General features: G+C 70.2%; 45 protein-coding genes and 2 pseudogenes. 29 read left to right on the top strand and 18 right to left on the bottom strand.

Annotated features, from left to right (window positions below):
* Window positions 1-18: 18 nt before the first annotated feature.
* Window positions 19-1,401 (bottom strand): aspartate aminotransferase family protein, encoded by a 1,383-nt coding sequence (locus ACZ4WS_RS35705; protein ID WP_467987012.1) that lies wholly within the window; start codon window positions 1,399-1,401, stop codon window positions 19-21.
* Entirely contained in the window at window positions 1,386-1,901 is a 516-nt protein-coding gene (locus tag ACZ4WS_RS35700; protein WP_467987011.1) for an Lrp/AsnC family transcriptional regulator, read from the bottom strand. Before ACZ4WS_RS35700 ends, ACZ4WS_RS35705 begins: the two co-directional genes overlap by 16 nt.
* A gap of 166 nt (window positions 1,902-2,067) precedes the next feature.
* On the opposite strand from ACZ4WS_RS35700, the gene ACZ4WS_RS35695 reads away from it, so the two are divergent.
* The 3 genes from ACZ4WS_RS35695 to ACZ4WS_RS35685 all read left to right on the top strand — a co-directional run bounded on the left by ACZ4WS_RS35695 (window position 2,068) and on the right by ACZ4WS_RS35685 (window position 5,125).
* A complete protein-coding gene (locus ACZ4WS_RS35695) occupies window positions 2,068-3,507 on the top strand; it encodes a gamma-aminobutyraldehyde dehydrogenase (protein WP_467987010.1) in 1,440 nt (479 codons plus the stop codon).
* Between the two features lie 110 nt (window positions 3,508-3,617).
* A complete protein-coding gene (locus ACZ4WS_RS35690; RefSeq protein ID WP_467987009.1) occupies window positions 3,618-3,887 on the top strand; it encodes a sensor histidine kinase in 270 nt (89 codons plus the stop codon).
* A gap of 47 nt (window positions 3,888-3,934) precedes the next feature.
* On the top strand, window positions 3,935-5,125 hold the full coding sequence (locus ACZ4WS_RS35685; RefSeq protein WP_467987008.1) for a polyamine ABC transporter substrate-binding protein: 1,191 nt from the start codon (window positions 3,935-3,937) through the stop codon (window positions 5,123-5,125).
* Window positions 5,126-5,240: 115 nt separating this feature from the next.
* On the opposite strand, the gene ACZ4WS_RS35680 is transcribed toward ACZ4WS_RS35685, so the two are convergent.
* The 8 genes from ACZ4WS_RS35680 to ACZ4WS_RS35645 form a co-directional block, all read right to left on the bottom strand.
* On the bottom strand, window positions 5,241-6,110 hold the full coding sequence (locus ACZ4WS_RS35680) for a carbohydrate ABC transporter permease (RefSeq protein WP_467987007.1): 870 nt from the start codon (window positions 6,108-6,110) through the stop codon (window positions 5,241-5,243).
* The gene (locus ACZ4WS_RS35675; protein ID WP_467987006.1) at window positions 6,107-7,066 is read right to left on the bottom strand and encodes a carbohydrate ABC transporter permease; all 960 of its coding nucleotides are present in this window, start codon (window positions 7,064-7,066) and stop codon (window positions 6,107-6,109) included. The genes ACZ4WS_RS35680 and ACZ4WS_RS35675 overlap by 4 nt, the downstream gene beginning before the upstream one ends.
* Complete coding sequence (locus ACZ4WS_RS35670) at window positions 7,060-8,400, bottom strand: ABC transporter substrate-binding protein (RefSeq protein WP_467987005.1); 1,341 nt, start codon at window positions 8,398-8,400, stop codon at window positions 7,060-7,062. The genes ACZ4WS_RS35675 and ACZ4WS_RS35670 overlap by 7 nt, the downstream gene beginning before the upstream one ends.
* On the bottom strand, window positions 8,397-9,377 hold the full coding sequence (locus tag ACZ4WS_RS35665) for a GNAT family N-acetyltransferase (RefSeq protein WP_467987004.1): 981 nt from the start codon (window positions 9,375-9,377) through the stop codon (window positions 8,397-8,399). Before ACZ4WS_RS35665 ends, ACZ4WS_RS35670 begins: the two co-directional genes overlap by 4 nt.
* Entirely contained in the window at window positions 9,374-9,553 is a 180-nt protein-coding gene (locus ACZ4WS_RS35660; protein WP_467987003.1) for a hypothetical protein, read from the bottom strand. The genes ACZ4WS_RS35665 and ACZ4WS_RS35660 overlap by 4 nt, the downstream gene beginning before the upstream one ends.
* 64 nt (window positions 9,554-9,617) lie before the next feature.
* On the bottom strand, window positions 9,618-10,814 hold the full coding sequence (locus ACZ4WS_RS35655) for an exo-beta-N-acetylmuramidase NamZ family protein (protein ID WP_467987001.1): 1,197 nt from the start codon (window positions 10,812-10,814) through the stop codon (window positions 9,618-9,620).
* Window positions 10,815-11,125: 311 nt separating this feature from the next.
* Window positions 11,126-11,566 carry an OsmC family protein gene (locus tag ACZ4WS_RS35650; protein WP_467987000.1) on the bottom strand — a complete coding sequence of 147 codons (441 nt, stop codon included), beginning with the start codon at window positions 11,564-11,566 and terminating at the stop codon, window positions 11,126-11,128.
* Between the two features lie 47 nt (window positions 11,567-11,613).
* Complete coding sequence (locus tag ACZ4WS_RS35645; protein WP_467986999.1) at window positions 11,614-13,011, bottom strand: carboxypeptidase regulatory-like domain-containing protein; 1,398 nt, start codon at window positions 13,009-13,011, stop codon at window positions 11,614-11,616.
* 95 nt (window positions 13,012-13,106) lie between these two features.
* Between ACZ4WS_RS35645 and ACZ4WS_RS35640 the strand changes: the two genes are divergently transcribed.
* From ACZ4WS_RS35640 to ACZ4WS_RS35625, 4 genes are all read left to right on the top strand, one after another.
* Window positions 13,107-13,715 carry a TetR/AcrR family transcriptional regulator gene (locus ACZ4WS_RS35640; RefSeq protein ID WP_467986998.1) on the top strand — a complete coding sequence of 203 codons (609 nt, stop codon included), beginning with the start codon at window positions 13,107-13,109 and terminating at the stop codon, window positions 13,713-13,715.
* Between the two features lie 238 nt (window positions 13,716-13,953).
* On the top strand, window positions 13,954-14,325 hold the full coding sequence (locus tag ACZ4WS_RS35635; RefSeq protein WP_467986996.1) for a sortase-dependent protein: 372 nt from the start codon (window positions 13,954-13,956) through the stop codon (window positions 14,323-14,325).
* The gene (locus tag ACZ4WS_RS35630; protein WP_467986995.1) at window positions 14,322-14,936 is read left to right on the top strand and encodes a class F sortase; all 615 of its coding nucleotides are present in this window, start codon (window positions 14,322-14,324) and stop codon (window positions 14,934-14,936) included. Before ACZ4WS_RS35635 ends, ACZ4WS_RS35630 begins: the two co-directional genes overlap by 4 nt.
* A gap of 97 nt (window positions 14,937-15,033) precedes the next feature.
* Window positions 15,034-15,525: an RNA polymerase sigma factor gene (locus ACZ4WS_RS35625; protein WP_467986994.1), complete on the top strand. Its 492-nt coding sequence runs from the start codon at window positions 15,034-15,036 to the stop codon at window positions 15,523-15,525.
* 60 nt (window positions 15,526-15,585) lie between these two features.
* On the opposite strand, the gene ACZ4WS_RS35620 is transcribed toward ACZ4WS_RS35625, so the two are convergent.
* Window positions 15,586-16,044 (bottom strand): hypothetical protein, encoded by a 459-nt coding sequence (locus ACZ4WS_RS35620; protein WP_467986993.1) that lies wholly within the window; start codon window positions 16,042-16,044, stop codon window positions 15,586-15,588.
* Window positions 16,045-16,151: 107 nt separating this feature from the next.
* On the opposite strand from ACZ4WS_RS35620, the gene ACZ4WS_RS35615 reads away from it, so the two are divergent.
* Together ACZ4WS_RS35615 and ACZ4WS_RS35610 are read left to right on the top strand one after the other, a co-directional pair.
* Window positions 16,152-17,516, top strand: coding sequence for an FAD-dependent oxidoreductase (locus ACZ4WS_RS35615; protein WP_467986992.1), 1,365 nt, complete (start codon window positions 16,152-16,154; stop codon window positions 17,514-17,516).
* Window positions 17,517-17,611: 95 nt separating this feature from the next.
* Window positions 17,612-18,142 (top strand): hypothetical protein, encoded by a 531-nt coding sequence (locus ACZ4WS_RS35610; protein ID WP_467986991.1) that lies wholly within the window; start codon window positions 17,612-17,614, stop codon window positions 18,140-18,142.
* Here the strand turns inward: ACZ4WS_RS35610 and ACZ4WS_RS35605 are convergent.
* Window positions 18,132-19,331, bottom strand: coding sequence for a serine hydrolase domain-containing protein (locus tag ACZ4WS_RS35605; protein WP_467986989.1), 1,200 nt, complete (start codon window positions 19,329-19,331; stop codon window positions 18,132-18,134). The genes ACZ4WS_RS35610 and ACZ4WS_RS35605 overlap by 11 nt on opposite strands.
* A gap of 267 nt (window positions 19,332-19,598) precedes the next feature.
* On the opposite strand from ACZ4WS_RS35605, the gene ACZ4WS_RS35600 reads away from it, so the two are divergent.
* The gene (locus ACZ4WS_RS35600; protein WP_467987111.1) at window positions 19,599-21,287 is read left to right on the top strand and encodes an RNA polymerase sigma factor; all 1,689 of its coding nucleotides are present in this window, start codon (window positions 19,599-19,601) and stop codon (window positions 21,285-21,287) included.
* Here the strand turns inward: ACZ4WS_RS35600 and ACZ4WS_RS35595 are convergent.
* Together ACZ4WS_RS35595 and ACZ4WS_RS35590 are read right to left on the bottom strand one after the other, a co-directional pair.
* Window positions 21,265-21,975, bottom strand: coding sequence for a glycerophosphodiester phosphodiesterase (locus ACZ4WS_RS35595; protein ID WP_467986988.1), 711 nt, complete (start codon window positions 21,973-21,975; stop codon window positions 21,265-21,267). The genes ACZ4WS_RS35600 and ACZ4WS_RS35595 overlap by 23 nt on opposite strands.
* A 71-nt stretch (window positions 21,976-22,046) precedes the next feature.
* Window positions 22,047-23,161: pseudogene (locus ACZ4WS_RS35590) on the bottom strand (adenosine deaminase).
* Between the two features lie 95 nt (window positions 23,162-23,256).
* On the opposite strand from ACZ4WS_RS35590, the gene ACZ4WS_RS35585 reads away from it, so the two are divergent.
* Window positions 23,257-24,303, top strand: coding sequence for a DUF4190 domain-containing protein (locus ACZ4WS_RS35585; RefSeq protein ID WP_467986987.1), 1,047 nt, complete (start codon window positions 23,257-23,259; stop codon window positions 24,301-24,303).
* 92 nt (window positions 24,304-24,395) lie between these two features.
* On the opposite strand, the gene ACZ4WS_RS35580 is transcribed toward ACZ4WS_RS35585, so the two are convergent.
* On the bottom strand, window positions 24,396-24,977 hold the full coding sequence (locus ACZ4WS_RS35580; protein ID WP_467986985.1) for an NADAR family protein: 582 nt from the start codon (window positions 24,975-24,977) through the stop codon (window positions 24,396-24,398).
* A 178-nt stretch (window positions 24,978-25,155) separates the two neighbouring features.
* On the opposite strand from ACZ4WS_RS35580, the gene ACZ4WS_RS35575 reads away from it, so the two are divergent.
* From ACZ4WS_RS35575 to ACZ4WS_RS35540, 8 genes and pseudogenes are all read left to right on the top strand, one after another.
* The gene (locus tag ACZ4WS_RS35575) at window positions 25,156-26,682 is read left to right on the top strand and encodes a gamma-aminobutyraldehyde dehydrogenase (RefSeq protein WP_467986984.1); all 1,527 of its coding nucleotides are present in this window, start codon (window positions 25,156-25,158) and stop codon (window positions 26,680-26,682) included.
* 75 nt (window positions 26,683-26,757) lie between these two features.
* On the top strand, window positions 26,758-28,005 hold the full coding sequence (locus ACZ4WS_RS35570; RefSeq protein ID WP_467986983.1) for a polyamine ABC transporter substrate-binding protein: 1,248 nt from the start codon (window positions 26,758-26,760) through the stop codon (window positions 28,003-28,005).
* Between the two features lie 5 nt (window positions 28,006-28,010).
* Window positions 28,011-29,162 carry an ABC transporter ATP-binding protein gene (locus ACZ4WS_RS35565; protein WP_467987110.1) on the top strand — a complete coding sequence of 384 codons (1,152 nt, stop codon included), beginning with the start codon at window positions 28,011-28,013 and terminating at the stop codon, window positions 29,160-29,162.
* Window positions 29,162-30,085 carry an ABC transporter permease gene (locus ACZ4WS_RS35560; protein ID WP_467986981.1) on the top strand — a complete coding sequence of 308 codons (924 nt, stop codon included), beginning with the start codon at window positions 29,162-29,164 and terminating at the stop codon, window positions 30,083-30,085. The genes ACZ4WS_RS35565 and ACZ4WS_RS35560 overlap by 1 nt, the downstream gene beginning before the upstream one ends.
* Before the next feature lies 1 nt (window position 30,086).
* Complete coding sequence (locus ACZ4WS_RS35555) at window positions 30,087-30,887, top strand: ABC transporter permease (RefSeq protein WP_467986980.1); 801 nt, start codon at window positions 30,087-30,089, stop codon at window positions 30,885-30,887.
* Between the two features lie 29 nt (window positions 30,888-30,916).
* The gene (locus ACZ4WS_RS35550) at window positions 30,917-32,335 is read left to right on the top strand and encodes an NAD(P)/FAD-dependent oxidoreductase (protein WP_467986978.1); all 1,419 of its coding nucleotides are present in this window, start codon (window positions 30,917-30,919) and stop codon (window positions 32,333-32,335) included.
* 58 nt (window positions 32,336-32,393) lie between these two features.
* A pseudogene (locus ACZ4WS_RS35545) lies at window positions 32,394-32,766 on the top strand (hypothetical protein); the annotation flags it as partial.
* 175 nt (window positions 32,767-32,941) lie between these two features.
* Complete coding sequence (locus tag ACZ4WS_RS35540) at window positions 32,942-34,708, top strand: chitinase (protein ID WP_467986977.1); 1,767 nt, start codon at window positions 32,942-32,944, stop codon at window positions 34,706-34,708.
* On the opposite strand, the gene ACZ4WS_RS35535 is transcribed toward ACZ4WS_RS35540, so the two are convergent.
* Together ACZ4WS_RS35535 and gabT are read right to left on the bottom strand one after the other, a co-directional pair.
* Window positions 34,647-35,471, bottom strand: a complete 825-nt coding sequence (locus ACZ4WS_RS35535; protein ID WP_467986975.1) for a phosphatase PAP2 family protein — start codon at window positions 35,469-35,471, stop codon at window positions 34,647-34,649. The two genes, ACZ4WS_RS35540 and ACZ4WS_RS35535, sit on opposite strands and share 62 nt — an antisense overlap.
* A 200-nt stretch (window positions 35,472-35,671) precedes the next feature.
* A complete protein-coding gene (gabT, locus tag ACZ4WS_RS35530) occupies window positions 35,672-37,006 on the bottom strand; it encodes a 4-aminobutyrate--2-oxoglutarate transaminase (protein WP_467986974.1) in 1,335 nt (444 codons plus the stop codon).
* Between the two features lie 328 nt (window positions 37,007-37,334).
* Here gabT and ACZ4WS_RS35525 point away from each other — a divergent pair, with 328 nt between their 5' ends.
* The 3 genes from ACZ4WS_RS35525 to ACZ4WS_RS35515 all read left to right on the top strand — a co-directional run bounded on the left by ACZ4WS_RS35525 (window position 37,335) and on the right by ACZ4WS_RS35515 (window position 43,056).
* The gene (locus ACZ4WS_RS35525; protein WP_467986973.1) at window positions 37,335-39,464 is read left to right on the top strand and encodes an ATP-binding protein; all 2,130 of its coding nucleotides are present in this window, start codon (window positions 37,335-37,337) and stop codon (window positions 39,462-39,464) included.
* Window positions 39,465-39,694: 230 nt separating this feature from the next.
* Complete coding sequence (locus ACZ4WS_RS35520) at window positions 39,695-41,362, top strand: PucR family transcriptional regulator (protein WP_467986971.1); 1,668 nt, start codon at window positions 39,695-39,697, stop codon at window positions 41,360-41,362.
* A gap of 248 nt (window positions 41,363-41,610) precedes the next feature.
* Entirely contained in the window at window positions 41,611-43,056 is a 1,446-nt protein-coding gene (locus ACZ4WS_RS35515; protein WP_467986969.1) for an aldehyde dehydrogenase family protein, read from the top strand.
* A gap of 175 nt (window positions 43,057-43,231) precedes the next feature.
* On the opposite strand, the gene ACZ4WS_RS35510 is transcribed toward ACZ4WS_RS35515, so the two are convergent.
* The gene (locus tag ACZ4WS_RS35510; RefSeq protein WP_467986968.1) at window positions 43,232-46,075 is read right to left on the bottom strand and encodes a glycoside hydrolase family 3 C-terminal domain-containing protein; all 2,844 of its coding nucleotides are present in this window, start codon (window positions 46,073-46,075) and stop codon (window positions 43,232-43,234) included.
* A gap of 362 nt (window positions 46,076-46,437) precedes the next feature.
* On the opposite strand from ACZ4WS_RS35510, the gene ACZ4WS_RS35505 reads away from it, so the two are divergent.
* The 7 genes from ACZ4WS_RS35505 to ACZ4WS_RS35475 all read left to right on the top strand — a co-directional run bounded on the left by ACZ4WS_RS35505 (window position 46,438) and on the right by ACZ4WS_RS35475 (window position 57,542).
* Window positions 46,438-48,117: a type 2 periplasmic-binding domain-containing protein gene (locus ACZ4WS_RS35505; protein ID WP_467986967.1), complete on the top strand. Its 1,680-nt coding sequence runs from the start codon at window positions 46,438-46,440 to the stop codon at window positions 48,115-48,117.
* A 26-nt stretch (window positions 48,118-48,143) separates the two neighbouring features.
* Window positions 48,144-49,196 (top strand): ABC transporter permease, encoded by a 1,053-nt coding sequence (locus ACZ4WS_RS35500; protein WP_467986965.1) that lies wholly within the window; start codon window positions 48,144-48,146, stop codon window positions 49,194-49,196.
* Entirely contained in the window at window positions 49,193-50,140 is a 948-nt protein-coding gene (locus ACZ4WS_RS35495) for a carbohydrate ABC transporter permease (RefSeq protein WP_467986964.1), read from the top strand. Before ACZ4WS_RS35500 ends, ACZ4WS_RS35495 begins: the two co-directional genes overlap by 4 nt.
* 229 nt (window positions 50,141-50,369) lie before the next feature.
* Window positions 50,370-52,598: a WD40/YVTN/BNR-like repeat-containing protein gene (locus tag ACZ4WS_RS35490; RefSeq protein ID WP_467986963.1), complete on the top strand. Its 2,229-nt coding sequence runs from the start codon at window positions 50,370-50,372 to the stop codon at window positions 52,596-52,598.
* Window positions 52,598-54,571: a beta-galactosidase gene (locus ACZ4WS_RS35485; protein WP_467986962.1), complete on the top strand. Its 1,974-nt coding sequence runs from the start codon at window positions 52,598-52,600 to the stop codon at window positions 54,569-54,571. The genes ACZ4WS_RS35490 and ACZ4WS_RS35485 overlap by 1 nt, the downstream gene beginning before the upstream one ends.
* Window positions 54,568-56,790 carry a glycosyl hydrolase family 95 catalytic domain-containing protein gene (locus ACZ4WS_RS35480; RefSeq protein ID WP_467986960.1) on the top strand — a complete coding sequence of 741 codons (2,223 nt, stop codon included), beginning with the start codon at window positions 54,568-54,570 and terminating at the stop codon, window positions 56,788-56,790. The genes ACZ4WS_RS35485 and ACZ4WS_RS35480 overlap by 4 nt, the downstream gene beginning before the upstream one ends.
* 35 nt (window positions 56,791-56,825) lie before the next feature.
* On the top strand, window positions 56,826-57,542 hold the full coding sequence (locus ACZ4WS_RS35475; RefSeq protein WP_467986959.1) for a glycoside hydrolase family 12 protein: 717 nt from the start codon (window positions 56,826-56,828) through the stop codon (window positions 57,540-57,542).
* Window positions 57,543-57,671: the final 129 nt, after the last annotated feature.

Genomic DNA, 57,671 nt, shown 5'->3' with positions numbered 1-57,671 from the left:
TGATCAGTTACGCGTCGATCACAGCTTCGTCCACGCCTCCGTCAGCACCTGACGGACGATCCCCTCGATCTCGTCGAAGGTCGACTGGTCGGAGATCAGCGGCGGCGACAGCTGGATGACCGGGTCACCGCGGTCGTCGGCGCGGCAGTAGAGGCCGTACTCGAAGAGCTTCTTGGAGACGAAGCCGTAGAGCACGCGCTCCGACTCCTCGTCCGTGAAGGTCTCCTTGGTGGCCTTGTCCTTCACCAGCTCGATGCCGTAGAAGAAGCCGTTGCCGCGGACGTCGCCGACGATCGGCAGGTCGTGCAGCTTCTGGAGCGTCGAGAGGAACGCGCCCTCGTTGTCCAGCACGTGCTGGTTGAGGCCCTCACGCTCGAAGATGTCGAGGTTGGTGAGTGCCACGGCCGCGGAGACCGGGTGGCCGCCGAAGGTGTAGCCGTGCAGGAAGGTGTTGTCGCCCTTGTAGAACGGCTCGGCGATCCGGTCCGAGACGATGGTGGCACCGATCGGGGAGTAACCCGAGGTCATGCCCTTGGCGCAGGTGATGATGTCCGGGATGTAGCCGAACTTGTCACAGGCGAACATCGTGCCGAGGCGGCCGAAGGCGCAGATGACCTCGTCCGAGACGAGCAGCACGTCGTACTGGTCGCAGATCTCGCGCACGCGCTGGAAGTACCCGGGCGGCGGCGGGAAGCAGCCACCGGCGTTCTGCACCGGCTCGAGGAAGACCGCGGCGACGGTCTCCGGGCCCTCGAAGAGGATCTCCTGCTCGATCTGGTCGGCGGCCCAGCGGCCGAAGGCCTCGGGGTCGTCGCCGTGGATCGGGGCGCGGTAGATGTTCGTGTTCGGGACCTTGTGCGCGCCCGGTACGAGCGGCTCGAAGGGGGCCTTCAGGGCCGGCAGACCCGTGATGGACAGGGCGCCCTGCGGGGTGCCGTGGTAGGCGACCGCGCGCGAGATGACCTTGTACTTCGTGTGGTTGCCGTTGAGCTTGTGGTACTGCTTCGCCAGCTTCCACGCGGTTTCGACGGCCTCGCCGCCGCCCGTGGAGAAGAACACCTTGTTCAGGTCGCCCGGCGCATAGTGCGCGAGGCGCTCGGCGAGCTCGACGGCCTTCGGGTGGGCGTAGGACCAGATCGGGAAGAAGGCCAGCTCCTGCGCCTGCTTGAAGGCGGTCTCGGCCAGCTCCACGCGACCGTGGCCCGCCTGGACCACGAACAGGCCCGCGAGACCGTCGAGATAGCGCTTGCCCTTGTCGTCGTAGATGTAGGTGCCCTCACCACGGACGATGGTGGGAACGGGCGCGTTCTCGTACGAGGACATGCGGGTGAAGTGCATCCACAGGTGGTCGTACGCGGTCTTGCTGAGGTCCTTGGTGCTCACGGCTATCGGGTTCCCCACATGTAGGTCTGCTTCTTGAGCTTCAGGTAGACGAAGCTCTCGGTGGAGCGCACTCCGGGCAGCGCCCGGATGCGTTTGTTGATGACGTCCAGCAGGTGGTCGTCGTCCTCGCAGACGACTTCTACGAGGAGGTCGAACGAGCCCGCGGTCATCACCACGTACTCGACTTCCGGCATGGCCGTCAGCGCGTCGGCCACCGGCTCGAGGTCACCCTCGACATTGATGCCCACCATCGCCTGCCTGCGGAAACCCACGGTGAGCGGGTCCGTGACGGCGACGATCTGCATCACGCCCTGGTCGAGCAGCTTCTGGACGCGCTGGCGCACGGCCGCCTCGGAGAGGCCGACGGCCTTGCCGATCGCGGCGTACGGGCGGCGTCCGTCCTGCTGGAGCTGCTCGATGATGGCGAGGGAGACGGAGTCCAGCTGGGGACTTCCGTTCCTGGACTCGCGGGAGTCCCTGGGGTCTGCGCTTCGACTGGCCACGCCCTCACTGTGCACGACGTCTCGACAGTTCCGCAAGGCCGTAGCGATGAAATTCGTTGTTTTCGGGTACGTGTCTTGCGGATTTCGCAGTTCTGAGGCGATCAGGGGTGTTGAAAACGTGGGGGCACGGATTAGGGTGGGTGTCTCAGTGATTGGACACCCGAAACTTGGAGGGCCGGCAGTGAGCACCGAGCTGCGTCGTCTGCGCAATTACATCGACGGTGAGTTCCGGGACGCCGCCGACGGACGGACCACCGAAGTGGTCAACCCGGCGAACGGTGAGGCGTACGCGACCGCGCCGCTGTCCGGACAGGCGGACGTCGACGCCGCCATGGCGGCCGCCGCCGAGGCCTTCCCGGCCTGGCGCGACCAGACCCCCGGCGAGCGCCAGAAGGCCCTCCTGAAGATCGCGGACGCCTTCGAGGAGCGCGCCGAGGAACTGATCGCGGCCGAGGTGGAGAACACCGGCAAGCCGATCGGGCTGACCCGGTCCGAGGAAATCCCGCCGATGGTGGACCAGATCCGCTTCTTCGCGGGTGCCGCCCGCATGCTCGAGGGCCGTTCGGCCGGCGAGTACATGGAGGGCATGACCTCGATCATCCGCCGCGAGCCGATCGGCGTCTGTGCCCAGGTCGCGCCGTGGAACTACCCGATGATGATGGCCGTGTGGAAGTTCGCCCCGGCGCTCGCCGCGGGCAACACGGTCGTCCTCAAGCCCTCGGACACCACCCCCGCCTCCACGGTCCTGATCGCCGACATCATCGGCTCCATCCTCCCCAAGGGCGTCTTCAACGTCATCTGCGGCGACCGCGACACCGGCCGCGCGATGGTCGAGCACCACACCCCGGCGATGGCCTCCATCACCGGCTCCGTGCGCGCGGGCATGTCCGTCGCCGAGTCGGCGTCCAAGGACCTCAAGCGCGTCCACCTGGAGCTGGGCGGCAAGGCCCCGGTCGTCGTCTTCGAGGACACCGACATCGCCAAGGCCGTCGAGGACATCTCGGTCGCGGGCTTCTTCAACGCGGGCCAGGACTGTACGGCCGCCACCCGCGTCCTCGTCCAGGAGTCCATCCACGACGAGTTCGTCACCGCCCTCGCCAAGGCCGCCGCCGACACCAAGACCGGCCAGCCGGACGACGAGGACGTGCTGTACGGCCCGCTCAACAACCCCAACCAGCTCCAGCAGGTCACCGGGTTCATCGAGCGCCTGCCCGCCCATGCCAAGGTCGAGGCGGGCGGCCACCGGGTCGGCGAGAAGGGCTACTTCTACGCCGCCACCGTCGTCTCCGGCCTCAAGCAGGACGACGAGATCATCCAGAACGAGGTCTTCGGCCCCGTCATCACCGTCCAGTCCTTCACGGACGAGGCGCAGGCCATCGAGTGGGCGAACGGCGTGGACTACGCCCTCGCGTCCTCGGTGTGGACGAAGGACCACGGGCGGGCGATGCGCCTGTCGAAGTCCCTGGACTTCGGCTGCGTGTGGATCAACACCCACATCCCGCTGGTCGCCGAGATGCCGCACGGCGGCTTCAAGAAGTCCGGCTACGGCAAGGACCTTTCGGCGTACGGCTTCGACGACTACACGCGCATCAAGCACGTGATGACGTCGCTGGACGGCTGATCGCAGCAGGAACCGCGCGGCCCCGGACGGGAGTTGATCCCGTCCGGGGCCGCGGTGTTCCCCCCTCCGTGGTGGTCAGGCGTTCTTGCTGCTGCTGGAGAGCGGCCTACGTGCTCCACGCCAACAGCGGTCCGGTGATCCCGCCCGACCAGGTGGCCTGGCTCTTCCAGCCGTTCCGCCGCCTCGGCGCCGAACGCGTCCGGAAGCGTGACGGTCTCGGCCTGTCCATCGTCGCGGCCGTCGCCACCGCGCACGGCTGTTCGGTCGCGGCGTGGCCCCGCCCGGAGGGCGGCTTGAGCGTCAAGGTCACGCTTCCGGCACTCTGTGGGACCGCGTACGAACTGATCGACAGGGTGTCGGGTCGGTGCGCGACCTCTTGACGCAGCGTCCATTGTTCCGGCAGGGCCGGTGACGGCATGCTGCCCGGGTGCCAGTGATTCGGAAGACCTCGCCCCTGTCCCGCCGGTCCCTGCTGCGCGCCCTCGGCGGTGGTGCCGCGCTCGGCGCGCTCGCCGGCTGCGGGGTACCCGCCGCCTATGTGTCGCCCGGCGACCGGGCCGGGACCGACCTCTCCCTCCGCGACAAGCGGCTGACGTGGGCGAACTGGCCGCTGTACATCGACACCGACGACAAGGACACCACGAAGCGGCCCACCCTGGAGGCCTTCGAGAAGCGCACCGGGATCTCCGTCGACTACATCGAGGAGATCAACGACAACGACGAGTTCTTCGGCAAGATCAGCCCGTCCCTGATGAACCACCAGCAGACGGGCCGTGATCTGATCGTCATCAGCGACTGGATGTGCGCGCGCTTCGTCCGCCTCGGCTGGGTCCAGGAGATGGACCGGGCCCAGCAGCCGAACGTCACCAAGTACCTTGACCCGCTGCTGCGTTCGCCCGCCTTCGACCCCGGCCGCAAGTCGACGGTGCCGTGGCAGTCGGGAATCACCGGCCTCGCCTACAACCGCCGCAAGCTCGGCCGCGAGATCAAGCACGTCTCGGATCTGTGGGCGGACGACCTCAAGGGCCGGGTCACCCTGCTCTCCGGCCTCGACGAGGCGTTCGCGCTGCTCATGCAGGGCAACGGCGTCGACATCACCCAGTGGAAGGCCGACGACTTCGACCAGGTGTGCGACCAGGTCGAGAAGTACGTGCACAGCGGCCAGATCCGCCGCTTCACGGGCAACGACTACACCAAGGACCTGGTCAGCGGGGACGTCCTGGCCTGTCAGGCGTACTCGGGTGACGTGATCCAGCTCCAGGCGGACAACCCGGACATCCGCTTCGTCGTCCCCGAGGAGGGCGCCGAGCTGTGGTCCGACTCGCTGATGATCCCCAACCTGGCCCGCCACAAGGCCAACGCGGAGAAGCTCGTCGACTACTACTACGACCCGAACGTCGCCGCCGAGCTGGCGTCCTGGGTCAACTACGTCTGCCCGGTCCCGGCCGCCCAGGACGTCCTCGCCTCCTCCAAGGACGAGGACACGGCCGCCCTCGCCGACAACCCGCTCATCTTCCCCAACGCCGCCATGCGGAAGCGGCTCGTGATCGCCCGCGACATCACGTCCACCGAACGGACCGAGTTCGCGAAGCGGTGGAACGCGATCGCGGGGCTCTAGTTGCCCGTTGAGGATGTGCTCGGCCGGCAAGGGGCCTGCGGCGAGGTCCATGTCGCCGATGCGGCCGCCGATGGCGAGGATCGTCTTCGTTTTCGCGCCGGTCACGGATGTGCTCTTACTTGAGGCCGCTGAGCATGACGCCGCGGATGTAGTGCTTCTGCAGCAGCAGGAAGAGGATCAGGACCGGCAGGATGCTCAGGACGAGGCCGGCCATGACGATGGGCATCGTGCGGGTCGGGTCGACGTAGTCCTGCAGGAGCTGGATGCCGACGGGCAGGGTCATCACGTCCGGGTTGGCGGTCGAGACGAGCAGCGCCCAGATGTACTCGTTCCAGGCGTCGACGAAGGTCAGCAGCCCGAGCGTCACCAGGACCGGCTTGGTCTGCGGCACCACGATCCGCCACCACACGGCGAACTCGCCGGCCCCGTCGATGCGCGCGGCCTCGAGGACCTCGTCCGGGATCGCGACCATGAACTGGCGCGTCAGGAAGATCCCGAAGCCGTTGACGAGGAACGGCATGGCGAGCGCCGCGATGCTGACGGTCAGGCCCGCGCCGCCGCGCCCGAACAGGTCGTTGCCGCCCGCCAGCGGCCAGTGCACCAGGATCAGGAAGTGCGGGATGAAGAAGAGGAACGGGGGGAACATCATCGTCGACAGCACAAGGCGGAAGATGAAGTTCCGGCCGGGGAAGCGGAGTTTGGCGAGCGCGTAGCCGGCCAGTGACGACGTGAGCAGCACCGATCCGGTGATCACAGCGGTGGCGATGACGCTGTTGCGGAAGAGCACCGGCAGATCGAGCTGGTCGAACGCCGCCCGGTAGTTGGACGGGTCGAACGCCTCGGGCAGGAACCGGTACGGCAGCGTGCCGGACTCGCCAGGCCCCTTGAAGGACGTCATCACCATGTCGAGGAACGGCACCACCGTGAGCACGGCGCCGGTCACGACCACCAGATACGAGAACCACGGGAAACGGCGTCGGGTCATGCGTCCTCCCCTTTGCGCCGGAAGATCCACAACTGCACCAGGGTGACCATGAGGACCACCACGAACAGCACGAAGGCGGCGGCGCTCGCAGTGCCCCAGTCGCCGTACGAGAAGGCCTGCCGGTACATCTCCAGCGCGGCCACATTGGTCGCGTCACCCGGCCCGCCCTTGGTCATCACGATGATCAGCGCGAACGACTGCAGGCCGGTGATGAACTGGGTGATGCACACGAACAGCAGGGACGGCCGCAGCAGCGGCAGTGTGATCTTCCAGAAGACGGTGACGGGCCCGGCGCCGTCGAGCGCGGCGGCCTCGTAGTACGACTCGGGAATGGACTTCAGCCCGGCGGTCAGGATGAGGATCGCCGAGCCGACCGAGGCCCAGGCCTGTACGACCACGACCGAGGGCAGCGCGGTGTCCGGGTCCTGGAGGAACGCCACCGAGCCGAGACCGAGGGCGTTGAGGACGCCGTTGACAAGCCCGCCCGGCTCGTACATGTACTTCCATACGTTGCCGACGGCGACGACGGTCGTGACGATCGGCAGGAAGTACAGGGTGCGCCACAGCCCCTGGAACCGCAGGTTGTCGATGCAGGTGGCGACGAGCACGGAGCCGGCGAGCGCGAGGACCACGGTGCCCAGGGCGAACAGCAGCGTATTGGTGAGGATCGGCGCCAGGAACGTCGATCCGTCCGCGAAGAGGTCGGCGAAATTGTCCAGGCCGACCGGATCGATGTCGCCGAGGTCGAACCCGGCCCAGCGAGACATCGACAGCAGCAGCGCGAAGCCGAGCGGCAGGATCAGGAAGACCGCGAAGAACAGCAACGTCGGCGCCAGGAAGAGATAGGCGACGACCGCCTGGCGGCGCCGGGTCCGGCCGCGGCCGTCGACGGCGGGCACGACGGACCGCGGGCTGTGCGCCCGCTCAGTCGTCTCCGGCGCCAGGGTGTTCACCATGAGCGCGACACCTCCTGATCGACCTGACGGCGGGTGGTGCGCAGTGCCTCGTCGACCGACTGCTGACCGGTCCACAACGCCTCGATGTTCTTGCGCAGCAGCGACTTGGCCTGCTGCGCGCCCGGCACATTCGGCTCCGGCACCGCGTACGCCAGCGCGTCCAGGAACGGGCGCAGGTTCGGATCGCTGCCCTCGCTCAGGAGCGTCCGCATGTCGTCGGCGCGGCCGGTCAGGGAGCCGACCGACACCTGCAGGGAGCTCATCCGGGTCGCTGTCGCGCCCTTCTTGGCGCTCTTCACGCTCACCTTCTCGGTGTTGAGCCAGCGCAGGAAGTCCCAGGCCTCGCGCGGGTGCTCACTGGCCGCGTTGACCCCCAGCATGAAGCCGGTGGAGAGCGTGGCGCGCGCGTCGTCCGCCTCGGGGACGGGCAGCGGCGCGACGCCGACATCGCGGTAGTCCTTGCCCATCTGGGCCTTCAGGCTCCCGGTCCACCAGCCGGCGCTGACCACCATGGCCACCTGCCCGGACTGGAACGCCTTGTAGACGTTGACGCCGGGGGCGCTCGCACCTTTGACGACGAGGCGGTGCTCCAGGTCGAACACGGCCCGGCCGGCCGGCGAGTCGATGGCGGTGCTCCTGCCGTCCGCGGAGACGAAGGTTCCGCCGGCGGCGTTGAGCAGGGCGAGCGTCTGGCCGACGGTGGTGGAGTCGTCGTAGGTCGACAGCCCGAACCCCTGGACCAGCGTGTTGCCGTACCGGTCCCGCTTGGTGGTGCGGTAGGCCGTCTCCTCCAGCTCCCGCCAGGTGCGCGGAGGGCCGTCGATGCCGGCCTCGCGCAGCAGCCGCTTGTTGTAGTAGAGGGCGTACGTCTGCACCTCGGTGGGGTAGCCGTAGACCTTGCCCCCCACCGACGAGGAGCCGACCGCGGCCTCGCCGTAGCCGCGCGTGATCTCCTCGGCGTGCTCGGACGGAGCGGGCCGCAGGACGCCGGCCTGGACGAGCTGGCCGTTCCACAGGCAGTACGGCTGGATGATGTCGGCGCCCTGGCCGGCGGCCTGCCGGACCATGAACGTGGTCAGCAGGTCCGTGAACTCGACTGCCGTCGTCCGCACCTTGACCCGGTCGTGAGTGGCGTTCCACTCGTCGACCGGGCCCTGCAGGGCCTCCTTGAGTTCCCCGCTCGCGTAGTGGGAGAGCAGGGTGAGGACGCTCGGATCCCCGGGCCGCCCGGTGCCCTGGTGCGGCGCGGCGCATCCGGAGGCGAGCAGCGCCGAGGGGAGCGCGAGCGCGAAGTGACGGCGACTCAGGCCGGCGGTGCGGCGTGACGGCGTCATCCGGCGGCCTCCCGGCGCATTACGCGGAACACCCGGGTCGTGGTGAAACCGCTCTTGCGGTACAGGTGGCCCGCCGGGGACTGCTCGCCGGTCCACAGGAACCACGCGGAGTGCGCACGGCGCGCCCGCATCCGCTCCAGGACGAGGTGGAGCAGGACCTTGCCGAGTCCGGTGCCGCGCATCTCCTCCAGCACGCCGAGCGGGCCGAACCGCTCGTCCACCGATTCGAACGTGCCGTGCATCGCCCAGCCGACCAGCCGGCCCGAGGGATCCCGGGCGACGACGATCCGGTCGAGCGGCGTGCCCACGGCCAGACAGTCCCGGATCATGCACGCCCAGTCCGGGCCGAAGTGGTTCCCGGCGAGCGCGAACAAGTCCACCAGGTCGTCGTCGCACGGGGTAGCGAACCGGTAGCCCTGCGCCGTCAGTTCGTCCAAGCGGCACGCGACATCCTCCGGGATGCGATAGCCGACCAGGCCGCGGTCCATCGCCGCCGCCTCGTACAGCGTGCGAAAGCCCAGGGACTCGAGGAGCCCGGCCGCTTCCGGGTACGCCTCGGCGTCCAGGCCGGGGAGGACGTAGTTCGGGGTGTACGAGGAGAAGTCCACCCGGGTACGGCCGTGGCGGTGCAGCCAGTCGAGGGCGTCGGTCAGCAGTCGGCGGCCCAGGCCGCGCCCGCGGACGGCCGGGTCGACGAAGAAGAACGGGATCCAGCCCTGCTCCGGCTCCAGGTCGGTGCCGGTCATCGGCGTCAGACGGCGCACCGCGTAGGCCGCGCCGACGACACGGTCGCCGTCGAGGGCGACCCGAAGCCCCTCCGGATCGAAGTTGGCGTCGAGCAGCACCAGGGAGCGGAAGCGGTCCGGGGCGATGGGGTCGGCCGGCGCACTCCGGCGCCACGCCTCCACCAACTGCGGGCCGTCGCCGGCGCGAAAGCCACGAATCTCGGTCCGGGATTTCGTCGTGCGATCGGTCATCGACGGGGTTGTCCTTCCATACGCAGGTCACGGACGGCGTCGAACGTCGCCCGCAGCACTGCCTCGGTCTGGTGGGGGGTGCGCTGCGCCACGGCGGTCAGGACGCAGTCCACGATGGCGAGTTGGGCGACGCCGCCGGCCGTCGCGCCCGAGCGCGGTTCCGATTCACGGACCACCGTGGTGAGGACGGCGTCCGAGGCGTCGGCGACGGGGCTGTGCGCGGCGTCGGGGCAGGAGGTCTCAGGAGTAGAGCAGCACGTCGTCGCCGGCCCACCGGCCGGGCGGCGCCGGCGGATCGCACGTCGGTAGTGGGTCGTCGCCCGCGTCGACGGCGTGCCGCAACCGGTCGGACCCCCACAGCAGGTCGATGAAGTGACGATGGCCGGTCCCCTCCACGCCGCCGTCCGGGGTGCGCCAGGCGAAGTTGTCCGGGTACAGCCGCCGCAGCGTCGCGAGCATCGCGATGGCGGTACGCACGGGAGCGAACGCCTCGCGGTCGGTGATGTGGAGCTGGACCCCGCGCAGCGGCCGTCCGGCGTGTTTGTGGAAGGTCGGTACGTACCGCAGATCACGGAAGTGCACTCCCGGCAGGGCGAGTTCGGCGAGCGAGGGCGCGAACCGCGCGTCGATGTACGGGGCCCCGACGATCTCGAAGGGCTGCGTGGTACCACGGCCCTCCGAGAGATTCGTCCCCTCGAACAGGCAGGTGCCGGGGTAGACGGTGGCAGTGGCGGGCGTCGGAATGTTCGGCGAGGGCGCGACCCACGGCAGGCCGGTGGCCTCCGCGTCCATGGCGCGCTGCCAGCCGAGGGCCTCGATCACCGTCAAGTCGGCGGCTCTGCCCGCTACTTGGGGCACAATCGAGGTGTTGAGATGCCGAGCGAGTTCGCCGCAGGTGAGGCCGTGCCGGACGGGTACCGGGGCGCGCCCGACGAAGCTGGCCCACGCCGGGTCGAGCAGCGGGCCCTCGCTGACGAGTCCACCGAGGGGATTCGGCCGGTCGGCGACCACGAACCGTACGCCCGTACGGGCCGCCGAGACCATCAGGTCGAACATGGTCCACACGTAGGTGTAGAACCTGGCCCCGATGTCCTGCAGGTTGTACACCAGGGCGTCGACGCCGCTGCCGAGCAGCAGTGCGTCGAGGTGCTCGCCGCCGCACCGGTATGTGTCGTGGACCGGCAGGCCGGTGGTGGGGTCCGCCTGAGCGGCCTCGCTCTCGCCTGCCTGGCCGGTGCCGTGCAGCCCGTGCTCGGGACCGAACAGGGCGACCAGTTGCGCGCCGGCCTCGAGCAGCGCGGGCGCGGCCGGGCGCAGGTCGGGGAGGACGCCGGTGTGGTTGGTCACCAGCCCGAGCCGGCCGGGCCCGGCAAGTCCGGGCGACGCGTGCAGTCGTGCGATCCCGGTCGTCACCGCGACGCGGTCGTCCGTGCTCATCCTTTGCCCCCGTCTGCCGGTGACCTCTCGAAGCAGTAGACGGAAATTTACTTGTATGTCCTGGAATTTTTCAATTACTCACCAACAGTTGCCCCCGAAGGGGGCCCGGCATCTCTCCCTCACCTCGGCCCGAACCGCGGGGCGCACGTCGAGCGCGACGATCCGCGCGGTGACGAGATCCTGGCCGGAATCGACCACACCGATGACACCGGTCCGTACTACTGGCAGCTCTACGACGTGCGGCGGCACCGCCGGGCGTCGACGTCGAGTACATGACGTGAGGTGAGCGGTGGCGTTCGGTCCCGGTGGGGTCAGGCGTTCGTGACCGTCGCCGTGACGGGCGTGCCGATCTCGACCGTGCGGCTGACCGTGCAGAGCCGGTCGTGCGAGCTCTTGACCGCCCGGGGGAGGATCGCGCGGGCGCGGTCGCCGGGTTCGCCGTCCGGGAAGGCGACGGAGAAGGTGACCACGAGGTCGGTCAGCCGGTTGCCGAGCTCGTCGCTGATCTTGTCGCCGGTCACGGTGACGGCGAAACCGGTGGGCTCTGCGTGGCGGCTGGTGGCGACATCGACGTCGGCCGCGGTGCAGCCCCCGATCGCGGCGAGCAACAGCTCGACCGGTGTGAAGTCGGTGCTGCCGTGGTGATCGGAGCCGGTGCCGAAGCTGATGGCCCCGCCGCGGGCGTTCGTCGCGGTGAAGTGGCCGGTGCCGGTCCGCTCGACGGTGACAGAGCGCAGGGTGTTGTCGGTCATGCCGCCGAGAGTAGTGTCGCGCTGCGTGGACCGCCTTGGGGAGGGGATCACCGCAGGTCAGGGCTGACCGCGCCGGTGTTCGACGACGCCATGTCCCACCGACTGCGCAACGCGAAGTCCGCCCGGACGACCGTACCGGGGCGCAGCAGCTTCTGATGGACCAGCGGATTCCGCCCGGCGGACGAGACCACGATGCCGAGATACCCCTCGGGGAGACCGGTCGCGGCGTACTCCCCGTGTTCGTCGGTCGTGGTACGCAGCAGTTGCCGGCCCGAGGCGTCCAGCACGATCACCGAGGCACCGCGGACGGGCTGCTGCTCGGAGTCGTGGACGGTGCCGACGAGCATCGGCACCGGCTCGCCGAAGTGGTGGTGGCGGTGGACGGGGAGCGCGGTGGGGATCGGCGTTTCCAAGGCCGGGTCGTCCACCGGGGGCTCCTCGATCTCGTCCTGGTCGCCGTCGCCGTACGGTCCTGCGGTCCCGCGGTTTCGCAGCCAGGCGTCGAGGCCCAGCAGGGCGGCGCCCGCGGCGATCCACGCGCACAGCATCAGGACGGGCTTGAGTACCCCGGCCCCGTCGAAGTAGAGGGCTCCGCGCAGCGCGTCGACCGCGTTGGCCAGGGGCATCACCGCGTGCACGTACTGGAAGAACGTCGGCAGCATCGGGGCGGGCACCGGGCCGCCGCTGGTGGGGATGCTCAGCACGATGAACAGGCCCATGCCCACCGCGGGGAAGAACTGCCTGGCGAAGGGGGCCAGGCCTGAGGCGAAGGTGGCCACGGCCGTGGTGAGCAGGAAGGAGATCGCCATGGTGGAGGGGTTGGTGGGCAGGTAGCCGAGGCCCGTGCCGATCAGGTAGCCGACGACGCTGAACAGGGCGGCGACTCCCGCGATCGTCAGCAGCTTCCTGCGTCGGCTGAAGGTCACCGCCCGCAGCAGGGTCGTCGCGAGGATGTAGCCGGGGATGCTCCAGGCGATCGCGAAGTAGACCACGGTCGAGCCCATCAGGTCCTTGCGCACGGTGGGCGCCACGTCCTCGACCGTGAGCTGCTGGTGGCCTCGGGCGGCGACTTCGGTGAACGCAGTGCGCAACGTCTGCTCGAGCGACATTCCGTTGGCCTGGGCCACGTACAGCACCGGATGCCGACGGTCGGCGGCGAAGCCCGCGGACGCGTCCCGGTCCCGCACCGCCTGCCGGGCCGCCGGGCCGTCGGCCACCGCCGTGACGTCGAAACCGCCGGGGTACTGCCGCCGCAGCTCGCTGTCGATCCTCCGCTCGACAGCCGGATCCGCGACCACGACCTTCACGTGGTTCGGCTGCGGTGCGTGCAGGGCGGGGGCGAAGCAGAACAGGAACCCGAGGAAGAGGGCCGCCGGAAACCACAGGGCCTCGGCCAGGGTTCTGGCCGGGGACGGGCCCGGCGGCTGCTCGGTCTGTTCTGCCATGCGGCTCTCCTGGGATAGAAAAACTTGCAGTGCTGCATATTTGCAGTACTGTAACTTATGGCAGCCGGCAGCCGACCCCGGAGTGTGATGGCACCGTGACGACCAGACCCCCGGACGGCTTGCGTGAGCGCAAGAAGCGGGCGACCAGAAGGGCTTTGCAGAGCTCGGCGGTGGCCCTTTTCCATCGGCACGGCCCGGACGCGGTCACGGTCGAGGACATCTGCGCGGACGCGGGTGTGTCTCCCCGCACCTTCTTCAACTACTTCTCCACCAAGGAGGAGGCGGTGTTCCTGCTGGAGGAGGGCATCCCCTCCCTGATCCAGCAGCGGATCATCGACCGCCCCGCGCACGAGACCCCGCTGGAAGCGATCCACGCGGTGCTCGCCGAGCGTCTGGGCGAGCTCACCACCGGCGGGATCCTGCTGGGGCGCGCGGCGTTGCTGCGCGAGCGCCCCGAACTGCTCCCGCGGATCGCCCAGACGAACCGCGCGGTCGAGGACGCGGTCATCGCGGCGGTCGCGACCCGCACCGGCCTGCCGGAGAACGACCTGTACGTCCGCACCACCGCGGCGGTCGCCTTCGCCGCCCAACAGGCGGCCGTCGCCTGCTGGCAGCCCGATTCCGGCGACGACGCGGTCACCGTGCTCAACCGGGCGGTCGACCTGGTCCGCAACGGGCTGTCCTGGGAGCCGCAGACCGCCTGAGGGCGGGGTCACCACGACGGCGGCGCTGACCGCACGTCAGAAACAACGCCGTCAGAAACAACGCCCCGTCCGTTACGGCGCCCCGCCCATTACGGCGCCCCGCCCATTACGGCGCCCCGCCCATTACGGCTTTGCCGTCTCTTTACAACCCGCCCTGTCGCTGCCTCGTCTCTCCGCTCGATCCGTAATTCAGCCCGCCGGGTCACCGGGCGGGCGGACCGACGAAAGAGAGCGATTCATGCGCCGAACCGGCCTCAGTGCCATGGCACTTGCTTGCACCGCCGTGCTGGCGGGCGCGGTGCCCGCATTCGCCGACGGGGCGACCGCGACCCCGAGCGCCACCACCGCCCCGAGCGCCGCTCCGACCACCGCCCCGAGCGCTGCACCGACCGCCACCCCGAGCAGGGCCGCGAGCGCCGAGCCGACCCGGGCGCCGTCCCCGGGCCAGGTCTCCGTCGTACCCAGCGGAGCACCGGACACCGGTGTGGCTCCGGCGTCGTCGGGATCCGGGAGCGCGGGCCCGCTGATCGGCGGGGGCGCTGCCGCCGCGGTCGTCGTGGGCGGTGGGGCGGTCCTGCTCGTACGGCGCCGGCGGGCGAACGGGGCATGAGCCTGCCCTCCAGGCGCGCCTTCGCCACCGCGGCGATGGCGTCGCTGCTCGTGGGCTGCGGTGGTCACCAGGCCGACCGGGCCACGACTGGACACCCCGCGAGCACGCCGTCGTCCTCCTCGCGGTCCCCCGCGAAGTCGACGCACTCCCTGGGCCGTTCGGCCCCGGTCCGGCTGCAGATCCCAGCCATCGGGGTCGACACCCCGGTCATACGGCTGGGGCTGGCCTCGGACGGCAGCGTGCAGGTGCCGCCGATCACGGCGCACGACCGGGCGGGCTGGTACCGGCACTCGCCGACGCCGGGTCAGACCGGCCCGTCGGTGATCCTCGGCCATGTCACGGTCGGTTCCTACGGGGACGGGGTGTTCCGGCACCTCGGGGGGCTGCACCGGGGCGACCGGATCGTGGCGCGCCTGGAGAACGGCACGTCGGCGGTGTTCGCCGTCAGCTCCGTGCGGACGGTCACCAAGGCGGAGTTTCCGTCGGACGCGGTGTACGGGGACGTGGACCGGCCGGAGCTGCGGCTCATCACCTGCGGTGGGCCTCGTACCGGTGACGGATACCTCGACAACGTGATCGTCTTCGCGACGTTGAGCTCCGCAAACCCCTGACCCGTCATTCCGGTCCCGGGCCGATGGAACGTACGCCGTCGGCCCGGGGTCTTCCCTACGAGTGCTCCCGCCCCCCTCTCGCCCCCCATGGAGAACGTTGAAACGGTCCCGCGAGAAGGCAGCGTCCGAGCTGTTCGCCGCCCTCTACCCGCGCCTCGCCGGCTGGTGCCGTCGGCTGGTCGACGACGACGAGACGGCCCACGAGATCGCCTCGGAGGCGTTCACCCGGCTCTGGGCCCGCTGGACATCCGTGGCCGAGCCCCGGGGCTTCCTCTATGTCACCGCGGCCAACCTCGTCCGGGACCACTGGCGCAAGCTCGAACGCGAACGCAAGGCCGTGCACCGCGCCACCGCCGAAGCCGCCGTCCGCCCGCAGACCGAACAGGCCGACCCGTCGGTACGCCTGCTCGTGCAGTCGCTGCCGGAACGACTACGCGTCCCGATCCTGCTGCACTACTACGCTGACATGCCGATCCGGGAGGTGTCCGTGCTGACCGGGCGCAAGGAAGGAACCATCAAGGCCGACCTCCACGCGGCCCGCGAACTGCTCCGCGCCCACCTGAGGAGAAGTCTTGATCACACACTCTGACGACGGTCCGGACTTTGAACCCGACGACCCCCTCGCCGTCATCCTGCGGCCCACCTCCGACTACCTCGGCCCGCCTCCCGGCCGATACGAGGTGATCCGCCGCGGTGCGGCCCGCCGCCGGCTGCTGCGCGCCGCGGCCGGGGTCGGCCTGTCGTGCGCCGTCGCCGCGGTCATCGCGCTGCCGCTCCGTTTGGCGACACACGAGTCGCCCGCCTCCCCGACGGTCCCGCTAGCCCCGCCGCCCGTGACCAGCCCTTCGGCCCCGCCCAGCCCCTCGGCGTCGCCCGAGCCCGTCCATACCCGCCCGACCCAGGGGACCCGGACCGTCAGCCCAACCCCGAACAGCTCCGCCACCCCGACCCGTGCGGCCGTCCCCACCCCCGCGCCGACGGCGACACCGACACCGACACCGACCTCGGCATCCGTCGATCCGTCGGCGGTTCGGAGCGGGGCCGACGCCACGCCCAGTCGCGGCTCGTCGGCCACGGCTGCCGAAGCCGGGTCATAAGGCAGGGGCATAAGTCAGCTTTATGAGGTCATACATCGGACCCGACTACAGACTTAGGTTTGCCTTAGTTTAGGCTTCCCGGCGAGTCCTCCTGCCCCTGCTCGAAGGGAACCTGATCATGCCTCGCCCTCTGCGGGTAGCCATTGTCGGAGCCGGCCCCGCCGGGATCTACGCCGCCGATGCGCTGCTGAAATCCGCGGTGGCCCTCGAGCCCGGCGTGTCCATCGACCTCTTCGAGCGGATGCCGGCCCCGTTCGGCCTGATCCGCTACGGCGTCGCCCCCGACCACCCGCGGATCAAGGGCATCATCACGGCCCTGCACCAGGTGCTCGACAAGCCGCAGATCCGCCTCTTCGGCAATGTCGACTACCCGGGGGACATCAACCTGGACGACCTGCGCGCCTTCTACGACGCGGTGATCTTCTCCACGGGCGCGACGGCCGACCGGGCGCTCGACATACCCGGCATCCACCTCGACGGCTCGTACGGCGCGGCGGACTTCGTCTCCTGGTACGACGGGCACCCGGACGTGGAGCGGACCTGGCCGCTGGAGGCGGAGAAGGTCGCCGTCCTCGGCGTCGGCAACGTCGCGCTCGACGTGGCGCGCATCCTGGCCAAGACCGCGGACGAGCTGCTGCCGACCGAGATCCCGCCGAACGTCTACGACGGACTGAAGGCCAACAAGGCCCTTGAGGTCCACGTCTTCGGCCGCCGTGGCCCGGCGCAGGCGAAGTTCAGCCCGATGGAGCTGCGGGAGCTGGACCACTCCCCGAACATCGAGGTCATCGTCGACCCCGAGGACATCGACTACGACGAGGGCTCGATCACGACCCGGCGCGGCAACAAGCAGGCCGACATGGTCGCCAAGACGCTGGAGAACTGGGCCATCCGCGACGTCGGCGACCGGCCGCACAAGCTGTTCCTGCACTTCTTCGAGTCGCCGACCGAGATCCTCGGCGAGGACGGCAAGGTCGTCGGCCTGCGCACCGAGCGCACCGCCCTCGACGGCACCGGCAACGTCAAGGGCACCGGCGAGTTCAAGGACTGGGACCTCGGCGCGGTCTACCGCGCCGTCGGCTACCTTTCCGACAAGCTGCCCAAGCTGCCCTGGGACGTCGAGTCGGGCACGGTTCCCGACGAGGGCGGCCGGGTCATCGAAGACGCCGGCGAGCACCTGCAGTCGACGTACGTCACCGGCTGGATCCGGCGCGGCCCCGTGGGTCTGATCGGCCACACCAAGGGCGACGCCAACGAGACGGTCGCCAACCTGCTGGACGACCACGCGAACGGCCGTCTGCACACTCCCGCTTCGCCCGACCCGGAGGCCGTGGACGCGTTCCTCGGCGAGCGGGACGTCCGCTTCACCACCTGGGAGGGCTGGTACCAGCTGGACGCCGCGGAGAAGGCGCTGGGCGAACCGCAGGGCCGCGAGCGCGTGAAGCTCGTCGAGCGTGAGGACATGCTCAAGGCGAGCGGCGCATAGGCATCCCAACTCCCCCGGAGGTAGGGGGGAGTGACGGTCGGCTTCCCCTGGGGGGCGGTTTTGAACACGTTCAAGTCAGGGCGTACGCTCCTGTCATGAGCGACAGAGCCGCCCTCCTCAAGGGCATCCGCGTGTGGCTGGTCTTCTTTGTCGTCTGCCTGGTGCTCAGCGGCGCCACGGCATTCCCCCTGGTGCACGAACTGCGGTGGACCGAGGACCTGTTGAGGTCCCTGTCCGTGCCGGAGCACCTCCCCGGCCTGATGGACTGGATCGAGAGCGTACGGCGCGGGATCGACGCCACCGACGCGAAGTACCCCTTCGTGCTGTACGGCACGGACTGGCTGGCGTTCGCCCACCTGGTCATCGCGGTCGCCTTCTACGGGCCGTACCGAGACCCGGTCCGCAACATCTGGGTCGTCGAGTTCGGCATGATCGCCTGCGCCGGCATCGTCCCGCTCGCGCTGATCTGCGGGCCGGTCCGGGGAATCCCCTTCTGGTGGACGCTCATCGACATGTCGTTCGGGATCTTCGGCGTGATCCCGCTGTATGTCGTACGGCAGAAGATCAAGCGGCTGGAGGCGCTCACCCCGGTGGCCACGCCGCCGCCCGGGGCCGTCACCGCTTGAGCGCCGCCAGCGCGATCCGCCGCGCGACCGGGTTCATCCCCTCGCCCTTGGCATCCGTCGAGTTGACCGAGTAGACGAGGGTGCGGGAGAGGTTCCGGGTGGCCAGGACGACCGCGCTGTAGCCGTACCGGGCGCCCGACTTGAGCCAGTAGACCGTGCCCTCGTACTCGAAGCGCTGGAGTCCGGCGCTCATGTCGGCGCCCTCGATGCCCGAGGGGACCGTGAACATCTCCTCCAGCTGCGGCCCGGGGACCAGGTCGCCGCGGAAGAGGTGGGTGATCAGCCGTTCCAGGTCGGCGGTGGTGGAGATCATGTCGCCCGCCGCCCAGCGGTCCGCCTGGTTCCAGTCGGTGACGTCGACGAACTTCGTCGTGCCGTCGGCCTGCTCGACCGCCTGGTAGCCGTGGTTGTGCGGCCCGTGGATGCGGGGATCGGTGCCGGGGAAGTACGTGTGGCGCATTCCGGCGGGCTGCAGGATCCGGTGGGCCGCCTCCCGTGCGTACGTGTGCCCGGTCACCTTCTCGATCAGCATGCCGAGGACCGTGTAGTTGATGTTCAGGTAGTCCTGCTGGGTGCCCGGGGCGAACTCCGGGCCCTTCGCCACCGCCGAGGCGACGACCTCCTTCGGTGTGAGGGTGTCGAAGCGGTGGGCGTACGCGTCCTCGAAGGAGTCGCCGAAGCCGTCGCCCGCCTGGATCCCGCTGGTGTGGTTCAGCAACTGCCGTACGGTGATGGGCTCGAAGGCGGTCGGCAGCAGTTCGGGCAGGTAGTGCTGCACGGGTGTGCCCAGGTCGATCTCGCCCTCCGCCGCGAGCTGGAGCACCACCGCCGCAGTGACCACCTTCGTGGTCGAACCGGCCCGGAAGAGGGCGTTCGGGTCCGCCTTCCGGCCGCTCGCCAGGTCGTGCACGCCCGCGCTGCCGCGCCAGCCGCCGTCGGTGCCCCCGACCCGTACGAGCGCGGCCGTCGCGTCGGCGTCCGGCAGCCCGGCGAGCGCGGCGCGCAGGGCCTCGGCGTCGGGTCCGGCCGTGCGTGCGGGCGCCGCGGCGTTGTGCGCGGCGCTCTGCGTGGCATTCCGCGTGGCGCTCTGCGTGGCGGGTGAGGCGAACGCCGGTGCGCTCAGAGGTCCGGCGGCGAGGCCGAGGGCGAGCGTGGCGGCGAGGGCAACTGCGGGGCGGCGTACGGGCATTGAGCGCTCCTGAGGTCGGTGCGGCGGTCGAAGTCGATGTTCATCCTCGGGTCGTACGCGCACCCCGGGATCGTCACCGAGGAGGGCACCGTCCCCCGCATCGGGCCAAGGGTCGCCCCTAGGGGAGACCGAAAGTTCCGCCCCCGCAAAAACTGTTATCGCGCCGCGCCTGCCTCCGTCTCCTCGTATGACACCTGTTCCCGATGTACGGACACCTGTTCCGGACGTGTACGTTCCGAGGGCGACGTGACCGTGGGAAGGACGTATGTGGACGGGCGGCAGTGGCGCTCCACCATCGCGGCCGCGCAGGCCGGTGACCGGCGCGCCCTCGACGAGCTGGTCGCGGGCTGGCTGCCCCTGGTCTACAACATCGTCGGCCGGGCCCTGAACGGCCACGCGGACGTCGACGACGTCGTGCAGGAGACCATGCTGCGGGCCGTCGACAACCTCGGCTCGCTGCGCGATCCGGACAGTTTCCGGTCCTGGCTGGTCGCCATCGCGATGCGGCAGATACGCGACCGGGCGCGCCGCCGGACCTCCGAGACGCTGGACGACGGTGCGGGCGAACAGGCCGCCGACTTCGCCGAACTGACCGTGCTGCGGCTCCAGTTGGAGGGGCAGCGGCGCGAGGTCGCGGAGGCGGTGCGCTGGCTCGACGACGAGGACCGCCAGCTGCTGTCGCTGTGGTGGCTGGAGGTCGCGGGCGAGCTCACCCGGCGTGAACTGGCGGCGGCCGTCGGCATCAGCCGGCAGCACGCCGCAGTCCGCGTCCAGCGCATGAAGGAGCGCCTGGAGACCGCGCGCGGCATCGTCCGGGCACTCGACTCGTCCTGCCAGGACCTGCCCGAGGTGACGGCCCGCTGGAACGGGCGGCCCGACTCGGTGTGGCGCAAGCGCCTCGCCCGGCACATCCGGGGCTGCGCGTACTGCTCTGGGGCGCGCGAGGCGGTCGTACCAGCCGAGCGGCTCCTCGTGGGGATCGCGCTCGTCCCGGTGCCGGTCGGCTTCACGCTCTCGCTGACCATGGGCGGCAAGACGGCGGCGGCCGCCACCGCCGCCACGAGCGCCGGATGGTCCGCCAAGGTGATCAGCGCGCTCACGAAGCCCGCGGTCGCGGTGACGGCCGGAGCGACGCTCGTGGCGGGCGGCGCGTACGTGGTGACGCAGACCCCGGACAAGCCGCCCCCGCGGGCCGCCGCGCCGACCGCGGCGAGCACCGCCCGCCCGCCGTCCCGCAGCCCTTCCACGACACCGAGCCCTTCGCCGACGAAGACGAAGACGAAAGCGAAGAAGGCAAAGGCCAAGACGCAGCTGTACGGCACGGTCGTCGACGCCGTCGACAGCGCGCCCTCCGCGACCGCACTCCCCGCCGCGCTGCCCCACCGCGCCGAGAACGGCATCACCGCGACGGGCGCGCCCGCCACCGGAATGACCCATCGCGGCGAGACCGTCACCCTCAGCGGGCAGGGCTACTTCCGGGTCCTCTGGCAGATCCTGCCCGGGGAACGCCCCGGCGCCGTCGTGATGCCGACCTGGACCGGCCTGCGCGGCAAGCTCTTCCACGTCGCCTCGGGCGGCGGCCACCGCATGGACGACGTCCAGCCCGGCGCGACGGACGGCACGACCTGGATGGGCGGCCCGTCCACCGGCATGTCCGTCCTGCCCTCCGGCACCCAGCAGATGTGGCAGGACGAGTACTTCTGGATCGACGGCACCGTCACCCTCCACCAGAACGAGCGCGGCGCCGACTACAACCTCTTTGTCGAGACATCGACTTGGGGCAAGGTCACCGAGGACATCCGCACCGGCCCCGCCCAAGGCGCCGTCCGCTACGGCCTCGTCCGTGACAACGGCAAGGACACGGCCCCGGTACCCCAGTACCTCACCCGCTCCGCCCCCACCGACCCGGCGACCGTCCCCCAGCAGTCCCGGGTCACGTCCCGGGTGACTCCCTGACCTCCTCCACCTTGCGCAGGGCGCACAACGCGTCGATGCGGTTCGTCGTGATGGAGTCGACGCCCATGTCGAGGAGGCGGCGCATGGAGCGGCGGGTGTCCGGGGTCCACACGGAGAGGAGGTAGCCGTCGCGGTGGACCCGCGCGGTGAGGGCGCGGTCGACCAGCCCGAAGCGATAGTTGAGCCAGCGGGGCCGTACGGCGTCGAGCAGGGCCGGGCGCGGCGGCGCGAGGGTCGTCCAGGTCAGGGCGATCTCCGCGGCGGGGTCGGCGGCGCGTACCGCCAGCATGGCGCGGGCGCCCGCGCAGTAGTACACCCGCTCTTCCGCTCCGCACGCGCGGATGACGTCGACGATCCGGCGTACGCCCGCGGCGTCGGCCGGACCCGGCAGGTCGATCATGAGTCGGCTCTCCCCGGTCGCGGCCAGGGCGTCCACGAGCGACGGCACTCCGCCGGCCGTAAGTCCGCGCACCTCGTCCGACGAGAGCGAGGCGAGCGGCCGGTCCTGCTCCCACAGCCGCTTCAGCGTCTGGTCGTGCAGCAGCACGGGTACGCCGTCACGGGTCAGCCGTACGTCGATCTCGACCGCGTCCGCGCCCAGTTGGAGCGCGGAACGCAGTGAGTCGATCGTGTTCTCGCGGACACGGTAGGGGGCGCCGCGATGGGCCACGGCAGTCACGGTGCGCATGGGCCCATTGTGAAGGTGCGGCGCCGCGAAGCGGCTCGTCGGGGGGTGGTGGTCGGGTGACGGGTGGGCGCTCAGGGCGCGAGCCACGTCGAGGTGTACGTGTCGATCTCCTCGGCGAGCTTCGTCTTGCCGGGCCGGTCGAGGAACGACGCCTCGACCGCGTTCTTGGCGAGCGCGGCGAGACCCTGCTCGTCGAGATCGAGGAGGCGGGCGGCGACCGCGTACTCGTTGTTGAGGTCGGTGCCGAACATGGGCGGGTCGTCGGAGTTGATGGTGACGGGCACGCCGGCCTGTACGAACTCCTTGATGGGATGTTCGTCGAGGGTGCGGACCGCGCGGGTCGCGATGTTCGAGGTCGGGCAGACCTCCAGCGCGATCCGGTGCTCGGCGAGGTGGGCGAGCAGCTTCGGGTCCTGCGCGGAACTGGTGCCGTGCCCGATGCGCTCGGCGCGCAGGACGTTCAGCGCGTCCCAGACCGTCTCCGGCCCGGTCGTCTCACCGGCGTGCGGCACCGAACGCAGTCCTGCCGCGATCGCCCGGTCGAAGAACGGCTTGAACTGCGGCCGCGGTACGCCGATTTCGGGCCCGCCGAGCCCGAAGGAGACCAGCCCCTCGGGACGCAGCCGGTCATCCGTCGCGAGCCGCACCGTCTCCTCGGCAGCCTCAAGGCCCGCCTCGCCGGGAATGTCGAAGCACCAGCGCAGTACGACACCGAGCTCGGCCTCCGCCGCCTTGCGGGCGTCCTCGATCGCGTCCATGAAGGCCGGCTCGTCGATACCGCGGCGAGTGGAGGACCACGGGGTGATGGTCAGCTCGGCGTAACGGACCTGCTGCCGGGCCATGTCCCGCGCGACCTCGTACGTCAGCAGCCGCACGTCCTCCGGGGTGCGGATGAGGTCGACGACGGACAGATACACCTGGATGAAGTGGGCGAAGTCCGTGAACGTGAAGTAGTCGGCGAGCGCCTCGGGGTCGGTCGGCACCGTCGAGTCGGGGTGGCGGGCGGCCAGCGCGGAGACGATGCGCGGGGAGGCGGAACCGACATGGTGCACGTGCAGTTCGGCCTTGGGCAGTCCGGCGATGAAGGCGTGCAGATCGCGGGCGTCATCGCGTGCGGTGCGGTAGTCGGTCAAGGTTCCTCCCCGGAACGGTGCCTGCGGACCGTGGTCGGCGGGACGCGGGTGATCGGCTGATCGGTGACTCAGGGATCATCGTAGGCGGCGGCCCGCGCGGCTCAGGTTCGGGCCGTAGCATGACGGAACGTACGACAGAGGGGACCGCATGTCCGACGACGCGTCGACGCCGGAAACGCCGCAGAATCCGGCCGCGTGGACTCCTCCGACCCAGGAGACTCCGCCCTCCCCGGCCGCCGACACGACGCCGGGGCCGGGTCCCGAGGACGCGGATCGTGCGCGAGGCGGTGCACCGGGTTCCGAGCCGGAGGACGCCGATCCTGCGCGCGGCCGCGCACCGGGTTCCGCGCCCGAGGACGCGGCGCCCGCGGCGGGCCGCGCGCCGAAGGTCCCGTTGGGCAAGCCCGCCGAGGATCCGCGCCCCGAGCCGAACCCCTGGGCCCCGCCCGCGGACACGCCCTTCTCCCGCGAGAGCGCCGCTCCCGTGTCTGCCCCCGTGCACGACCAGTCGACGGTCACCGCCGTCCCCGGCGCGGGTACGCCGAACCCTCGCCCCTGGGACAACCCCTTCGCGCCGCCGCCTCCCGCCGCGTCGGACACCCCTTTCGCGCCGCCGGCCCCGTCCATGTCGGGCAACCCCTTCGCGCCGCCACTTCCGTCCACGTCGGGCAACCCCTTCGCACCCCCCGCCGCCCACACCCCCTACCCCCAGCCCGCCCCCGGAGAGCCCGTCCCGCCGCCGCCCATCGCCCCCGAGGGCCCGGGGCAGCTCCCGTACGGCTACCCCGGCTACCCGGTCTACGGCTCGCCGCAGGCCGCCTACCCGGGCGCCGCCTACGGTCAGCCCGCGTACGGGTACGTGCCGCAGCCGAGCAACGGCATGGGCACCGCCGGTCTCGTGCTCGGCATCATCGCGGCGGCCGTGTTCTGTCTGTGGCCGCTGGCCATCGTGCTGGGCATCCTCGGTGTCATCTTCGGCGTCCTGGGCCGCCGCAAGGTACGTCGGGGTGAGGCGACGAACCCTGGGCAGGCCTTGGCCGGGATCATCTGCGGAGCGGTCGGTATCGCCCTGGGCATCGCGTTCGGCGTCTTCCTCTTCGTCGTCCCGAGCGACAGCGGGAACGGCGATTCGGGCGGCGGCGGCAACGACAGTGACGGCTTCTCCACGTCACTCGTCGTGGAGCACCTCGGCTAGAAGCGGACCACCTCCGGTAGAAGCGGACCACCTCAGGTAGGAATGGACCACCTCCCGTAGGAGTGGACCACCTCCCGTAGAAGGGACGCGGCCTACGCGAGCCGCTCCCGCGCCGCCATCAACGCGAACCCCAGCAGGTTCGGCCCCCGCCACCGCTCGGGATCCGCGGCGCGCTCGTCGTCCGCCGCGAGCCCGATGCCCCACACGCGGTCCAGAGGGCTGGCCTCGACCAGCACCCGCTCGCCCGTGCCCAGCAGAAACTCCCGCAGGTCGGCGTGTGCCGCGAACTTGTGGACGCTGCCCTCGACCACGATCCCGAAGCGCTCGCGCTCCCATAGGGAGTCGTCGAAATCGCGCACCAGCCGCCCCGCTTTCTTGGCGAGCGCGGGGTTGGGCGCGTCGAGAGCGCGCCGCTCCGCCTTCTCGTCGCCGAAGAGCCGCGCCTTCGACGCCATCATCCAGTGCTCCGCCGTCGCGTACTCGACGTCATCGACTACGAACGGTGACGGCCACCACTGGCTCAGACAGCTCGCACCCACCCGGCCGTCCGATCGCGGACGGTGCCCCCAGAAGTGCAGGTACTTGACCCTCGCCCCCGAGTCGACCGCGCTGACCAGCGATTCCCAAGAATCGATCTTCCCCATGCACGCGAGTCTGGCATCCACCACGGACATTACGTCCCCCCTTTTCCATGGGGACTCGACACCTGGTCGACAGATTCCGTCGCGTAACCAAAAGGCAACAACGGAATCACTTGTTGGAGTCCCTTTGCTCTGTCAGGATCGGCACTCAAATCGAGCTGGAGCTACGCCGACCCCCGCGGCAACGGGGAGGACGGCGGAGGAGAGCGACATGCACAAACCGGGCCATCGCTTCCAGGCGCAGGACCGCTTCGCGAACGGCGCGCAGTACATCGCGGGCCGGCTGACCAAGGGAACCTCCGGCCGCATGCACGCGGTCGTCGACCCGGCCACGGGCGAGGAGGTCTACACGTACGAGCTGGCGAGCGCGCAGGACGTCGACCTCGCCGTGGCGGCCGCGCGCGCCGCGTTCCCCGGCTGGTCGGGCGCCACCCCCGGCGAGCGTTCCGACGCGCTGCACCGCTTCGCCGCCGTACTCGCCGAGCGCGCCGAGGAGTTCGCCCAGGCCGAGTCCCTGCAGTGCGGCAAGCCGCTCAAGCTCACCCGGGAGTTCGACGTCCCGGGCACCATCGACAACACCGCCTTCTTCGCGGGCGCGGCCCGGCACCTTCAGGGCCAGTCCGCGGGCGAGTACTCCGGTGACCACACCTCGTACGTACGCCGGGAACCCATCGGCGTCGTCGGCTCCATCGCGCCCTGGAACTACCCCCTCCAGATGGCCGCCTGGAAGATCCTCCCGGCCATCGCCGCCGGCAACACGATCGTGCTGAAGCCCGCCGAGCTCACCCCGCTCACCTCGCTCCTCTTCGCCGAGGCGGCCACGGCGGCGGGGATCCCCGACGGTGTCATCAACATCGTCACGGGAGCGGGACAGGACGCCGGTGAGCACCTCGTCGGCCACCCCGACGTCGCCATGACCTCCTTCACCGGGTCCACCGCGGTCGGCAAGCGCGTCGCCGAGATCGCCACCTCGACCGTCAAGCGGCTCCACCTGGAGCTGGGCGGCAAGGCCCCGTTCGTGGTCTTCGACGACGCGGACCTGGACGCGGCCGTGAACGGCGCGGTCGCGGGTTCGCTCATCAACACCGGGCAGGACTGCACGGCCGCCACGCGCGCGTACGTGCAAAGGCCCCTCTACGAAGAGTTCGTCACGAGGACGGCCGCCCTCATGGCGAGCGTCCGTGTGGGCGATCCGTTCGCGCCCGACACCGACCTCGGCCCGCTGATCTCGCACACCCAGCGCGATCGCGTCGCCGGTTTCGTCGACCGCGCCCGCTCCTACGCGCGCGTGGTCACCGGCGGAGAGATTCCGCAGGGGGACCTCAAGGACGGTGCGTACTACGCGCCCACCCTCGTAGCCGACGCCGACCAGGACAGCGAGATCGTGCAGGCCGAGATCTTCGGCCCGGTACTGGTCGTGCTGCCCTTCGACACCGACGACGAAGGGATCGCGCTCGCCAATGACACCCCGTACGGACTCGCCGCCTCCGCCTGGAGCCGCGACGTCTACCGGGCGAACCGCGCGACCCGCGAGATCAAGGCGGGCTGCGTCTGGGTCAACGATCACATCCCGATCATCAGCGAGATGCCGCACGGCGGCTACAAGGCGTCTGGCTTCGGCAAGGACATGTCCGTCTACTCCTTCGAGGAGTACACGCAGGTCAAGCACGTCATGTTCGACAACACCGCGGTGGCCAGGAAGGACTGGCACCGCACGATCTTCGGGGACCGGCCCTAGCCGATTGTCGGCTGACGCCGAGTGGCAGACCAGGCCGCGACCACGGCCGCGACACTCCGGAAAGGCACCACGCGCATGGAGCAGTACGAGTCCGACCGCCTCACCCCGGCCCAAGTGGCCGCCATGCGGCGCAGCTTCAGGAACGGCAGGGCCTCCCTCAGCCGCCGTTCGCTGCTGCGCGCCTCTGCCGGCGGCGCGCTCGCCGTCGGCGGTCTCGGCGCACTGAGCGCCTGCGGGATCCCCGCGGCGGGCCAGACGCAGGGCGGCGTCTCCGCCGAGGACCACTCGGCCAAGGAGAAGACGATCAACTTCTCCAACTGGACCGAGTACATGGACGTCGACGACAGCGAGAAGCACCACCCCACGCTCGACGCTTTCACCAAACGGACCGGCATCAAGGTCAAGTACGCCGAGGACATCAACGACAACGTCGAGTTCTTCGGCAAGATCAAGCCGCAGCTCGCGGCGGGCCAGGACACCGGGCGCGACATCATCGTCGTCACCGACTGGCTGGCGGCGCGACTGATCCGCTTCGGGTGGGTCCAGAAACTGGACGCGGCCAACCTTCCGCACGCGTTCGCGAACCTGTCGGACCAGTTCCGTACCCCCGACTGGGACCCGGGCCGCGCCTACTCGTACCCCTGGCAGGGCATCTCGACCGTCATCGCCTACAACAAGAAGGCGCTCGACGGCATCGAGGTCAAGTCGCTCTCCGACATGCTCGACAACCCCAAGCTCAAGGGGCGCATCGGCTTCCTCTCGGAGATGCGCGACAGCATGGGCATGACGCTGCTCGACATGGGCAAGGACCCGGCGAAGTTCACCGACGACGACTTCGACGCGGCGATCGCCCGTGTCCAGAAGGCCGTGGACAAGGGCCAGATCCGCCGCTTCACCGGCAACGACTACACGTCCGACATCACCAGCGGCGACTTCGCGGCCTGCATCGCGTGGGCCGGTGACGTCGTGCAGCTCAAGGCGGACAGCCCGGACGTCGACTTCCTCATCCCGGACAGCGGCTATCTCACGTCCACGGACAACATGCTGATCCCCAACAAGGCGCGTCACAAGACGAACGCCGAGCGGCTCATGGACTACTACTACGAGCCCGAAGCGGCCGCGGAGCTCGCGGCCTACATCAACTACGTCTGTCCGGTCGACGGAGTGAAGCCCTATCTCGCGAAGATCGACACGAGCGCGGCGGACAACCCGCTGATCATTCCTGACAAGGCCATGGCCGCCAAGTCTCACGCCTTCCGCTCACTGAGCTCCAAGGAAGAGACGGCCTACGAAGAGAAGTTCGCGAAGCTCACAGGGGCGTGACCATGATGACGACAGACAACAGCGGCGACGTCCGCCTCTCCGGGATCAGCAAGACGTACGGCGCCTTCACGGCCGTACAACCGCTCGACCTGACCGTGCCGCAGGGTTCCTTCTTCGCCCTCCTGGGGGCGTCGGGCTGTGGCAAGACCACCACGCTGCGGATGATAGCGGGCCTGGAGGAGCCCTCTTCGGGAACCGTGTTCCTGGGCGAGCAGGAGGTGACGAACCTGCCGCCCTACAAGCGGCCGGTGAACACCGTCTTCCAGTCCTACGCGCTCTTCCCGCACCTCGACATCTTCGAGAACGTCGCCTTCGGCCTGCGCCGGCGCGGCATCAAGTCGGTGAAGAAGCAGGTCGAGGACATGCTCGACCTCGTACAGCTCGGCGAGCAGGCCCGCAAGAAGCCGCACCAGCTCTCCGGCGGCCAGCAGCAGCGTGTCGCCGTGGCCCGCGCGCTGATCAACCACCCCAAGGTGCTGCTCCTCGACGAGCCGCTCGGCGCCCTCGACCTCAAGCTGCGCCGCCAGATGCAGCTCGAACTCAAGCGCATCCAGACCGAGGTCGGCATCACCTTCATCCACGTCACGCACGACCAGGAGGAGGCCATGACCATGGCCGACACGGTCGCCGTGATGAACGCGGGCCGCGTCGAGCAGCTCGGCTCGCCCGCCGACCTCTACGAGAACCCGAACACCACCTTCGTCGCCAACTTCCTCGGCACCTCGAACCTCATCGAGGCCGCCGTCGACAGCAAGAGCGGCGACGACATCGTCCTGGCGGCGGGCGGCGGCAAGCTCGTCCTGCCGCAGGCGCGATGTGCGGCGCCCACGACGACCGGCGGCAAGGTCCTGGTCGGTGTCCGCCCGGAGAAGATCTCCCTCACGCACGCCGACGACGCGGGCGCGATCCCGGCCGGGCGCAACCGGATCACCGGCAAGATCGCCGACTCCAGCTTCATCGGCGTGTCCACGCAGTACGTCATCGACAGCGCCGTCTGCCCCGAGTTCGAGGTCTACTCCCAGAACATCGACCGCGACTCGCGGCTCAGGCCCGGCGCCGACGTCGTCCTGCACTGGAGCCCGGCGCACACCTTCGGCCTCGACGCCGCCCAGGACATCGACGCGGGCGTGGAGACGGTCGACGAGGACGCCGCCTGATGGCCGCCGTCACCGAGGCGCCACCGCTCGCGCCGCAGCCCGCCGAAAAGCCGCCCCGCAAGCGCGGCCGCCTCGTCCCGTACTGGCTGCTGCTGCCCGGCATCCTCTGGCTGGTGGTCTTCTTCGCGCTGCCGATGATCTACCAGGCCTCCACGTCCGTACAGACGGGCTCCCTGGAGGAGGGCTACAAGGTCACCTGGCACTTCGCGACGTACTGGAACGCGCTCGCCGACTACTGGCCGCAGTTCCTGCGCTCGGTCCTGTACGCGGGAGCCGCCACGATCCTGTGTCTGCTGCTCGGCTATCCGCTCGCGTACCTCATCGCGTTCCGCGCGGGCCGCTGGCGCAACCTGATCATGATCCTGGTCATCGCGCCGTTCTTCACCAGCTTCCTGATCCGTACGCTCGCCTGGAAGACGATCCTCGCGGACGGCGGCCCGGTCGTCGGCGCCCTCAACTCGCTGCACGTCCTGGACGTCACCAGCTGGCTCGGGATGACCTCCGGCGACCGCGTGCTGGCCACGCCCCTCGCGGTGGTCTGCGGACTCACGTACAACTTCCTGCCGTTCATGATCCTGCCGCTCTACACCTCGCTGGAGCGCATCGACGGACGTCTGCACGAGGCGGCGGGCGACCTGTACGCGAAGCCGTTCACCACCTTCCGCAAGGTGACGTTCCCGCTGTCCATGCCGGGTGTCGTCTCCGGGACGCTGCTGACCTTCATTCCGGCCAGCGGTGACTACGTGAACGCCGATCTGCTCGGCTCCACCGACACCCGGATGGTCGGCAACGTCATCCAGACCCAGTTCCTGCGGATTCTCGACTATCCGACGGCCGCGGCGCTCTCGTTCATCCTCATGGCCGCGATCCTCATCATGGTCACGCTCTACATACGCAAGTCCGGGACGGAGGATCTCGTTTAAAATGGCCTTCGTACGCTGGCTCAAGCGCCATCTCGTCGTCATCGCGGGACTGTTGACGCTCGGATATCTGCTGCTGCCCAATGTCGTCGTCACGGTGTTCTCCTTCAACAAACCGAAGGGGCGCTTCAACTACGAATGGCAGCAGTTCTCCACGGACGCCTGGACGGATCCGTGCGGCGTCGCCGACATGTGCGGCTCGCTCTCCCTCAGCCTGCAGATCGCGCTCTGGGCGACCGTGGGCGCCACCGTCCTCGGCACGATGATCGCCTTCGCCCTGGTCCGCTACCGCTTCCGCGCGCGCGGCGCCGTGAACTCGCTGATCTTCCTGCCGATGGCGATGCCCGAGGTCGTGATGGCGGCCTCGCTGCTCACCCTGTTCCTCAACATGGGTGCTCAGTTGGGATTCTGGACGATCCTGATAGCCCACATCATGTTCTGCCTCAGCTTCGTCGTCACCGCGGTCAAGGCGCGCGTGATGTCCATGGACCCGCGCCTGGAGCAGGCGGCGCAGGACCTGTACGCCGGTCCCGTGCAGACCTTCCTCAGGGTCACTCTGCCCATCGCGGCCCCCGGAATCGCCGCGGGCGCGCTGCTTTCCTTCGCGCTCTCCTTCGACGATTTCATCATCACCAATTTCAACGCGGGCTCGACCGTCACCTTCCCCATGTTCGTCTGGGGTTCGGCACAGCGCGGAACACCCGTTCAGATCAATGTCATCGGTACGGCCATGTTCCTCGTCGCCGTACTGTTCGTCCTGGTCGGAATGGTGATCAGTAATCGCCGCAACCGGCAGAAGGCGTAAGAGCAATTCACTTGTAGGGAGTTGAAATCATGGCCCCAAGCGCCATGACCCGTTGGACAAAGTCTCTTTCCGACGCCCAACCGGTGTCCTACTGGCTGGACGACCCCGGCAAACCCCACCCCGAGCCCGCCCTCACCGGCGCCGAGACCTGCGACCTGCTGGTCGTGGGCGGCGGCTACAGCGGACTGTGGACCGCGCTGCTCGCCAAGGAGCGCGACCCGGGGCGCGACGTGGTCCTGGTCGAGGGCCGTGAGGTGGGCTGGGCCGCCTCCGGCCGCAACGGGGGCTTCTGCGCCGCCTCCCTCACGCACGGCCTCGCCAACGGCCTCACCCGCTGGCCGGACGAGATCAAGAAGCTGGAGGAGCTGGGCGTCCGCAACCTCGACGAGATCGAGGCGGCGGTCGCCCGCTACTGCCTCGACTGCGACTTCGAGCGCAGCGGCGAGATCGACGTCGCCACCGAGCCGCACCAGGCGGCCGAATTGCGCGAGTGGCACGAGGAGCTGGAACGCGAGGGCCTCGCGGACGGCGTCGAGTTCCTGGACACCGAAGCGGTACGGGAACAAGTCGACTCACCGACATTCCTCGCCGGGCTGCACGACCGCCGCGGCGTCGCCATGCTGCACCCCGCCAAGCTCGCCTGGGGCCTGAAGAGGGCATGTCTGGAGCTCGGGGTGCGCGTGTACGAGCACACGCCCGCGCTCGCCCTCAAGCCCTACGGCGCCGGAATGGCCGTACGCACTCCGTACGGCTCGATCCGCGCCCGCCGGGTCGCCCTCGGCACCAACATCTTCCCCAACCTGGTCAAGCGCGTGCGCGCGTACACCGTCCCGGTCTACGACTACGCGCTGATGACCGAGCCGCTGACCGCCGACCAGCTGGCGTCCATCGGCTGGAAGAACCGCCAGGGCCTGGGGGATTCGGCCAACCAGTTCCACTACTTCCGGCTGTCCGCCGACAACCGGATCCTGTGGGGCGGCTACGACGCGATCTACCCGTACGGCGGCCGGATGCGCGCCGAGTACGACGACCGCCCGGAGACGTATGCCAAGCTCGCCGGGCACTTCTTCACCTGCTTCCCGCAGCTGGAGGGCGTCCGCTTCACGCACGCCTGGGGCGGCGCGATCGACACCTGCTCGCGCTTCTCGGCCTTCTTCGGCACGGCGCACCAGGGCAAGGTCGCGTACGCGGCGGGGTACACCGGGCTCGGTGTGGGCGCGACCCGGTTCGGCGCGGACGTGATGCTCGACCTGCTGGCGGGGGAGCGCACGGAACGCACCGAGCTGGACATGGTCCGCAAGAAGCCGCTGCCGTTCCCGCCCGAGCCCTTCGCCTGGACCGGCATCGCGCTCACCAAGTGGTCGCTGGCGCGGGCGGACTCGCACGGCGGCCGGCGCAATCTCTGGCTGAAGACGATGGACAAGCTGGGGCTCGGCTTCGACAGCTGACGGCTGACGGCGTCGGCCGAAGGCGTTCACGGCGCGCGAGCCGAGATGCGATCCAAGTAATCCGCCGGGGGTCGCGCTGCTGCCCGCGGGCACGGCCTGGGACGTACTCATCCCGCCGGGCGAACTCGTGCTGTCCGACGCTCGACGTGCTGACCCGGGTGATCGACCGACCGGGCCCGGTGCTCGTCGACTTCGGGGACGCCCGGATGGGTTTCTTCGTACCCGCGGGCAGCGCGGCCCGGTGGCTCGGCACGGGGGTGCGCACAGCGGGCCGTGGCAGATGGATCGTGATGCCGTACCCGGGACGGTCGACCGGCGGGGTCCGCCGGCTGATCCCGCCGGACGGCTCCGGCACGCTCACCGATCCGGCGCTGCTCGAACCGGCCATGCACGAGCCGGCGGCGGGACTGGCCGGAGGTGAGGACAGGTAACCGGCCCCGGGATTGCCCCTGATAGCCGTCAGAGGTCTTGACAACAGAATTGGTCTGGACCAAGTTGGGCGCGCTCCACCCTCCAATTCCCCCCTGCCCGGAGGCACTTGTGGACCGCGTCAGACTCCCTGGCCGCAACAGATCATTCGCACGTCGTCATCGAAGGCTTCTGGCCGTGTGCACGGCCACCGCATTGGCCGTACCCGGCCTCGCCGCGCTCTCGTCGGCCGCCCATGCGGCCGACGCGGACCTCGTCAAGAACGGCGGTTTCGAGTCGGGCCTGGACGACTGGACCTGCACGGCGGGCAGTACCGTCAATTCACCTGTACGGAGTGGCAGTTCGGCGCTGCAGGCGACCCCGGCCGGCAGCGACTACGCGCAGTGCGCCCAGACGATCACCGTCAAACCGGACTCCCAGTACACCCTCGCCGGTTACGTCTGGGGCAGTTACGTCTACCTCGGCGCGAGCGGCACCGGCACCACCGACGTCTCCACCTGGACCCAGTCCGCGACCGACTGGCAGCAGCTCACCACGACCTTCCGCACCGGCACGTCCACCACCAAGGTCACGATCTACACGCACGGCTGGTACGGCACCGGCACGTACTACGCCGACGACCTCTCTCTCGTCGGCCCCGGCGTCGACGCGGGCCAGCCCCCGGCCGCGCCCACCGGTCTGACGGTCGGCACGGTCACCTCCTCGACCGCCGCGCTGTCCTGGTCCACGGTGACCGGCGCGACGGGCTACGCCGTCTACCGCGACGGGGCCAAGGTCCAGACGGCGACCGGGACTTCGGCCACCGTGAGCGGCCTCGCGCCCTCGACGGCGTACTCCTTCCAGGTCACGGCGACCAACGACGCGGGCGAGTCCGCGAAATCGTCCACGGTGACCGCGACGACGTCCGCGGGGTCCGGCGGCTCCACCGACCTCCCCACCCACGCCCTCGTCGGCTACCTCCACGCGAGCTTCGCCAACGGCGCCGGCTACACCCGGATGGCCGACGTGCCCGACAGCTGGGACGTCATCGACCTGGCTTTCGGTGAGCCCACCTCGACCACGTCCGGCGACATCCGCTTCACCCGCTGCCCGGTCACCGAGTGCCCCACCGTCGAGAGCGACGCCGACTTCAAGGCGGCGATCAAGGCCAAGCAGGCGGCGGGCAAGAAGGTGCTGATCTCGATCGGCGGCCAGAACGGCCAGGTGCAGCTCACGACCACGGCCGCCCGCGACACCTTCGTCTCGTCCGTCTCGAACATCATCGACACCTACGGCCTGGACGGCCTGGACATCGACTTCGAGGGCCACTCGCTCTCCCTGGACGCGAGCGACACCGACTTCAAGAGCCCGACCACGCCGGTGATCGTGAACCTCATCTCGGCGCTGAAGACCCTGAAGGCGAAGTACGGCTCGAAGTTCGTGCTGAGCATGGCGCCGGAAACGTTCTTCGTCCAGCTCGGCTACCAGTACTACGGCACCGGCAAATGGGGCGGCCAGGACCCACGGGCGGGTGCCTACCTCCCGGTCATCTACGCCCTGCGCGACGACCTGACCCTGCTGCACGTCCAGGACTACAACTCCGGCTCGATCATGGGCCTCGACAACCAGTACCACTCCATGGGTGGCGCCGACTTCCACATCGCCATGACCGACATGCTCCTGACGGGGTTCCCGGTCGCGGGCGACGCGAACAACGTCTTCCCGCCGCTGCGCCCCGACCAGATCGCGATCGGCATGCCCGCCTCGACCAACGCGGGCAACGGCTACGTATCACCTTCGGAGGTCGACAAGGCGCTCGACTGCCTGACGAAGAAGACCAACTGCGGCTCGTACGCCACGCACGGCACCTGGCCGGGACTCCGCGGCCTGATGACGTGGTCGGTCAACTGGGACCGCTACGGGAGCTGGGAGTTCTCGAAGAACTTCGACGGCTACTTCGGCTGAGGAACATCGCGAATCCCGTCAGCAGGACGGCACACAGGCACCAGCTCGCCAGCACGTCCAGGGGCCAGTGGTAGCCCCGGCGGATCAGGCCGGCGGCGACGCACGCGTTCACGGCCAGGCAGGCGATCACCAGCTCGCGGCGGGCATACGTCGTGCGGAGCCAGGGGAGGAGGACCAGCGTTGCCGCTCCGTAGGCCACGGCTGCTGTCGCGGTGTGGCCGGAGGGGTAGTAGCCCGTGTCCGGGCCCGTGACCGGGGGGCCCGGGCGGGCGATCAATTGCTTGAGTGGGACGACCACGGCCGGGACCAGGGCCATGACCACGGCGGCAGCGGACGGTTCCAGCCACCAGCGGTGCGTACCGGCGGCGCGGGCGCGCCAGGCGACGTACCCGAGGACGGCCGCGAGGACCGGCACGGCGACCGTGATGTTGCCGAGGGCGGCGAGGATTTCGGAGACGCGGTTCGGATGGACCAGGGAGCCGCTGAGGCGTTCGTCCGCGCGGGCGAGGGGGCCGTGGGCGGCGACCTGCCAGGTGATCAGGACGAAGAGGAGGGCCGGGAGGCCGAGGAGGAAGGTCGGCCGCCCCGGAACAGGGGGGGTAGTTCCGAGGCGGCCGTCCAGATCGGAATGCCGCGCGCCCCGGGGGGTTTGGGGCGGGCGACTGTCCGATCGGTGAGGAGATCCGGAGCCGGAAGCTCCGGGTGTGTGCGCGAGGGCACGACCAGGGCGAAGCTGGGGAGGCCCCGACCCGGTGTCACCCACAGTCCCCTGTGGGCGGGGTGTATCTCTCATCTGGAATAGAACCTACGGCAGGGGGTGGGGCTCCGACAGGCGGAATCGCGTCCCGTCATGCACCTCGCACACCTTCTTCACACGCTCTGACGCAGGCCGCCCCAGCACCTGAACCAAGCGGAATCCGCCGGGGGCGGGGGCCCGGTTCCGGGGCTGGGGCGGGTGGGACGTCAGATGCGGGCGAAGGCCTGCTCGATGATGTCGAGGCCCTCGTTCAGGAGGTCCTCGCCGATGACCAGCGGAGGCAGGAAGCGGAGGACGTTGCCGTAGGTGCCACAGGTCAGGACCAGCAGGCCCTCCTGGTGGCAGGCCTTGGCGAGCGCGCCGGCCGCCTCCGCGTTCGGCTCCTTGGTGGCGCGGTCCTTGACCAGCTCGATGGCGATCATGGCGCCGCGGCCGCGGATGTCGCCGATGATGTCGAACTTCTCGGCCATGGCGCCCAGGCGGGCCTTCATGACCGCCTCGATGTGCTTCGCCTTGGCGTTGAGGTCGAGCTCCTTCATCGTCTCGATCGCGCCGAGCGCACCGGCGCAGGCGACCGGGTTGCCGCCGTAGGTGCCGCCCAGGCCGCCCGCGTGCGCGGCGTCCATGATCTCGGCGCGGCCGGTGACGGCGGCGAGCGGCAGACCGCCCGCGATGCCCTTGGCGGTGGTGATCAGGTCCGGGACGATGCCCTCGTCCTCGCAGGCGAACCACTGGCCGGTCCGGCAGAAGCCGGACTGGATCTCGTCCGCGACGAAGACGATGCCGTTGTCCTTGGCGAACTGGCTGATGGCCGGAAGGAAGCCCTTCGCGGGCTCGATGAAGCCGCCCTCGCCGAGCACCGGCTCGATGATGATCGCGGCGACGTTGTCCGCCCCGATCTGCTTGTTGATCATGTCGATGGCCTGGGCCGAGGCCTCGGCACCGGCGTTCTCCGGGCCGGTCAGCCAGCGGTAGCCGTACGCCACCGGCACCCGGTAGACCTCGGGCGCGAACGGGCCGAAGCCGTGCTTGTACGGCATGTTCTTGGCGGTCAGCGCCATCGTGAGGTTCGTCCGGCCGTGGTAGCCGTGGTCGAAGACGACGACGGCCTGGCGCTTGGTGTACGCGCGGGCGATCTTGACGGCGTTCTCGACGGCCTCGGCGCCCGAGTTGAACAGGGCCGACTTCTTGGCGTGGTCACCCGGCGTGAGCTCGGCCAGCGCCTCGGCGACGGCGACGTAGCCCTCGTACGGCGTGACCATGAAACAGGTGTGGGTGAAGTCCTGGAGCTGCGCGGAGGCCCGGCGTACGACGGCCTCGGCGCTCGCGCCGACGCTGGTCACGGCGATGCCGGAGCCGAAGTCGATCAGGCGGTTGCCGTCGACGTCCTCGATGATGCCGCCGCCGGCGCGCGTGGTGAAGACAGGGAGCACCGAGCCCACACCGGCCGCGACCGCGGCGGTACGGCGGGCCTGCAGCTCCTGCGACTTCGGGCCGGGGATGGCGGTGACGACGCGGCGCTCCTGCGGAAGTGCGGTCATGAGGGGCTCCCTGAGATCTTGCTGATGGGGGTGGCTGCGGGCGGTGGCGACGGATGGGTGCCGTCAGCCGTCTCGGCGGACGCTGGGCCTTCTTTCTTCGCAGGCTAGGGCCGGGGATGGGGGGTGGGCATGCTCCATGTGGGCGTTGTCCGAGGATTCCGTTGTCCGCCGTGGACATAGAGCGGCCGGGGGCCGGTGGTCTCGTATCACCGCGGACCCGGCCGGGTAAGCCGTGGTCCCGGCCGGGTAAACGGTGAACTCGCCCCGCAGGGGCACTAGATTGACTCGCGGACGACGCACGGAGCGCGGCTGGTCAGGGGGCAGGGCGATGGACAGCGACGGGACGCAGGACGCGCGGGGCACGCATGCCCATCCTGTGCCGCGTCCGGCGGGGCCGCCGGACGTGCCGATGACGCCGCCCCGGCCCGCACGGGCACCGGGGGTGCCGCCGTTGCCGGACGGGTCCGCCTTTCTGGCGTGGGTGCGGGCGCCCCGCCCGGAGGCGGCGCCCGGGGTGTGGCGGTTCGGGCACCGGCCGCGGCCGCAGGAGGAGCCGGAGCGGATTCCGGCGCGGCAGCTGCTGAGCGGCGCGGTGATCGCGTTCCTGGTGGGGTGGCTGATCTGGTCGCTGCTCTACAACGGCTATCTGGGTGACTGGTGGATCCTGCCCCTGTTCCTGCTCACGCCGGAGTCCTGGCGCCACAGCGGCAACCACGGCGAAGTCTTCAATTTCGTGTTCTGGGAGGGCTACGACCTCGTCGTCGTCCTGGCCATCATGTTCGGAGTGGGGCGGCTGGGCCGTTGGAATGAGGTGTGGCGCCGCTTCGTGGCACCCCGGCTGAAGCCGCGCGAGCCGCAGCAGGCCCCGCCCGCGCCCGAGGAGGACCCCGCCCAGTGGAACCAGCTCCGTGCCGCCGGTGCGAGTGACGCCGCCGACCGGCTCGTCGCCGAGGCCGGTACCGGGCTGATGCGGGACGTCGACCATGCCCGGATCGCCCGCGCCTGGCAGGGCGTACGGAGCGGGCGGCACAGTCTCGCCACGTTCACCGGGGCCGTACTGAAGGACGGGGCCGCCGCCTGTCTGCATCCCTCGGGGGACCGGGACCTGCCAGGTCGGATCGCGCGGCACGATCTCGTGACCGGGCAGGTGCGGCTCGGGACGACAGCGGATGATCCGCGCAATCCCTATGCCTATCGCGGCACCGGACTCGCCCTGGGGCCCGATCTGCTGGGCACCTCGCTGCTCGCCGTCGGCCCCGCCGGATCCGGCAAGACCGGCGGTGTCGTCTGGCCGCTCGCCGAGTCGCTGTGCCTGCACGCGCTCGCCGGGCGGGCGGCGGTCGTCGTGGTGGGTGCCGCGGGCGCGGGGCTCGGGCCCGTCGACGCGTACGACGTCGTCGTACGGATCGGGAATGCCGAATCCGTGTACGACCTCGACCTGTACGGCGGGACCACCGACCCGGACGAGGCCGCGGCCGTGCTCGCCGAGGCGCTCGTCGGGGATCTCGCCGATCCGCACCCCGGAGGCGACAGCCGTCGGTCCACCACCGTGCTGGCCCAGCTGCTGGGGCCTTTCCGGGCCGTCCACGGCCGGTTCCCGTCCGTGCCCGAACTGCGGCAGCTCCTCGACGGCGCGCCCGGACCGCTCGGCGCGCTGCGCAAGGCGCTCGAGGACACCGGGCAGGAGTCGCTGCTGCGGGAACTCGACGCGCGGGAGCGGCAGTTGGCGAACCCCGGGGGTGTCGGCGGCGTGCTCGCGGATCGTGTCGCGCTGCTCGACCGCCCCGCGTTCGCCGGGTTCTTCGACACGTCCGGGCAGTCGCGGCCCTTCTCGCTGCGCGCCCTCGACCATCCCGTGCGGGTGCGGATCGATCTGCCCGCGCGCGGACACGCCGACGCCTCGCGGATCCTCGCGCGGCTGGTGCTCGCGCAGTTCACCGCGAGTGTCGCGGTGCGGGAGGACCGGTCGTTGTTCGCCTGTCTGGTCCTGGACGACGCGACCGGCGTGGTCACGCCCGAGGCGGTCCGGGGGATTCAGCGGCTGCGGTCCGGGAATGCGGGGGCCGTGCTGACGCTCCGCACGCTCGACGATGCGCCGCGGCCGTTGCGCACTCCGCTCCTCGGTGCCATCGGGTGCCGTATGGCGCTGTCCGGGCTCACCCCCTGGGACGGGCAGGACTTCGCCGAGGTCTGGGGCAAGGAGTGGACCGAGACGCGGGACGTCACCGACCGGCAGATCATCGCCGAGACTCCGGCCGGGAAGGCCGTGCACATGCTGCGCCGGGTGATCACCGGAAACGCGCCGACCGCCCGGGCCGTCACCGTCCGGCAGGTCGAGCGCGAGCGCTGGTCGGCGTCCGAGCTGGCGCACGGGGTGCCACCGGGGCACGCGGTGCTGTCGCTCACCAGTGTGCGGGGCGAGCACGCGCCGCCCCTGCTGGTGGATCTCCGGAGCTGAGCGGGAGTTGGGGCTGAGCTGGGGCCGGGGCTGGGGCTGAGCTGGAGTCGAGCCGGGGCTGCGCCGGAGCCGAGCCGAAGTCGAGCGCCCCGTCTGAGCAGGACGTCTGGACATGCGGTCACGTGGTGACCATACGGTGAGGCAGAATCGACATAGGTCGTTCATACGCGGCGGCCAAAAGATCACACCGTCCGTGACCGTCGAAGATCCTGTGAAGACCTGAAGGTCCCATGCCCCCCACGCTCGCCTCGCTCGTCCACCATTCCGCGCTCAAGCTGACCGTGCGCGCGGGCGAGGAACGCCTGGACGTGCCCGTCCGCTGGGCGCATGTCAGCGAGCTCGCCGACCCCGTGCCCTACATGGAGGGCGGGGAGCTGCTGCTGATCACCGCGCTCAAGCTGGACGCGGAGGATCCCGAGACCATGCGGCGGTATGTGAAGCGGCTGGTGGGCGCCGGGGTGGTCGGGCTCGGCTTCGCCGTCGGGGTCAACTACGACGAGATTCCCAAGGCACTCGTCGACGCCGCGGAGGAGGAGGGGCTGCCGCTCCTCGAAGTACCCCGGCGCACGCCGTTCCTCGCCATCAGCAAGGCCGTCTCGGCCGCGATCGCCGCGGATCAGTACCGCGCGGTCACGGCAGGGTTCGCCGCGCAGCGCGAGCTGACCAAGCAGGCGCTGAACGACGGGCCCGAGGGGCTGCTGTCCGCGCTCGCCGGGCAGGTCGACGGGTGGGCGGCGCTGTACGACGCCTCCGGTGCCGTCGTCGCCACCGCGCCCGAGTGGGCCGGGCGCCGGGCCGCGCGGCTCACGCCGGACGTGGAGCGGCTGCGGGAGCGGCCCGCGCCCGCGAGTTCCGTGGTCGGCGGGCCCAACGGCGAGGACCGCATCGAGCTGCACTCCCTAGGGACCGGGCGGCGGCCGCGCGCCGCGCTCGCCGTGGGGACGGCCGCCGCGCTCGGCACCGCCGAGCGGTACGCCGTGCACTCGGCGATCGCCCTGCTGACGCTCACCACGGAGCGGTCGCGGTCGCTGCAGGCGGCCGAGCAGCGGATCGGGGCGGCGGTGCTGCGCATGCTGCTCGCCGGGCAGCCCGATCACGCCCGCGCCGTCGCCGGGGATCTGTACGGCGCCCTGCTCGACGCGCCCTTCCGGCTGATCCTCGCCGAGTCGGCGTCCGCGTCGGCCGCGCGGGCGCACGCCGACGGACACGCCCGGGTGGCCGCCGCGTCGGTCTCTTCTGTCGCCGTCGCCGTGCCCGACACCAACGGTGACCCCCTCGGCGGGCTCGCCGAGGTCGTCGAGTCCGCCGCCGCCCGCTCCGGTGAGTCCGTGCTGGTCGTGCCCGACGGTGAGCGGCTTGTCGTGCTCGCCGTGGACGGGGGTGCGGCGGTCGCCGCGTGCGGGGAGTACGCGGTGGCTCTGGAGGCCGCGCGGGCTGCCGTACGGGAGCAGCCCGCCGGGGACGAGGACGAGCTGGTGGTCGGGCTGTCTGCGCCCGCCGGGCCGATCGCGGCTGCCGCCGCCTACAAGCAGGCCGAGCAGGCGCTGTCCGTGGCCCGGCGCCGGGGGCGGTTCCTCGTGGAGCACGAGGAACTGGCCGCCGGGTCTGTGCTGCCGCTGCTCGCCGATGACGCGGTGCGGGCGTTCGCGGACGGGTTGCTGCGGGCGCTGCACGAGCACGATGCGACGGGGCGGGGGGATCTGGTGGCCTCGCTGCGGGCCTGGCTGTCGCGGCACGGGCAGTGGGATGCCGCCGCCGCCGATCTGGGGGTGCATCGGCACACGCTGCGATACCGGATGCGGCGGGTCGAGGAGATTCTGGGGCGGTCGCTGGATGATCCGGATGTGCGGATGGAGCTTTGGCTGGCGTTGAAGGCTACGGCTGCGGCCGGGGAATAAGGCTTGGTCTTTCGCCCCCTCCACCCCTGCCCGTCCCGTACCCGGGGGCTGCCACCCCCGGACCCTCGCTATCGGCCTGACGGCCTCGTCCTCAAACGCCGGACGGGCCAAAAGCCTCCACCCCACCAAAGCGGCGTACCCCCCGCACTGACTTCTACGACTCGGACAAACGCCCTCTCGTCGCCCCGGCCCTACCGTGGACGAAGAAAGCCAAGGACACCCCCAACGCGGAAGGGCCGGACTCGACTATGACTTCCACCCACGCCTTCTGGCTCGCCGGCCGCCAGGTCACCGGTGAGACCACGTTCGACGTCACCTCGCCGTGGGACGGCCGGCTCGTCGGTCAGGTCAGTGTGCCGACCGAGGCGCAGGTCGAAGAGGCCGTGGCCGCCGCGTACGCCGTGCGGGACGAGTTCGCCGCCACCCCGGCCCACGTGCGCGCCGCCGCCCTCGACCACGTGAGCAAGCGGCTCGTGGAGCGGACCGAGGAGATCGCGCAGCTGATCTCCGCCGAGAACGGCAAGCCGATCAAGTGGGCCCGCGGCGAGGTCGGTCGCGCGGTGTCCGTGTTCCGGTTCGCCGCCGAGGAGGCCCGCCGGTTCAACGGGGGCGAGGCGCAGCGCCTCGACACCGACCTCGGCGGTCAGGGGCGCCTCGCGCTGACCCGGCGGTTCCCGAAGGGCGTCGTCCTGGGCATCGCCCCGTTCAACTTCCCGCTGAACCTGTGCGCCCACAAGATCGCCCCGGCCATCGCCGCCGGCGCGCCGATCATCCTGAAGCCCGCGCCCGCGACGCCGCTGTCTGGTCTCATCATCGGCGACCTGCTCGCCGAGACGGAGCTTCCGGCCGGTTCGTGGAGCATCCTGCCGGTGTCCAACGAGCGGATGCCCGCGCTGGTGCAGGACGAGCGGCTGCCCGTCATCTCCTTCACCGGGTCCGAGAAGGTCGGCTACGCGATCATGGACTCGGTGCCGCGCAAGCACTGCACCCTGGAACTGGGTGGCAACGGTGCGGCGGTCGTGCTCGCCGACTGGGCGAGTGACGAGGACCTGGACTGGGCCGCCACCCGCATCGCGACCTTCTCCAACTACCAGGGCGGCCAGTCCTGCATCTCCGTGCAGCGCGTGATCGCCGACGCGTCCGTGTACGAGCGGCTGCTGCCCCGTATCGTCGCCGCCGTCGAGGCGCAGGTCACCGGTGACCCGGCGGACGGCAACACCGACGTGGGCCCGCTGGTCAGCGAGGACGCCGCTCTGCGCGTCGAGTCGTGGGTGGAGGAGGCCGTGAACTCCGGTGCCACGCTGCTCACCGGTGGCAAGCGGGACGGTGCCTCGTACGCGCCGACCGTGCTCGCCGACGTGCCGGCCGATGCGACGATCTCCTGCGAGGAGGTCTTCGGGCCCGTCCTCACCGTGCAGAAGGTGGAGGGGGAGGCCGGCGCCTTCGCCGCCGTCAACTCCTCCAAGTACGGGCTGCAGGCCGGTGTCTTCACGCATGACCTGCAGACCGCCTTCCGCGCCCACCGCGCGCTGGAAGTGGGCGGCGTCGTGGTCGGCGACGTGCCGTCCTACCGCGCCGACCAGATGCCGTACGGCGGCGTGAAGCAGTCCGGCGTCGGTCGCGAGGGCGTGCGGTTCGCGATGGACGACTACACGTACGAGCGGGTGCTCGTTCTGACGGGTCTCGCACTCTGAGAGTCCCCATGTGCCGATGGCCGGAGCCCGCTGTGCGGGGGCTCCGGCCATCGGCATACGGGGGGCTGGACGGCGTCTCTAGCTAACGACAATCGTTTCCAGATAGGGTGTCCATGAAGGGGCCCGGCACCGATGCCTTCCGGTGCCGGGCCCCTGTGCCGGCCTGTCCGGACCCTCAACCGGAGAAGCCGACATGCGCGAGCCGCAGTGGGCCGCGCAGCCTGAGGTGTACGTCGTGCACGTCGGCGGCGGAGATCTCGACGCCGGTGGTCGTGTAGGCGTACGGTCCCTCCGTCGCGCTCAGGGTCAGTACGGCGAGCAACGGGCCTCCGTCCAGGGAGACTTCCACGGTCCCTTCGCCCGCCGCCTCGACGGTGATCTCCGTGACGCCGCTGCCGAAGTCGCAGTCCCGGTAGACGAGTTCGCCCGCCGTGCCGTCCACCGGTGTCACCGCGTCGCCCGACACCTTCGTACGGTCGACGATCTCGGTGTCCCGCTGCTCGTCGAAGTCGGCGGCGTTCAGGCCGAGTTCGCGCACCGGGCGGGGGACGGCGGGCTCGCCGCCGAGTTCGACGGTGGTGCGGAGCCGGATGTCCTCGCTGGACGCGCCGACGAGCAGTTCGTAATCACCCGGCTCCAGGCGCGGGCGGCCGTGTGCCACGTCCCAGAACTCGAAGGCGGAGAGGGGGAGTTCGAAGGTGAGGTCCGTCGAGGCGCCGGGGGCGAGGTGGATCCGGCGGTGTGCCGCCAGCTCGCGGCGGGGGCGCGGGACGGACGGGGTGACGGCACGGGTGTAGAGCTGGGCCACCTCGTCGGCGGCCACCTCGCCGGTGTTGGTGACGGTGCAGGAGATCGTCAACGCGTCCGCGTGTTCGCGCACGTGAAGAGCGGTGTACGCGAACGACGCGTACGACAGGCCGTGTCCGAACGGGAACAGCGGCGTGCCCTCGAAGTACAGATAGGTCTGCCGGCCGCCGATCACGTCGTAGTCGAGGAGGCCGGGCAGGTCGTCGTCGGAGGCGTACCAGGTCTGCGGGAGGCGGCCCGCGGGGGAGACGTCACCCGCCAGGACGCGGGCCAGGGCGGTGCCCGCCGACTGGCCGCCGTGCGCGGTCCACAGGACGGCCGGGAGGTCCCCGGCGTCCACCGCGTACGGGTACGCGGAGACCAGGACCAGGGCCGTGTTCGGGTTCGCGGCGCGGGCGGCGCGCAGCAGGCGCTCCTGCTGGGCGGGGAGGCGCAGCGTCGTGCGGTCCTCCGTCTCGCGGCCGTTGATGTGCGGGTCGTTGCCCGCGACGACGAGGACGACGTCGGCGGCGGCCGCCGTGCGCGCCACCGCGTCCTCGCCGCGCTCGCTGAACTCCAGCTCGAAAATTTCCGGGTTCTCGGCGGCAACCTTCACGCCGTCGGCGGCGACAGAGACGTACCTGCCCGTCCCTGCGTGCTTCAGGAGGTGACCGTTCTCATGGGATTCGGAGGGTTCCAGGCGGAATGTCTCCTGGACGACCCAGCCACCCGGCTGGTCGGCGGAAGCGCGGACGTAGCCGTCGTCGGCGACCGAGAGGTAGCGGCCGTCCGGGGCGCGCAGCGTCAGGACGCCCTCGCCCCAGTCGATCAGCGCCAGTTCGGTGCCGGCGGCGTCGGCGGTCAGCGGGGGCAGGTCCGTGCGGCCCGCCAGCAGCGCCGGGTCGAGCGCGCCCTCCGCGCCGCGCACCTCTTCGGCCGCGTCGTCGGCGGTGGGCACCGACAGATACGTACCGTACGACGTCCTCAGGCGTACCCGGTCCACGCCCTCGGCGAAGTCCACGCGCTCGGCGCCGAAGCGCTCGTACAGGCCCTCCAGAGGGGTCGAGCGGTGCAGGAGCGTGCCGCTGTACCAGTCGAGCTTGCACTCGTCGGCGAGCAGTCCGACGACGGCGATCCGGGCGTCCGGGGCGAGCGGCAGCAGGCCGTCGTTCCTGAGCAGCACGATCGCCTGCTCCGCCGCCTCCTGGGCGAGCCCGCGGTGGGCCGGGGTGTCGAAGTCCTTGGTGTCGGCGTAGGGGTCCAACTGCGGGTCGAACTCGCCCAGCTGGAAACGGATCGCCAGCTGGCGGCGGACCGCCGCGTCGATGTCGGCCTCGCTCAACAGGCCCTGGACCAGTGCGCCCTGCACACGTTCGACGATCTTCGAGCTGTCCGTGCCGTGATCGGTGAAGCTGTCGACCCCGGCGAGGATCGCGGCCGCGGTCGCCTCCTCGTGGGTGTCGAAGTAGTGCTCGGAGTCGACCAGGTTGGAGGGCGCGCCCGCGTCCGAGCAGACAAGCAGCTCCTGGCCGGTCCAGGCGCGCAGATGCTCGCGCAGATACGGCGAGACGTGGTTGGGGCGGCCGTTGACCAGGTTGTACGCGGGCATCACACCGGCCACCGCGCCCGCCTCGACCGTCTCGCGGAAGGCGCGCAGGTCGTACTCGTGCAGGACGCGCGGGCGGACGGACGAGGAGGACGTGTCCCTGTCCGTCTCGTTGTTGTGCGCGAGCCAGTGCTTGAGGACCGGTGCCGTGCGCCAGTAGTCCGGGTGGTCGCCGCGCAGGCCGCGCGTGTACGCCGTCGCGATCGCCGAGGTCAGCTTGGGGTCCTCCGAGTAGCCCTCCTCGTTGCGGCCCCACAGGGGGTGGCGCAGCAGGTTGACCGTGGGGGACCAGACGTTGAGGCCCACGCGGTCGTCGCGGGCGCGCATGGCGCGGGTCTCGGCCGAGACGGCCTCGCCGACCCGGCGTACCAGGTCGTCGTTCCAGGTCGCGCCGAGCCCCACGGCCTGCGGGAACACCGTTGCCGGGCCCATCCAGGCCACGCCGTGCAGGGCCTCCTGGCCGGTGCGGAAGGCGGCGACGCCGAGCCGCGCGACGGCGGGCACGAACTGGTGCAGGAACGCGATCCGTTCGTCGAGTGTGAGCCGCGCCAGCAGGTCGTCGATGCGCTTCGCGAACGGCAGTCGCGGATCGCGGAAAGGCGGCGTAGGCGGCGTTTGTGCGGTCACGTGGTGATCCCTTTGAGATGGAGCGACGGGGCGCTTTCGAAGCGCTTCGATGCTCATTCGACCGAGGGGTGGGTGTCAAGACGCCCAGGCGCAACAACTCCGTTTCCTCATCGACATTTCAAGTGTCAGACGGAAGGGGCGCATCCCCCGATACCTCCGAGGAATCTTGGAATCGACTCTTGTGCACCCCCACGCGTTCACTTAACCTCGCAGCAACATCGAAGCGCTTCGACTAACGGGACTGCCACCTCACGTGCGTAATCCTCCGAGGACCGCTTCAGCTCAGCCAGTTCCACTCAAGACACCGCAGCCGACGGCTCCACCGCCGGGTGTCCTGCTGTGCGCCATGAAGGGTTGACGCAATGACGCCGAACTCCGCCACCTCCGCTCCCAGCCGGAGAAGCTTCCTCGCCTCCACGGCGGTCGCCGCGGCCGCCGTGGCGGGCGGAATGCCGCTGCTCGCCGCCTGCGGCGGTGGGAACGACGGGAACAAGGAGGGCACCACCTCCGGGAAGGATGCCCAGAAGATCCTTCCGACGTTCGTGGCGTCGAACGTCGTGACGCCCGACCTTCCGACGAAGAACGGATCGGCGGCGGGGTTCACCGCGGCGATTTCCCTGGCCGGACTGAAGACGTCGGTGCCGAAGAAGCTGGGCAGCGGTGGCACGCTGAAGATCATGTCGCCGATGTGGGGCACCCCGCCGGCCAACGACAACGCGTACTACACGGCCATGAACGAGGCCATCGGCGTCAAGACCACCTGGCAGAACCAGGACGGCAACACCTACGACGAGAAGCTGGGCGCCATCCTCGCCTCCAGCGACATCCCGGACGTGGTGGTCGTCCCGGGCTGGAACCTGAACGGCAAGATACCCAGCGCCATCAACGCCAAGTTCGCCGACCTCGGCCCCTACCTGTCCGGCGACAAGGCCAAGGACTACCCGAACCTCGCGGCCGTACCGACCGATGCCTGGCAGCGCTCCATCTTCGGCGGCCAGCTGCGCGCGATCCCGATGCCGGCCTCGTACGTCACGAACATCACGCCCTTCTACCGCAAGGACATCTTCGCCAAGAAGGGCTACACCCTCCCCAAGACTCCGGACGAGTTCCTGTCCTGGGCGAAGGAGGCCACCAACGCCAAGGCGAAGGTGTGGGCCTGCGACGACCTCAAGTGGACGGCCCTCAACATCTACGGCGTCCTCAACGGCAGCGACAAGGCGCTGTGGTGGGATCTGCGGGACGGCAAGCTGGTCAACCGCATCGAGACGGACGAGTACCTCGAAGCCCTGGAGTGGATGCGCAAGCTCTACGCGGCCGGTGTGGTCCACCCCGACGCCAAGGCCGTCAAGGGCGACGCGTCCAACCGGTTCACCGCCGGCCAGTCCCTCGTCTTCAACGGTGACATCTCCTACTGGTACGGACTGACGGCCGAACAGAACACCCAGAAGACCGACTTCGAGATCGGCGCGTTCGACATCTTCGGCCCCGACGGCGGCGACCCCACGCTGTGGGCGACCCAGCCCGCGGGCATCTTCACCTTCGTCAGCAAGAAGGCGTCCAAGCAGCAGATCAAGGACTTCCTCGCGCTCGCCAACTACTGCGCCGCGCCGTACGGCACCAAGGAGTACATGCTCACGGTCTACGGCGTCGAGGGCACCGACTACGCGCTGAAGAACGGCCTGCCCACCAAGACCACCAAGGGCACCAACGAGGTCAACGGCGCCTTCGACTACACCGGTGACCCGGCCGCGTACCTCGCCCACCCCGACCTGCCCGAGATCGCCAAGCTCCAGGTCGAGTGGCAGCAGCGGATGGGTGCCTTCACCAAGAAGTCCTCCTTCTACGGGCTCACCATCACCGAGCCCAACCGCTGGACCAACCTCGCCAACGACTTCGAGCAGCTCGAGGACGACATCGTCCGCGGCCGCAAGAAGATCAGCGACATGCAGCAGGCGGTGTCCGACTGGAAGAGCAAGGGCGGCGACGGTCTGCGCGCCTGGTACAAGAAGCTGCTCGACGACAACGGCTCCACGGCCAAGTGATCCAGGGCTGAGGCAAGGAGAAGGCCGTGTCCCACAGCACGGTGCCCCGGAGCAGGTCCGAGGCGAAGACGAGTAAGAAGACGCCGGGCGATGATTCGGCGGGCGGAAGCGCCGAGAAGGCCGCTGGAAAGCGAGCCGGGAAGCGGGCCGGGAAGCTGAGTTTCCGGCTCCGGTTCAGACGCGACCGCACCCTGATCCTGATGACGCTGCCTGCTGTCGCGCTAGTCCTCGTCTTCACCTACATACCGGTCCTGGGCAATGTTGTCGCCTTCCAGGACTACGACCCGTACCTGAGCGACAACGGCTTCGTCGCCATGTTCGAGAGTCCCTGGGTCGGCTTCGACAACTTCCAGCGGATCTTCGCGGACTCGGCCTTCTGGCACGCGGTGCAGAACACCTTCGTGCTGTTCTCCCTCCAGCTGGTGCTCTACTTCCCGATCCCGATCCTGCTCGCGCTGCTCATCAACAGCGTGGTCAGGCCCCGGGTCCGGGCGGTCGCCCAGGCGATCATGTACCTCCCGCACTTCTTCTCGTGGGTCCTCGTCGTCACCGTCTTCCAGCAGATCTTCGGCGGCGCCGGCATCATCGCGCAGACCCTGCGGCAGCACGGGCACATGGGCATCGACCTGATGACCGACCCGGGGATCTTCAAGTTCCTGGTGACGGCCGAGGGCGTCTGGAAGGACGCGGGCTGGGGCATCATCGTCTTCCTCGCGGCCCTGTCCTCCGTATCGAATGATCTGTACGAGGCCGCCGCCATGGACGGTGCCGGGCGCTGGCGGCGGATGTGGCACATCACGCTGCCCGCCCTGCGCCCGGTGATCGCCCTGCTCCTGGTGCTCCGCGTCGGCGACGCGCTCACCGTCGGCTTCGAGCAACTGCTGCTCCAGCGGGACTCGGTGGGCCCCGGCGCCTCCGACGTCCTGGACACCTTCGTCTGGTGGAACGGCATCCGCAACCAGGACTTCAGTTACGCCGCTGCCGCCGGACTCATCAAGGGCATCGTCGGCCTGGGACTCGTGCTGACCGCCAACAAGGTCGCCCACCTCATGGGTGAGCAGGGGGTGTACAAGAAATGACCGCCGTCATCGACAAGCCCGTCGACAGGGCCGCCGACAAGCCGAGCCGGTGGGCGGCACCGCCCCGGCCGCCCTGGGACGAGGAGCCGAGCAAGGCGGGCCTCGCGGGCAAGGGCCTCGCCCTCGGCCTCGCCGCCTTCGCGATCCTCTTCCCCCTGTGGATCGTCATCGTCACCAGCCTCCAGTCGAAGAAGACCATCGACGCGGCCGGCGGCCTGGTGGTGATCCCCAAGGGCATCACCTTCATCGCCTACAAGGAGCTGCTCACCGGCGGCCAGGTGCAGCGGGCCGCCATGGTCAGCCTGGGTGTGACACTGATCGGCACGCTGTTCAGCATGGCCGTGTCGGTGCTGTGCGCGTACGGCCTCTCGCGCGTCGGATCAACCGGCCACCGCTGGTTCCTGATGCTGCTGCTCGCCACGATGTTCTTCGGCGCCGGTCTCATCCCGACGTACCTGCTGGTGCAGGCCCTGGGGCTGACCGACAGCTATCTCGCGCTGATCCTCCCCAGCGCGGTGAGCGTCTTCAACATCCTGGTGCTGCGCTCGTTCTTCATGGGGATCTCGCCCGAACTCATCGACAGCGCCCGCATCGACGGTGCCGGTGACTGGCGGATCCTGTGGAAGATCGTGATGCCGCTCTCGCGGGCCGTGCTCGCGGTGATCTCCCTCTTCTACGCGGTCGGCTACTGGAGCGCCTGGTTCAACGCCTCCATCTATCTCACCGACCAGGACATGATGCCGCTGCAGAACGTCATGATCCAGCTGGTGCAGAAGCAGGAGCGTCCGGTCGGCCTCGCCACCCAGATCAACACCGGTCAGCTGTCGCCGCTCGCCATCCAGATGGCCGTCATGGTCATGGCGCTGCTCCCGGTCGCGATCCTCTCGCCGTTCGTCCAGCGGCACTTCAAGAAGGGCATGCTCACCGGGGCCGTCAAGGGCTGACGCGCGTCAGCCCGCTGTCCCCGGGCCCCTCGACTCCGCCACGGTGCCGCTCCGCGGGGTGCGCCGGAGAACTGCGGGCCAGTTGGACCTTCGGGTCGTTCGTGGCCTGTCGCGCCCACGCGGCGGAGCCGCAAATGTCACAGCCCCGCGCCCCTGACGGGGCGCTGTCCCCCCGCCCGTCACAGGGCGCCCCCGCCTCTGCCAACCCCTCCCCCAAACGAGGTATGTCATGCGCACGCCCCGCCTGAGCAGACGAGCCGTCCTCGCCGCAACCGCCGCCACGGCCGCGCTCACCACCGTCCCCGCTCTGGGGGCCCAGGCGTACGCCGCCGAAGCCGCCGCCACGGACGCCGCCCCGGCGTACCGCTGGCGCAACGCCGTCATCGGCGGCACCGGCTTCGTCACCGGTGTGCTCTTCCACCCCGCCGTGCGCGGACTCGCCTACGCCCGCACCGACATCGGCGGCGCCTACCGCTGGGACGACCGGGCCGCCCGCTGGACCCCGCTCACCGACCACCTCGGCTGGGACGACTGGAACCTTCTCGGCGTCGAGGCGCTCGCCGTCGACCCCGCGCACCCGGACCGGCTGTACGTGGCCCTCGGCACCTACGCCCAGTCGTGGGCGGGCAACGGCGCGGTGCTGCGCTCCGAGGACCGCGGCACCACCTGGACCCGCGCCGACCTGGACGTGAAGCTCGGCGCGAACGAGGACGGCCGCGGCGCCGGTGAGCGTCTCCTCGTCGACCCGCGCGACAGCGACACCCTGTGGCTGGGCACCCGGCACGACGGCCTCCTCAAATCGACCGACCGCGGGGCGACCTGGGCGGCCGTGACCGCTTTCCCGGCGAGCGCGAGCTCCTCCGGGCAGGGCATCACCTTCCTCGTCGCGGCCGGGCGCACCGTCTACGCGGGGTGGGGCGACGGCGACGGCACCTCGGGCACGGTGAACCTGTACCGCACGGCCGACGGCACGACCTGGGAGGCCGTACCCGGGCAGCCGTCCGGCACCTCCGCCAAGGTTCCGCTCCGCGCCGCGTACGACGCGCGCACCCGCGAGCTGTACGTGACGTACGGCAACGCGCCCGGCCCCAACGGCCAGTCCGACGGCAGCGTGCACAAGCTGCGCACCGCGACCGGCACGTGGACGGACGTCAGCCCGGTCAAGCCCGGGGGAACGACGTCCGACGGTTCCGCGGACACCTTCGCCTACGGCGGGGTCGCCGTCGACGCCTGCCGTGCGGGCACCGTCGTCGTCTCGACCAACAACCGCTGGGCGGACGGCGACACGGTGTTCCGGACCACCGACGGCGGCCGTACCTGGACGTCCCTCAAGGACACAGCTGTCTTCGACGTGTCCGAGACTCCTTTCCTCAACTGGGGCATCGACAAGCCCAAGTTCGGCTGGTGGATCCAGGCGGTCGCCGTCGACCCGTACGACTCCCAGCACATCGTGTACGGAACCGGCGCGACCCTCTACGGCACCCGCGACCTCAAGAAGTGGGCACCGCAGATCCGCGGCCTGGAGGAGACGGCAGTGCGCCAGCTGATCTCGCCCCCGGCCGGGGAGGCGCATCTGATCAGCGGACTCGGGGACATCGGCGTGATGTACCACGAGCGGCTCACGGCGTCTCCGTCGCGCGGCATGGCGGCGAACCCCGTGTTCGGGTCGGCGACGGGACTCGCGCAGGCCGCGGCCAAGCCGTCGTACGTCGTCCGCGCGGGCTGGGGCGACCACGGCAACGGCGCCTACTCGAACGACGGCGGGCAGACCTGGGCGCCCTTCGCGGCCCAGCCCGACATCGCCAAGGACGCACCGGGGCCGATCGCCACCAGCGCCGACGGCAGCACACTGCTGTGGTCCTTCGTGCACTGGGACGGCACGAAGTACGCAGCACACCGCTCGACGGACAACGGCGCGACCTGGTCCGAGGTCTCCTCCTTCCCGAAGGGCGCCACGCCGGTCGCCGACCCGGCCGACCCGACGCTCTTCTACGCGTACGACACCGACACTGGAACGCTGTACGCCAGCACTGACGGTGGCCGTTCGTTCACGGCCCGTGCCGGTGGACTGCCCTCCGGCGACAGCCAGTTCAAGCTGGTCGCGGCGCCGGGGCGCAGCGGTGACCTGTGGCTGAGCGTGAAGTGGAACGGGCTGTACCGGTCCACCGACGGCGGCGCGAGCTTCGGCAAGGTCGCCAGCTGCTGGGCCTCGTACACCCTCGGCTTCGGCAAGGCGGCCGACGGCGCGGACTATCCGGCGATCTACCAGGTCGGCTCCACCGAGACGATCACCGCCGTCTACCGCTCCGACGACGCGGCGAAGACCTGGGTCCGGATCAACGACGACGCCCACCAGTGGGGCTGGATCGGCGAGGTCATCACCGGGGACCCGCGTGTCCACGGCCGCGTCTACCTCGGCACGAACGGGCGCGGCATCCAGTACGGGGAGCCGGTCTGATGCCTCAGCTCAGTGACGCCACCCGCGGCCGCATCCTCTTCGGCGGCGACTACAACCCCGAGCAGTGGCCCGAGGAGACCTGGCACGAGGACGTACGCCTCATGAAGGAGGCCGGCGTCAACTCGGTCACCCTCGGTGTCTTCTCCTGGGCGAAGCTCGAACCCCGCCCCGGGGTTCGGGAGTTCGGCTGGCTGGACCGGCTGATGGACCTGATGCACGAGCACGGCATCGGCGTGGTCCTCGCCACCCCCACCTCCTCGCCCCCGCCCTGGATGGGCCGCCTGCACCCCGAGACGCTGCCCCGGGACGAGGAAGGGCGCATCGAATGGTGGGGCGGCCGCCAGCACTTCTCGCACTCCAGCGCCACCTACCGCCGCTACGCCGCCGCCATCACCGAGGACCTGGCCGCCCGCTACGGCAGTCACCCCGCCCTCACGATGTGGCACATCAACAACGAGTACTGCACCTTCGACTACGGCGACGAGGCGGCCACCACCTTCCGCCGCTGGCTCCAGGACAAGTACGGCACCATCGACGCCCTCAACGAGGCCTGGGGCACGGCCTTCTGGAGCCAGGGCTATGACAGCTGGCACGAGATCCTGCCGCCGCGCCACGCCCACTACATGAAGAACCCGACGCACGTTCTCGACTTCAAGCGCTACACCTCCGACATGCTCCTGGAGTGCTACGTCGCCGAGCGGGACATCGTCGCACGGCACACCCCGCACACCCCGGTGACCAGCAACTTCATGCCGATGTGGACGGGGCAGGACGCGTGGAGGTGGGCCGCAGAGGAGGATGTCGTCTCCGTCGACATCTACCCGGACCCGCGTGACCCCTTCGGCGCCCAGAACGGCGCGTTCATCCAGGACATGACCCGCTCCCAGGCCGCGGGCGGCCCCTGGATGCTCATGGAACAGGCGGCCGGACCGGTCAACTGGCGTGGTGTGAACCACCCCAAGCCGCGCGGCCTCAACCGCCTCTGGTCCCTCCAGGCCGTGGCGCGCGGTGCCGACGCCGTCTGCTACTTCCAGTGGCGGCAGTCCCGGCAGGGCGCGGAGAAGTTCCACTCGGGAATGGTCAGCCACGCGGGGGAGCGGGGGCGCACCTTCCAGGAGGTCAAGCAGCTCGGTGCCGAACTCGCCCGCATCGGCGGCAAGGTGGCGGGCGCCCATCTGCCGTCCGACATCGCGATCCTGCACGACTGGAACTCCTGGTGGGCCGGCGCGCAGGAGGGCCGCCTTTCCTCCGAGGTCGACTACCCGCAGGTCGTACGGGCCTGGCACCGCGCCCTCTGGGAAGCCCACCTCACCACCGCCTTCGCGCACCCCGAGCACGACCTCTCGGCGTACAGACTCGTCGTCGTACCGCAGCTGTATCTGCTCACGGACGCGGCGATCGACAACCTTCTCTCGTACGTACGAGGAGGCGGCACCCTCGTCTGCGGCTTCCTCACCGGCATCGCCGACGAGGACGACCGGGTGCGGCCCGGTGGCATGGACGCCCGGCTGCGGGAGCTGTTCGGCATCCGCACGCTGCACGAGTGGTGGCCGCTCGACGCCGGCGAGACGGTCGACGTCGAGGGCTTCCGCGGCACCCTGTGGTCCGAGGAGATCGAGGCCGAGGACGCCGTCACGGAGGCCGTGTACAAGAGCGGCGAGCTGGACGGCCTTCCGGCCGTGCTGCGCAGGGGCCGGGCCTGGTACCTCTCCACCCTTCCCGAGCCCGGGGCGCTGCGGACGCTGCTCGCCGGTGTCGCCGAGGACGCGGGCGTGCGGCCGCCGCTCGACAACCTCCCCGCCGGGGTGGAGGCCGTACGACGTGGTGGGCTGCTCTTCCTGCTGCACCACGGGAGCGACACGGTGACCGTGCCGGTGCCCGGACGCCGTCGTGACCTGCTGACCGGCGAGTACGTCACCGACGCCGTGGAGCTCGGCCGATACGGCGTCCTCGTACTGGAGGAAGCGCCGTGAGCGACCCGGTGCTGGGCACCTGGGAGCCCCTGCCCGCCGCCCGCTGGGAGGACGCCTTCCTGAGCGGGAACGGCACACACGGCGCCATGGTGTTCGGTGATCCGAACAGTGACCGGGTCATCGTCAATCATCACGCCCTGGTGCGGCCGAACGGCAGCGAGGACGCGCGTCCGCCCGCCCTCGCCGACCGGCTCGCCGACGTACAGGACCGCTTGCTGGCCGGAGACGTCACGGCGGGGGAGGACTTCACCGACGGCCGGCCGCTGCTGTGGGTGCAGCCCTTCCACCCGGCCTTCCAGGTGCGGTTGCGCCGCCCCGCTGCGGAGTGGCGTGCGTACCGGCGCGAGGTCGACTTCACCACCGGCGTCGTCGGCGCCGACTGCGGTGGCTGGCGCAGCGAGGTCTTCGTCTCGCGCGCCGACGACGTCGTCGTCCAGTACGTGACCGAGTCCGCGCTCACCGTCGACGTGACCCTCGACCACCGACTGCCGGGCACGCCGGGCGACTTGGCGGTGGGGCACAGCGCCGTCCTCACCCCCGAGGGCGCCCTCCTCACGCTGCGCGCCCGCTACCCGGACAGCGACCGGGCGTACACGGGAGTGACGCTCGCCGTGGTCAGCGGCGGCCGGACCCGGACCGCCCTGCCAGGGATACGCGTCGAGGGCGCGCGCTCGGTGCTCCTGCTCACGCGGGTACGGCGGCACAAGGGGGAACTGGACGCGCTGGCCGAGGCCCGCGCGCTGCGCGCCTTGCTGCCCGACGCCGACGCCGACGCCGACGAGGATGCGTACACCCAGTACACCCACCTCCTCGCCCGCCACACCGCCCTCCACCGCCCCGCCTACCTCCGCACCGCCCTCGACCTGAACGCGGACCACGCCGAACGCGCCCTGCCCGGCTCGGAGCTGGTCCACCGCCCCAAGAGCCCGGCCCTCCTGGAGCGGCTCTTCGCCGCGGGCCGCTACCACCTGCTGTCCGCCGCCGGGACGCTGCCGCCACGTCTGACCGGCCTGTGGACCGGCGACTGGGACACCGCATGGTCGGGGGCCTTCACCACCGACGCCAACCTCAACCTCCAGACCGCGTCGGCAGCGGCTGCCGGGCTCCCGGAGGTCACCGAAGCCCACGCCGCCCTGGTCCACGGCCAGTTGCCCCACTGGCGTGACAACGCCCAAGCGGTCTTCGGCACCCGTGGCGTCGTCGCCCCCGCGCACACCGACGGTGAGTCCGGGCACATCTACCACCTCAGCCGCGAGTACCCCCTGCACGTGTGGACCGCGGGCGCCGACTGGCTGCTCAAGCCACTGGTCGACCACGACGAGACACGCGGCGAACGCGACCCGCGTCTCGGCGAAGCGCTCGCCGAAGTCGCGTACTTCTACGAGGACTTCCTCACCCGGACCGACGACGACGGCCACCTCGTGATCGTGCCGTCGTACTCCCCGGAGAACCGGCCCGCGAACGCGAGCTGGGTCACCCTCAACGCCGCGATGGACCTCTCCGCGGCCCGCCACGCCCTGCGCACGGCGGCCGACTACCACCCCGGACCCGACGCCGAACGCTGGCGCTCGCTCGCCGACCGGCTGCCGCCGCACCGCGTCAACGCCGAGGGCGCGCTGGCCGAGTGGGCCCGGCCCGGCCTCGACGACACCTACGACCACCGCCATCTCAGCCACCTCTACGGCGTCTGGCCGCTCGACGAGATCAACCCGTACGACACTCCCGGACTCGCCGAGGCGGCGCACCGCGCCCTCGAACTGCGCGGCGCCGAGAACGACTCCGCGCACGGCCACCTCCACCACGCCCTGGTGGCGGCCCGGCTGCGCGACGGCGACCGGGTGGCGGCGGCCCTCGGCAACGTCCTCGCCGGGGACTTCTTCCACGTCTCCCTGATGAGCGGGCACTACCCCAACCGCCACGTCTACAACGCGGACGCCGCCCACACGCTGCCCGCCGTGCTCATCGAGATGCTGATCCAGTCCACGCCGGAGCGGCTCGTCCTCCTCCCCGCCCTCCCCGCCGCGTACCCGAGCGGCGAACTCCGCGGCATCCGCACCAGGTTCGGCGCCGAGGTCGACCTGACGTGGAGCCCTCGCGGCGCGACGGCCGTGGTGAGACCGGCGCGCACCGGCCGCATCGATCTCAGGACTTCCTCCGGAGCGCGACCGCTCTCCCTGCGCGCCGGAGAAGACTGCGTCCTCACGCTGGGGCCGCAGTAACACCCGCAGTTCCCCCCACCCATGGAAGGGACACCATGGCACGTCGCACTCTGAACAGGATCACCAAGGCCCTCATCGCCCCCGCGCTCGCGCTCGGCGCCACCGTCGGCCTCGCCTCCGCCCCCGCACAGGCCGCCGTCTGGAGCTCCTGCGACCAGTGGGGCAACACCACCCTCAACGGGTACACGCTCTACAACAACATCTGGGGCTCCGGCGCCGGCACCCAGTGCATCTGGGCCAACTCCGGTACGAACTGGGGCGTCAACGCCAACCACCCGAACACCGGCGGCATCAAGTCCTACCCCAACTCCAAGAAGTACGTGGGCAAGACGATCTCCGGCCTGGGCTCGCTGACCAGCACGTACAACGTCACCGTCCCGTCGTCGGGCGCGTACAACACGTCGTACGACATCTGGGACACCGACTACGACTACGAGACCATGCTCTGGGTCAACTACAACGGCGCCGTCGGCGCGCTCGGCACCTCCCAGGGCACGCTCACGCTCGGCAGCAACACCTGGACCGTCTACAAGGGCAACAACGGCGCGAACGACGTCTTCTCGTTCCTGCGCACCTCGGACTCGACGTCCGGCACCATCGACATCCTCCCGATCCTGAAGTGGATCGCGAACACCAAGGGCTGGATGTCCAGCAGCGAGACCATCGGCGACGTCCAGTTCGGCTTCGAGATCACCTCGTCGTCCGGCGGCCTGGACTTCACCACCAACAACCTGACGGTCAGCAGCAGTTGATCCACGCGTGAAAGTGGGGGCGGTCTCCCCGCAGGGGGAACGTCGCACCCCGCCCCTCGTTCCCAGGCAGGGTCTCCTCTTCCCTCCAGAACAACCATGGGGCGTTCAGCGGGGTGTCGCCCGTGCCAA

Source organism: Streptomyces sp. NPDC029292 (assembly GCF_055569295.1).
This window is presented reverse-complemented; position numbering and strand designations above follow the sequence as displayed.

Excerpts from the sequence above, each read along its gene's own strand:
- ACZ4WS_RS35570 (WP_467986983.1), top strand. The coding sequence starts at position 26,758 with ATGGAGCAGTACGAGTCCGACCGCCTCACCCCGGCCCAAGTGGCCGCC.
- ACZ4WS_RS35665 (WP_467987004.1), bottom strand. The coding sequence starts at position 9,377 with ATGACCGATCGCACGACGAAATCCCGGACCGAGATTCGTGGCTTTCGC.
- ACZ4WS_RS35560 (WP_467986981.1), top strand. The coding sequence starts at position 29,162 with ATGGCCGCCGTCACCGAGGCGCCACCGCTCGCGCCGCAGCCCGCCGAA.
- ACZ4WS_RS35680 (WP_467987007.1), bottom strand. The coding sequence starts at position 6,110 with ATGACCCGACGCCGTTTCCCGTGGTTCTCGTATCTGGTGGTCGTGACC.
- ACZ4WS_RS35505 (WP_467986967.1), top strand. The coding sequence starts at position 46,438 with ATGACGCCGAACTCCGCCACCTCCGCTCCCAGCCGGAGAAGCTTCCTC.
- ACZ4WS_RS35635 (WP_467986996.1), top strand. The coding sequence starts at position 13,954 with ATGCGCCGAACCGGCCTCAGTGCCATGGCACTTGCTTGCACCGCCGTG.
- ACZ4WS_RS35585 (WP_467986987.1), top strand. The coding sequence starts at position 23,257 with ATGTCCGACGACGCGTCGACGCCGGAAACGCCGCAGAATCCGGCCGCG.
- ACZ4WS_RS35670 (WP_467987005.1), bottom strand. The coding sequence starts at position 8,400 with ATGACGCCGTCACGCCGCACCGCCGGCCTGAGTCGCCGTCACTTCGCG.
- ACZ4WS_RS35595 (WP_467986988.1), bottom strand. The coding sequence starts at position 21,975 with ATGCGCACCGTGACTGCCGTGGCCCATCGCGGCGCCCCCTACCGTGTC.
- ACZ4WS_RS35490 (WP_467986963.1), top strand. The coding sequence starts at position 50,370 with ATGCGCACGCCCCGCCTGAGCAGACGAGCCGTCCTCGCCGCAACCGCC.
- ACZ4WS_RS35565 (WP_467987110.1), top strand. The coding sequence starts at position 28,011 with ATGACGACAGACAACAGCGGCGACGTCCGCCTCTCCGGGATCAGCAAG.
- ACZ4WS_RS35515 (WP_467986969.1), top strand. The coding sequence starts at position 41,611 with ATGACTTCCACCCACGCCTTCTGGCTCGCCGGCCGCCAGGTCACCGGT.
- ACZ4WS_RS35620 (WP_467986993.1), bottom strand. The coding sequence starts at position 16,044 with ATGCCCCTGCCTTATGACCCGGCTTCGGCAGCCGTGGCCGACGAGCCG.
- ACZ4WS_RS35630 (WP_467986995.1), top strand. The coding sequence starts at position 14,322 with ATGAGCCTGCCCTCCAGGCGCGCCTTCGCCACCGCGGCGATGGCGTCG.
- ACZ4WS_RS35615 (WP_467986992.1), top strand. The coding sequence starts at position 16,152 with ATGCCTCGCCCTCTGCGGGTAGCCATTGTCGGAGCCGGCCCCGCCGGG.
- gabT (WP_467986974.1), bottom strand. The coding sequence starts at position 37,006 with ATGACCGCACTTCCGCAGGAGCGCCGCGTCGTCACCGCCATCCCCGGC.
- ACZ4WS_RS35550 (WP_467986978.1), top strand. The coding sequence starts at position 30,917 with ATGGCCCCAAGCGCCATGACCCGTTGGACAAAGTCTCTTTCCGACGCC.
- ACZ4WS_RS35475 (WP_467986959.1), top strand. The coding sequence starts at position 56,826 with ATGGCACGTCGCACTCTGAACAGGATCACCAAGGCCCTCATCGCCCCC.
- ACZ4WS_RS35555 (WP_467986980.1), top strand. The coding sequence starts at position 30,087 with ATGGCCTTCGTACGCTGGCTCAAGCGCCATCTCGTCGTCATCGCGGGA.
- ACZ4WS_RS35650 (WP_467987000.1), bottom strand. The coding sequence starts at position 11,566 with ATGACCGACAACACCCTGCGCTCTGTCACCGTCGAGCGGACCGGCACC.
- ACZ4WS_RS35525 (WP_467986973.1), top strand. The coding sequence starts at position 37,335 with ATGGACAGCGACGGGACGCAGGACGCGCGGGGCACGCATGCCCATCCT.
- ACZ4WS_RS35645 (WP_467986999.1), bottom strand. The coding sequence starts at position 13,011 with ATGGCAGAACAGACCGAGCAGCCGCCGGGCCCGTCCCCGGCCAGAACC.
- ACZ4WS_RS35675 (WP_467987006.1), bottom strand. The coding sequence starts at position 7,066 with ATGGTGAACACCCTGGCGCCGGAGACGACTGAGCGGGCGCACAGCCCG.
- ACZ4WS_RS35575 (WP_467986984.1), top strand. The coding sequence starts at position 25,156 with ATGCACAAACCGGGCCATCGCTTCCAGGCGCAGGACCGCTTCGCGAAC.
- ACZ4WS_RS35610 (WP_467986991.1), top strand. The coding sequence starts at position 17,612 with ATGAGCGACAGAGCCGCCCTCCTCAAGGGCATCCGCGTGTGGCTGGTC.
- ACZ4WS_RS35580 (WP_467986985.1), bottom strand. The coding sequence starts at position 24,977 with ATGTCCGTGGTGGATGCCAGACTCGCGTGCATGGGGAAGATCGATTCT.
- ACZ4WS_RS35655 (WP_467987001.1), bottom strand. The coding sequence starts at position 10,814 with ATGAGCACGGACGACCGCGTCGCGGTGACGACCGGGATCGCACGACTG.
- ACZ4WS_RS35520 (WP_467986971.1), top strand. The coding sequence starts at position 39,695 with ATGCCCCCCACGCTCGCCTCGCTCGTCCACCATTCCGCGCTCAAGCTG.
- ACZ4WS_RS35495 (WP_467986964.1), top strand. The coding sequence starts at position 49,193 with ATGACCGCCGTCATCGACAAGCCCGTCGACAGGGCCGCCGACAAGCCG.
- ACZ4WS_RS35605 (WP_467986989.1), bottom strand. The coding sequence starts at position 19,331 with ATGCCCGTACGCCGCCCCGCAGTTGCCCTCGCCGCCACGCTCGCCCTC.
- ACZ4WS_RS35485 (WP_467986962.1), top strand. The coding sequence starts at position 52,598 with ATGCCTCAGCTCAGTGACGCCACCCGCGGCCGCATCCTCTTCGGCGGC.